The sequence below is a fragment of the Shigella sp. FC1567 genome (assembly GCF_001743015.1).
Taxonomy (GTDB): domain Bacteria; phylum Pseudomonadota; class Gammaproteobacteria; order Enterobacterales; family Enterobacteriaceae; genus Escherichia; species Escherichia coli.
Genome location: NZ_MIIV01000502.1, coordinates 1 through 57,671, shown reverse-complemented (window position 1 = coordinate 57,671; position 57,671 = coordinate 1). Strand labels below are relative to the sequence as shown.

General features: G+C 52.1%; 51 protein-coding genes, 1 tRNA gene and 6 pseudogenes (1 of these 58 running past the window's edge). 26 read left to right on the top strand and 32 right to left on the bottom strand.

Features of this window, described 5'->3' with window-relative positions:
* Together BHE85_RS21535 and lrp are read right to left on the bottom strand one after the other, a co-directional pair.
* On the bottom strand, positions 1-3,443 hold the 5' portion of the coding sequence (locus BHE85_RS21535) for a DNA translocase FtsK (protein ID WP_039064030.1). 586 nt of this gene lie to the left of the window's left edge; 3,443 of the gene's 4,029 nt are visible here — the first part of the coding sequence; it begins with the start codon at positions 3,441-3,443; its stop codon lies off the left edge, out of view.
* 134 nt (positions 3,444-3,577) lie between these two features.
* Positions 3,578-4,072, bottom strand: a complete 495-nt coding sequence (gene lrp, locus BHE85_RS21530; RefSeq protein WP_000228473.1) for a leucine-responsive transcriptional regulator Lrp — start codon at positions 4,070-4,072, stop codon at positions 3,578-3,580.
* A 544-nt stretch (positions 4,073-4,616) separates the two neighbouring features.
* Between lrp and trxB the strand changes: the two genes are divergently transcribed.
* The 6 genes from trxB to BHE85_RS21500 all read left to right on the top strand — a co-directional run bounded on the left by trxB (position 4,617) and on the right by BHE85_RS21500 (position 10,783).
* Complete coding sequence (trxB, locus tag BHE85_RS21525) at positions 4,617-5,582, top strand: thioredoxin-disulfide reductase (protein ID WP_000537418.1); 966 nt, start codon at positions 4,617-4,619, stop codon at positions 5,580-5,582.
* A 122-nt stretch (positions 5,583-5,704) separates the two neighbouring features.
* A complete protein-coding gene (cydD, locus tag BHE85_RS21520) occupies positions 5,705-7,471 on the top strand; it encodes a heme ABC transporter permease/ATP-binding protein CydD (RefSeq protein WP_001043572.1) in 1,767 nt (588 codons plus the stop codon).
* A complete protein-coding gene (cydC, locus tag BHE85_RS21515) occupies positions 7,472-9,193 on the top strand; it encodes a heme ABC transporter ATP-binding protein/permease CydC (RefSeq protein ID WP_039064029.1) in 1,722 nt (573 codons plus the stop codon).
* A 41-nt stretch (positions 9,194-9,234) separates the two neighbouring features.
* Positions 9,235-9,939, top strand: coding sequence for a leucyl/phenylalanyl-tRNA--protein transferase (aat, locus tag BHE85_RS21510; protein WP_039064028.1), 705 nt, complete (start codon positions 9,235-9,237; stop codon positions 9,937-9,939).
* A 284-nt stretch (positions 9,940-10,223) separates the two neighbouring features.
* On the top strand, positions 10,224-10,442 hold the full coding sequence (gene infA, locus BHE85_RS21505; RefSeq protein ID WP_001040187.1) for a translation initiation factor IF-1: 219 nt from the start codon (positions 10,224-10,226) through the stop codon (positions 10,440-10,442).
* A 253-nt stretch (positions 10,443-10,695) separates the two neighbouring features.
* Positions 10,696-10,783: transfer RNA gene (locus BHE85_RS21500), tRNA-Ser, on the top strand.
* Positions 10,784-11,126: 343 nt separating this feature from the next.
* Here BHE85_RS21500 and clpA read toward each other — a convergent pair.
* The 3 genes and pseudogenes from clpA to yljB all read right to left on the bottom strand — a co-directional run bounded on the left by clpA (position 11,127) and on the right by yljB (position 13,926).
* Positions 11,127-13,402: pseudogene (gene clpA, locus BHE85_RS21490) on the bottom strand (ATP-dependent Clp protease ATP-binding subunit ClpA).
* A 30-nt stretch (positions 13,403-13,432) separates the two neighbouring features.
* The gene (clpS, locus tag BHE85_RS21485; protein ID WP_000520781.1) at positions 13,433-13,753 is read right to left on the bottom strand and encodes an ATP-dependent Clp protease adapter ClpS; all 321 of its coding nucleotides are present in this window, start codon (positions 13,751-13,753) and stop codon (positions 13,433-13,435) included.
* Positions 13,754-13,851: 98 nt separating this feature from the next.
* Positions 13,852-13,926: a protein YljB gene (gene yljB / locus BHE85_RS27865; protein WP_001406719.1), complete on the bottom strand. Its 75-nt coding sequence runs from the start codon at positions 13,924-13,926 to the stop codon at positions 13,852-13,854.
* Positions 13,927-14,075: 149 nt separating this feature from the next.
* Between yljB and cspD the strand changes: the two genes are divergently transcribed.
* Positions 14,076-14,300, top strand: coding sequence for a cold shock-like protein CspD (gene cspD / locus BHE85_RS21480; RefSeq protein ID WP_000410785.1), 225 nt, complete (start codon positions 14,076-14,078; stop codon positions 14,298-14,300).
* A 72-nt stretch (positions 14,301-14,372) separates the two neighbouring features.
* Here the strand turns inward: cspD and macB are convergent, their stop codons facing one another.
* Both macB and macA read right to left on the bottom strand, forming a co-directional pair.
* Positions 14,373-16,319: a macrolide ABC transporter ATP-binding protein/permease MacB gene (gene macB / locus BHE85_RS21475; RefSeq protein ID WP_000188170.1), complete on the bottom strand. Its 1,947-nt coding sequence runs from the start codon at positions 16,317-16,319 to the stop codon at positions 14,373-14,375.
* Positions 16,316-17,431, bottom strand: a complete 1,116-nt coding sequence (gene macA, locus BHE85_RS21470) for a macrolide transporter subunit MacA (protein ID WP_000746450.1) — start codon at positions 17,429-17,431, stop codon at positions 16,316-16,318. Before macA ends, macB begins: the two co-directional genes overlap by 4 nt.
* A 150-nt stretch (positions 17,432-17,581) precedes the next feature.
* On the opposite strand from macA, the gene BHE85_RS21465 reads away from it, so the two are divergent.
* The gene (locus tag BHE85_RS21465) at positions 17,582-18,538 is read left to right on the top strand and encodes a VirK/YbjX family protein (protein ID WP_005112899.1); all 957 of its coding nucleotides are present in this window, start codon (positions 17,582-17,584) and stop codon (positions 18,536-18,538) included.
* Here the strand turns inward: BHE85_RS21465 and BHE85_RS21460 are convergent.
* Positions 18,535-20,193: an ATP-dependent endonuclease gene (locus BHE85_RS21460; RefSeq protein WP_000599805.1), complete on the bottom strand. Its 1,659-nt coding sequence runs from the start codon at positions 20,191-20,193 to the stop codon at positions 18,535-18,537. The two genes, BHE85_RS21465 and BHE85_RS21460, sit on opposite strands and share 4 nt — an antisense overlap.
* A gap of 425 nt (positions 20,194-20,618) precedes the next feature.
* On the opposite strand from BHE85_RS21460, the gene aqpZ reads away from it, so the two are divergent.
* The 8 genes and pseudogenes from aqpZ (at position 20,619) to BHE85_RS21420 (ending at position 30,921) form a co-directional block, all read left to right on the top strand.
* Positions 20,619-21,314 (top strand): aquaporin Z, encoded by a 696-nt coding sequence (gene aqpZ / locus BHE85_RS21455; protein ID WP_004982384.1) that lies wholly within the window; start codon positions 20,619-20,621, stop codon positions 21,312-21,314.
* 493 nt (positions 21,315-21,807) lie between these two features.
* On the top strand, positions 21,808-22,707 hold the full coding sequence (gene lysO / locus BHE85_RS21450) for an L-lysine exporter LysO (RefSeq protein ID WP_000491142.1): 900 nt from the start codon (positions 21,808-21,810) through the stop codon (positions 22,705-22,707).
* Between the two features lie 143 nt (positions 22,708-22,850).
* Positions 22,851-24,502: pseudogene (hcp, locus tag BHE85_RS21445) on the top strand (hydroxylamine reductase).
* Positions 24,503-24,513: 11 nt separating this feature from the next.
* Positions 24,514-25,482 carry an NADH oxidoreductase gene (gene hcr, locus BHE85_RS21440; protein WP_000178675.1) on the top strand — a complete coding sequence of 323 codons (969 nt, stop codon included), beginning with the start codon at positions 24,514-24,516 and terminating at the stop codon, positions 25,480-25,482.
* A 132-nt stretch (positions 25,483-25,614) separates the two neighbouring features.
* Positions 25,615-27,333 (top strand): ubiquinone-dependent pyruvate dehydrogenase, encoded by a 1,719-nt coding sequence (gene poxB / locus BHE85_RS21435; RefSeq protein WP_000815362.1) that lies wholly within the window; start codon positions 25,615-25,617, stop codon positions 27,331-27,333.
* A gap of 36 nt (positions 27,334-27,369) precedes the next feature.
* The gene (gene ltaE / locus BHE85_RS21430; protein WP_000566373.1) at positions 27,370-28,371 is read left to right on the top strand and encodes a low-specificity L-threonine aldolase; all 1,002 of its coding nucleotides are present in this window, start codon (positions 27,370-27,372) and stop codon (positions 28,369-28,371) included.
* A 10-nt stretch (positions 28,372-28,381) separates the two neighbouring features.
* Positions 28,382-29,812 carry an SDR family oxidoreductase gene (locus BHE85_RS21425; protein WP_001136554.1) on the top strand — a complete coding sequence of 477 codons (1,431 nt, stop codon included), beginning with the start codon at positions 28,382-28,384 and terminating at the stop codon, positions 29,810-29,812.
* Positions 29,813-29,910: 98 nt separating this feature from the next.
* Positions 29,911-30,921: an NAD-dependent epimerase/dehydratase family protein gene (locus BHE85_RS21420; RefSeq protein WP_004982202.1), complete on the top strand. Its 1,011-nt coding sequence runs from the start codon at positions 29,911-29,913 to the stop codon at positions 30,919-30,921.
* Here BHE85_RS21420 and amiD read toward each other — a convergent pair.
* Together amiD and BHE85_RS21410 are read right to left on the bottom strand one after the other, a co-directional pair.
* A complete protein-coding gene (gene amiD / locus BHE85_RS21415; RefSeq protein WP_001255167.1) occupies positions 30,918-31,748 on the bottom strand; it encodes an N-acetylmuramoyl-L-alanine amidase AmiD in 831 nt (276 codons plus the stop codon). The genes BHE85_RS21420 and amiD overlap by 4 nt on opposite strands.
* Positions 31,745-32,068: a heavy metal-binding domain-containing protein gene (locus tag BHE85_RS21410; protein WP_001160737.1), complete on the bottom strand. Its 324-nt coding sequence runs from the start codon at positions 32,066-32,068 to the stop codon at positions 31,745-31,747. Before BHE85_RS21410 ends, amiD begins: the two co-directional genes overlap by 4 nt.
* Positions 32,069-32,193: 125 nt before the next feature.
* Between BHE85_RS21410 and BHE85_RS21405 the strand changes: the two genes are divergently transcribed.
* The 6 genes from BHE85_RS21405 to artJ all read left to right on the top strand — a co-directional run bounded on the left by BHE85_RS21405 (position 32,194) and on the right by artJ (position 36,816).
* The gene (locus tag BHE85_RS21405; RefSeq protein WP_001270744.1) at positions 32,194-32,709 is read left to right on the top strand and encodes a lipoprotein; all 516 of its coding nucleotides are present in this window, start codon (positions 32,194-32,196) and stop codon (positions 32,707-32,709) included.
* A 216-nt stretch (positions 32,710-32,925) separates the two neighbouring features.
* Positions 32,926-33,654, top strand: a complete 729-nt coding sequence (artP, locus tag BHE85_RS21400; RefSeq protein WP_000027205.1) for an arginine ABC transporter ATP-binding protein ArtP — start codon at positions 32,926-32,928, stop codon at positions 33,652-33,654.
* A 17-nt stretch (positions 33,655-33,671) separates the two neighbouring features.
* Complete coding sequence (gene artI, locus BHE85_RS21395) at positions 33,672-34,403, top strand: arginine ABC transporter substrate-binding protein ArtI (RefSeq protein WP_000756569.1); 732 nt, start codon at positions 33,672-33,674, stop codon at positions 34,401-34,403.
* A 6-nt stretch (positions 34,404-34,409) separates the two neighbouring features.
* Positions 34,410-35,126 (top strand): arginine ABC transporter permease ArtQ, encoded by a 717-nt coding sequence (artQ, locus tag BHE85_RS21390; protein ID WP_001001705.1) that lies wholly within the window; start codon positions 34,410-34,412, stop codon positions 35,124-35,126.
* The gene (gene artM / locus BHE85_RS21385; RefSeq protein WP_000464491.1) at positions 35,126-35,794 is read left to right on the top strand and encodes an arginine ABC transporter permease ArtM; all 669 of its coding nucleotides are present in this window, start codon (positions 35,126-35,128) and stop codon (positions 35,792-35,794) included. The genes artQ and artM overlap by 1 nt, the downstream gene beginning before the upstream one ends.
* Positions 35,795-36,084: 290 nt before the next feature.
* Positions 36,085-36,816 (top strand): arginine ABC transporter substrate-binding protein ArtJ, encoded by a 732-nt coding sequence (artJ, locus tag BHE85_RS21380; protein ID WP_001295905.1) that lies wholly within the window; start codon positions 36,085-36,087, stop codon positions 36,814-36,816.
* Between the two features lie 174 nt (positions 36,817-36,990).
* Here the strand turns inward: artJ and rlmC are convergent.
* The 10 genes and pseudogenes from rlmC to BHE85_RS21330 form a co-directional block, all read right to left on the bottom strand.
* Positions 36,991-38,117 (bottom strand): annotated as a pseudogene (gene rlmC, locus BHE85_RS21375) (23S rRNA (uracil(747)-C(5))-methyltransferase RlmC).
* 40 nt (positions 38,118-38,157) lie between these two features.
* Positions 38,158-38,646 (bottom strand): YbjO family protein, encoded by a 489-nt coding sequence (locus BHE85_RS21370; protein ID WP_000389260.1) that lies wholly within the window; start codon positions 38,644-38,646, stop codon positions 38,158-38,160.
* Between the two features lie 59 nt (positions 38,647-38,705).
* Entirely contained in the window at positions 38,706-39,551 is an 846-nt protein-coding gene (potI, locus tag BHE85_RS21365; protein WP_039064027.1) for a putrescine ABC transporter permease PotI, read from the bottom strand.
* A complete protein-coding gene (gene potH, locus BHE85_RS21360) occupies positions 39,548-40,501 on the bottom strand; it encodes a putrescine ABC transporter permease PotH (RefSeq protein WP_001093857.1) in 954 nt (317 codons plus the stop codon). Before potH ends, potI begins: the two co-directional genes overlap by 4 nt.
* Before the next feature lie 9 nt (positions 40,502-40,510).
* Positions 40,511-41,644 (bottom strand): putrescine ABC transporter ATP-binding subunit PotG, encoded by a 1,134-nt coding sequence (gene potG, locus BHE85_RS21355; protein WP_000996032.1) that lies wholly within the window; start codon positions 41,642-41,644, stop codon positions 40,511-40,513.
* 94 nt (positions 41,645-41,738) lie between these two features.
* Positions 41,739-42,851, bottom strand: coding sequence for a spermidine/putrescine ABC transporter substrate-binding protein PotF (gene potF / locus BHE85_RS21350; protein WP_000126072.1), 1,113 nt, complete (start codon positions 42,849-42,851; stop codon positions 41,739-41,741).
* Positions 42,852-43,201: 350 nt separating this feature from the next.
* The gene (locus BHE85_RS21345; RefSeq protein WP_000203025.1) at positions 43,202-43,678 is read right to left on the bottom strand and encodes a type III secretion system chaperone family protein; all 477 of its coding nucleotides are present in this window, start codon (positions 43,676-43,678) and stop codon (positions 43,202-43,204) included.
* 87 nt (positions 43,679-43,765) lie between these two features.
* Positions 43,766-44,668, bottom strand: coding sequence for a 30S ribosomal protein S6--L-glutamate ligase (rimK, locus tag BHE85_RS21340; RefSeq protein ID WP_000684344.1), 903 nt, complete (start codon positions 44,666-44,668; stop codon positions 43,766-43,768).
* 60 nt (positions 44,669-44,728) lie between these two features.
* A pseudogene (gene nfsA, locus BHE85_RS21335) lies at positions 44,729-45,440 on the bottom strand (nitroreductase NfsA).
* Positions 45,424-45,711, bottom strand: a complete 288-nt coding sequence (locus tag BHE85_RS21330; RefSeq protein ID WP_001201560.1) for a DUF1418 family protein — start codon at positions 45,709-45,711, stop codon at positions 45,424-45,426. The pseudogene nfsA and the gene BHE85_RS21330 overlap by 17 nt, the downstream one beginning before the upstream one ends.
* 159 nt (positions 45,712-45,870) lie before the next feature.
* Between BHE85_RS21330 and grxA the strand changes: the two genes are divergently transcribed.
* The gene (gene grxA / locus BHE85_RS21325) at positions 45,871-46,128 is read left to right on the top strand and encodes a glutaredoxin 1 (protein WP_001195240.1); all 258 of its coding nucleotides are present in this window, start codon (positions 45,871-45,873) and stop codon (positions 46,126-46,128) included.
* Positions 46,129-46,157: 29 nt separating this feature from the next.
* Here grxA and BHE85_RS21320 read toward each other — a convergent pair whose 3' ends face one another.
* On the bottom strand, positions 46,158-46,535 hold the full coding sequence (locus tag BHE85_RS21320; RefSeq protein WP_000681108.1) for an inner membrane protein YbjM: 378 nt from the start codon (positions 46,533-46,535) through the stop codon (positions 46,158-46,160).
* Positions 46,536-46,804: 269 nt separating this feature from the next.
* On the opposite strand from BHE85_RS21320, the pseudogene BHE85_RS21315 reads away from it, so the two are divergent.
* Positions 46,805-48,491, top strand: a pseudogene (locus tag BHE85_RS21315) (aspartate:alanine antiporter).
* A 235-nt stretch (positions 48,492-48,726) separates the two neighbouring features.
* Here BHE85_RS21315 and BHE85_RS21310 read toward each other — a convergent pair.
* The 9 genes from BHE85_RS21310 to BHE85_RS21270 all read right to left on the bottom strand — a co-directional run bounded on the left by BHE85_RS21310 (position 48,727) and on the right by BHE85_RS21270 (position 56,582).
* Complete coding sequence (locus BHE85_RS21310) at positions 48,727-48,945, bottom strand: ogr/Delta-like zinc finger family protein (protein ID WP_000972391.1); 219 nt, start codon at positions 48,943-48,945, stop codon at positions 48,727-48,729.
* A 90-nt stretch (positions 48,946-49,035) separates the two neighbouring features.
* Entirely contained in the window at positions 49,036-50,136 is a 1,101-nt protein-coding gene (locus tag BHE85_RS21305; RefSeq protein ID WP_039064026.1) for a phage late control D family protein, read from the bottom strand.
* A complete protein-coding gene (locus BHE85_RS21300; RefSeq protein ID WP_000980403.1) occupies positions 50,133-50,618 on the bottom strand; it encodes a phage tail protein in 486 nt (161 codons plus the stop codon). Before BHE85_RS21300 ends, BHE85_RS21305 begins: the two co-directional genes overlap by 4 nt.
* Positions 50,615-53,692: a phage tail tape measure protein gene (locus tag BHE85_RS21295; RefSeq protein ID WP_001282802.1), complete on the bottom strand. Its 3,078-nt coding sequence runs from the start codon at positions 53,690-53,692 to the stop codon at positions 50,615-50,617. The genes BHE85_RS21300 and BHE85_RS21295 overlap by 4 nt, the downstream gene beginning before the upstream one ends.
* Positions 53,685-53,804, bottom strand: coding sequence for a GpE family phage tail protein (locus BHE85_RS21290; RefSeq protein ID WP_000763310.1), 120 nt, complete (start codon positions 53,802-53,804; stop codon positions 53,685-53,687). Before BHE85_RS21290 ends, BHE85_RS21295 begins: the two co-directional genes overlap by 8 nt.
* Before the next feature lie 14 nt (positions 53,805-53,818).
* A complete protein-coding gene (locus BHE85_RS21285; protein WP_001281016.1) occupies positions 53,819-54,121 on the bottom strand; it encodes a phage tail assembly protein in 303 nt (100 codons plus the stop codon).
* Between the two features lie 54 nt (positions 54,122-54,175).
* Positions 54,176-54,691, bottom strand: coding sequence for a phage major tail tube protein (locus BHE85_RS21280; RefSeq protein ID WP_001207660.1), 516 nt, complete (start codon positions 54,689-54,691; stop codon positions 54,176-54,178).
* A 9-nt stretch (positions 54,692-54,700) separates the two neighbouring features.
* Entirely contained in the window at positions 54,701-55,873 is a 1,173-nt protein-coding gene (locus BHE85_RS21275) for a phage tail sheath protein (protein ID WP_000046139.1), read from the bottom strand.
* Positions 55,874-56,015: 142 nt separating this feature from the next.
* Complete coding sequence (locus BHE85_RS21270; protein ID WP_000905013.1) at positions 56,016-56,582, bottom strand: recombinase family protein; 567 nt, start codon at positions 56,580-56,582, stop codon at positions 56,016-56,018.
* 30 nt (positions 56,583-56,612) lie between these two features.
* Between BHE85_RS21270 and BHE85_RS21265 the strand changes: the two genes are divergently transcribed.
* Together BHE85_RS21265 and BHE85_RS21260 are read left to right on the top strand one after the other, a co-directional pair.
* On the top strand, positions 56,613-56,999 hold the full coding sequence (locus tag BHE85_RS21265) for a gp53-like domain-containing protein (protein WP_071844821.1): 387 nt from the start codon (positions 56,613-56,615) through the stop codon (positions 56,997-56,999).
* Position 57,000: 1 nt separating this feature from the next.
* Positions 57,001-57,438, top strand: a complete 438-nt coding sequence (locus BHE85_RS21260; protein ID WP_000500076.1) for a tail fiber assembly protein — start codon at positions 57,001-57,003, stop codon at positions 57,436-57,438.
* On the opposite strand, the pseudogene BHE85_RS21255 reads toward BHE85_RS21260, so the two are convergent.
* A pseudogene (locus tag BHE85_RS21255) lies at positions 57,410-57,508 on the bottom strand (tail fiber assembly protein); the annotation flags it as partial. The gene BHE85_RS21260 and the pseudogene BHE85_RS21255 sit on opposite strands and share 29 nt — an antisense overlap.
* A gap of 16 nt (positions 57,509-57,524) precedes the next feature.
* Positions 57,525-57,671: IS1 family transposase (locus tag BHE85_RS21250; protein WP_001437028.1), on the bottom strand; the 147-nt coding region annotated here is incomplete at its 5' end.

The following is a 57,671-nucleotide window of genomic DNA, read 5'->3' as shown; positions in this document are numbered from 1 at the left end:
TCCACTTTTTTACCTACCGTCATCATCAGGTCGGCAAATTCGTCAACCAACACCACAATGTATGGTTCTTTTTTCAGCACCGGATGCTGGGCATCCATACTGTCACCCGGCTTCCAGTACGGGTCTGGAATCGGACGCATCATGCGATCGGCTTCAGCAATTTTTTCGTTATAACCCGCCAGATTACGCACACCCAGCGCAGACATCAGTTTATAACGACGCTCCATCTCGTTAACACACCAGCGCAGCGCGTTGGCGGCATCTTTCATATCAGTAACGACTTCCGTTAACAGATGCGGAATGCCTTCATAAACCGAAAGCTCCAGCATTTTCGGGTCGATCATGATGAAACGCACATCTTCTGGCTGTGCTTTATAAAGCATGCTCAGGATCATCGCGTTCACACCGACAGATTTACCGGAACCGGTAGTCCCCGCAACCAACAAGTGCGGCATTTTCGCCAGATCGGCAACCACCGGCTCACCGGCGATATCTTTACCCAGCACCACGGTTAATGGCGACGGATTATCGCGGAATTTGGCGTTATCCAAAACTTCGCGCAGATAAACGGTTTGTCGTTTTTTATTTGGTAACTCCAGACCTACATAGGGTTTGCCAGGAATAACTTCAACGACACGCACCGCCACCGTCGAAAGTGAACGGGCAAGGTCCCGTGACAAGTTAGAAATGCGCGCCGCTTTTACGCCAGGAGCCAGGTTAAGTTCAAAGCGAGTGATAACCGGCCCCGGAGAGTAATTGACGACATCGGCTTTAATACGGAAATCAGCCAGACGCGCTTCCACCAGGCGAGCCATTTGTTCAAGCACAAAGGTATCTACCGGCTCCACTTCGCTCGGCGGCGGTGTCAGCAAATCCAGAGAAGGCAGCGGCGTCGTCGGTTTATGCAACGGACGGCTGTCGCCATTACGCATCAACAGCGGATGAAGCAGGGTATCCTGCTGCTGCGGTGCAACCGGTTGTTGCGGCTGCTGATATTGTGGCTGCGGCGCAACCTGCTGTTGTGGCTGCTGATACTGCGGCTGCGGCGCAACCGGCTGTTGCGGCTGCTGATATTGCTGCTGTGGCGCAACCGGCTGTTGTGGCTGCTGATACTGCTGCTGCGGTGCAACCAGTTGTTGCGGCTGCTGTACAGGTTCAACAATTGGCGTAAACAACGGTTCGTGTGGACCATCATCCAGCAACGCTTTCATTGGCGAAAATTCAAAATCATCCAGCGAGAACGGATTCGCCCCAGCCGGTTGTTCGCCGGAATAACGTTGTTGTTGAGTTTGCGCAAACTGACGAGCCAGTTCAGCCTCTGCCGCAGCATCTGCATCTTCTGCGTTTACGGGCACATCATGTTGATACTGTTCGCCATAGCGTTGCTGCTGTGTCTGGGCGAACTGACGTGCCAGTTCATCCTGCTGCATCGCATCGATTTCATCATCGTTATACTGATCGCCAGAATCATACTGATTGCGCCGGGCTTCACGGGCTTTCTCTTCCGCCGCACGCTGTGAGGGCAGCTTAATACCGTAAGACGCCAGTTCACGACGAGTTGGCACGCGAATACGTTTCGGTCGTGGCAACTGCGGGCCAATTCCCTCTTTGACTTGCGGACGCGGTCCACCGCTATTTGCCAGACTGAAGACTGGCGCGGCAACGGTTGCGGCAGCCCCCGTCGCCAGTGTCGCTTTTTTCACGCCAGATGCCAGCGGAGAAACAGCGGCAGCGGCTTCTACTGGAGGTACTGCTGCAGCAGAAGGCGCTTTCAACGAAGATTTGATCGGTTCTGGTTCTTTAACCGGTTCTGGAATCGGTTGATACCAGGCCGCAAGTTGTTCACGTTCACGGGCTCGCTTCTCTTCCACTTCTTCAAAATAGTAAAGCGGCGGACGCGCGGGTTTTGTCTCTTCTACAACGGGTTCAGGCTCCACAACAGGCTGCTGTTCAACGGGTTGCGGCTGTTGGTACAACGGCTCCTGAGCGGCTGGCTGCTGATAAGTTTGCTCAGTCTGGTATGTAGACTGTGGAGCAAAAGTGGATTGCTGCTCTTCGGCTTGCCAGGCGTTACCTGCCACCGGTTGTTCTGGCGCAGGGGCATAATACGGCTGTTGCGCAGGCTGTTCCGGCGCAGTTGCGTAATACGGTTGCTGAACAGGTTGTTCCGCCGCAGGAGCGTAGTAAGGTTGTTGCACAGGTTGTTCAGCTGCAGGCGCATAATACGGCTGCTGTGGCTGTACAGGTTGTTGCAGCGGCTCATTATATTGCACTGCAGGCTGCGCATATTGTGGCTGCTGTGGGTAACCTTCCGGTGCAGGAGCAATAACCGGCTCTCCCGTTTGTGGACCCGGTACAGGCTGCCAGGCTACTGTAGGTTGCGAAGGTGGAACATCAACAGAAGTAACAGGCGGCGTCTGGGTCACAGGTTCAACCGGCGCAGCCCAGCTTTGTGTCGCCGTGGTAGCAGCAGCTGCTACAGCAACAGGTTCGGTAATTGGCGCACCGTTTAATAATGGATCGTATTCGTCATATTCTGGCTGCGTTGCACGATTGCCCGAAAATAGGACGTCGTCCGGGTCGGCAGCCACACCGCGTGCAGTGTAGATAATCTCTTCTTCATCATCCATCCGCTTACCGGAGAACAACGCAGCGTCTGTTTGCCGCCCCATCGGATTAATGAATTTTTCCGCCAACCGTTTACGACGCGCTAGCGCGCCGCGAAGAATACGGGCACGGCGTGATTCATGCTGTTTGCCGTGGTTTTCATCTTCATACTCTTCGTCATCTTCATATTCATCTTCATCGACCCAGGTATCATCGCGACGGGTACGATTACTGGCGAAGGTGAGAATGTTTAAAATCCAGCCGCCGAGTTTTTCAGCAATGGTCACCCATGACCAACCGGTGAACAGCGTCAGGCCCGCAGCCCAAACGCAGAGCAGCGCAATAGTTCCCCCGCTACTGTGTAGCAGTGGTTGTAACGTAGTGCTTAGTAAGCTGCCAATGACGCCACCGGAGGCAAAATACCAGATATCGTCAGCGTTGATTGCCGCCAGACCACAGGAGGTAAGGATGAGCGCCAAAACGCCAATGATGCGTAACGAAACGGCAAAATAATCAATGTATTCGTCACTGGACTGATGACGCCAGGCAAACCAACAACCGCCGACAATAATGACGGGAATGGTGTAAGCCATCACGCCAAAAATAAAGAACAGCGTATCTGCCAGCCACGCACCGGGCATCCCACCTAAATTATGGATAGGTTCATGCCAGGCCGTTTGCGACCAGCTGGGGTCCGAAGGGTTAAAGCTTAGTAAGGCAGCCATCAACCAGACGGCAAACAGGACAATAAGGATCAGCAACGCTTCCAGAAGGCGACGGCCGCTACTTAACTTTGTCAATGTGACTTCTTTGTCTTCAGTGTATTCCTGGCTCAAGAAAGGCTCTCCAGGTTACAGGCTTTTCCTGCCCGATGCTAAAACGGACAACAGTACCAGGTTACCCCAGTACTGTTGCTGTATGGATTAACAGGAGTGTAATCAAAATACGCCGATTTTGCACCTGTTCCGTGTTAGCGCGTCTTAATAACCAGACGATTACTCTGCTTGACTTCTTCCATAACAACGTATGTCCGTGTGTCATTGACGCCAGGCAGACGCAGCAGGGTTTCCCCCAGCAACTTACGGTAAGCTGACATATCCGGCACGCGTGTTTTCAACAGGTAGTCGAAATCACCAGATACTAAATGACACTCCTGAATTTCTTCAAGTTTTTGTACAGCGGTATTGAATTGTTCAAACACATCCGGTGCGCCACGATTCAGAGTAATCTCAACGAATACCAGAAGTGATGCATCCAGATAATGGGGGTTAAGCAGCGCCGTATAGCCCTGAATAAACCCTTGTCTTTCCAGCCGACGCACACGCTCAAGGCACGGCGTTGGGGAAAGTCCCACACGTTTAGAAAGCTCGACGTTAGAAATACGCCCATCCTTTTGCAACTCATTAAGAATGTTACGATCGATACGGTCGAGATCTTTGCCAGGGCGCTTCTTGCTATCTACCATTATTATTGTCTCTCTGTATTCCTTCCCTACTCCTGTCTGACCCTGAAACATCACTGTTCAGAGTCGCTACCCGTCACGATAGACCGAAATCATGAAGATTCACGGCGCGCAATGCCTGGGTCTACGGTGAGAAGACCGTTGCCTTGTGGCAGCTATCGACATCACGAATGGCGTCTGTCCACGCCATACGTAGATTTCACTAGCACGGTAAACATGGTATTTACATGCATGGTTATGCGCATATAAGAATACTGTTTTTTTTCTTCCTCGAATGTTTTCGCAAAACACCAGGGGATTGTCAAAGCAAAACATCGATTTTTAGTACAACATGCCAGATATTCATTAACAGGGGCGTTTATTCATCATTTAATCAGCTTATAAAGCGGGAAATTTAAGTAGCAGAGGTGATAATGACGGGAGAATTTGACCTGCTTATCGATGCTGCCGATTGCACAAATTGTTAACAAAATCGTCATACTCTTTTTTTACGTCAGTAAATTCCCTACAATCCTGCCCATTGTCTGCCAACAACTATGGGGATCTCATGGGCACGACCAAACACAGTAAACTGCTTATCCTGGGTTCAGGCCCGGCGGGATACACCGCTGCTGTCTATGCGGCGCGCGCCAACCTGCAACCTGTGCTGATTACCGGCATGGAAAAAGGCGGCCAACTGACCACCACCACAGAAGTGGAAAACTGGCCTGGCGATCCAAACGATCTGACCGGTCCGTTATTAATGGAGCGCATGCACGAACATGCCACCAAATTTGAAACTGAAATCATTTTTGATCATATCAACAAGGTGGATCTGCAAAACCGTCCGTTCCGTCTGAATGGCGATAACGGCGAATACACTTGCGACGCGCTGATTATTGCCACCGGAGCTTCTGCACGCTATCTCGGCCTGCCCTCTGAAGAAGCCTTTAAAGGCCGTGGGGTTTCTGCTTGTGCAACCTGCGACGGTTTCTTCTATCGCAACCAGAAAGTTGCGGTCATCGGCGGCGGCAATACCGCGGTTGAAGAGGCGTTGTATCTGTCTAACATCGCTTCGGAAGTACATCTGATTCACCGCCGTGACGGTTTCCGCGCGGAAAAAATCCTCATTAAGCGTCTGATGGATAAAGTGGAGAACGGCAACATCATTCTGCACACCAACCGGACGCTGGAAGAAGTGACCGGCGATCAAATGGGTGTCACTGGCGTTCGTCTGCGCGATACGCAAAACAGCGATAACATCGAATCACTCGACGTTGCCGGTCTGTTTGTTGCTATCGGTCACAGCCCGAATACTGCCATTTTCGAAGGGCAGCTGGAACTGGAAAACGGCTACATCAAAGTACAGTCGGGTATTCATGGTAATGCCACCCAGACCAGCATTCCTGGCGTCTTTGCCGCGGGTGACGTGATGGATCATATTTATCGTCAGGCCATTACTTCGGCCGGTACAGGCTGCATGGCAGCACTTGATGCGGAACGCTACCTCGATGGTTTAGCTGACGCAAAATAATTTTACAAATCAGTAACAAAAGTAAAGAAGGCGACACCTTGCGACTATGGGTCGCCTTTATTTTTTCCCCGTTGTAACATTGCTCTGCAAATAATTCTGATAACTCACCTGCTAAGCGTGCAATGAATAAATCTCGTCAAAAAGAGTTAACCCGCTGGTTAAAACAGCAAAGCGTCATCTCCCAACGTTGGCTGAATATTTCTCGTCTGCTGGGCTTTGTGAGCGGCATATTGATCATTGCCCAGGCCTGGTTCATGGCGCGAATTCTGCAACATATGATTATGGAGAATATTCCCCGTGAAGCCCTGCTGCTTCCCTTTACGTTACTGGTTCTGACCTTTGTACTGCGCGCATGGGTGGTCTGGTTACGCGAACGGGTGGGTTATCACGCCGGGCAGCATATCCGCTTTGCCATCCGCCGGCAGGTTCTCGACCGTCTGCAACAAGCAGGGCCAGCGTGGATTCAGGGTAAACCTGCGGGGAGCTGGGCGACGCTGGTACTCGAGCAAATTGACGATATGCATGATTACTATGCACGCTACCTGCCGCAAATGGCGCTGGCAGTGTCGGTGCCGTTGCTGATTGTGGTGGCAATCTTCCCCTCAAACTGGGCTGCGGCGCTCATTCTGCTGGGCACTGCACCGTTAATTCCGTTGTTTATGGCGCTGGTTGGAATGGGGGCTGCCGATGCTAACCGACGTAACTTTCTCGCTCTTGCTCGCTTAAGTGGGCATTTCCTCGATCGCCTGCGCGGCATGGAAACATTGCGTATTTTTGGTCGTGGTGAAGCTGAAATTGAAAGTATTCGTTCTGCTTCGGAAGATTTCCGCCAACGGACAATGGAAGTGCTACGGCTGGCATTTTTATCCTCCGGCATTCTCGAATTTTTTACCTCGCTGTCAATTGCTCTGGTGGCGGTCTACTTTGGTTTTTCCTATCTTGGCGAGCTGGATTTTGGTCACTACGATACTGGCGTGACGCTGGCTGCGGGTTTTCTGGCCCTGATCCTTGCGCCAGAGTTTTTCCAGCCATTACGCGATCTCGGTACGTTTTATCATGCTAAAGCCCAGGCTGTTGGTGCAGCTGACAGTCTGAAAACGTTTATGGAAACCCCGCTCGCCCATCCGCAGTGTGGCGAGGTGGAATTAGCATCGACCGATCCGGTGACCATTGAGGCCGAGGATCTGTTTATCACGTCGCCGGAAGGTAAAACGCTGGCCGGACCGCTGAACTTTACTTTGCCAGCAGGCCAACGTGCCGTGTTGGTTGGTCGCAGCGGTTCAGGTAAAAGTTCACTGTTGAACGCGCTTTCTGGTTTTCTCTCATATCAGGGATCGCTACGAATCAACGGGATAGAATTACGCGATTTATCACCAGAATCATGGCGTAAACATCTCTCCTGGGTTGGGCAAAATCCACAATTACCGGCAGCAACATTACGGGATAACGTACTACTGGCGCGACCTGATGCCAGCGAACATGAATTACAAGCAGCGCTGGATAACGCCTGGGTCAGCGAGTTTCTACCGCTCCTGCCACAAGGCGTTGATACGCCTGTTGGCGACCAGGCTGCCCGCCTTTCCGTGGGGCAGGCGCAGCGCGTGGCGGTGGCCCGTGCGTTACTAAATCCCTGTTCGCTATTACTGTTGGATGAACCCGCTGCCAGCCTTGATGCTCACAGTGAACAGCGCGTAATGGAGGCGCTGAATGCCGCCTCTCTGCGCCAGACAACGTTAATGGTCACCCACCAGTTAGAAGATCTTGCTGACTGGGATGTCATTTGGGTTATGCAGGATGGCCGGATTATTGAGCAAGGACGTTACGCGGAATTAAGTGTGGCTGGTGGCCCATTCGCCACATTACTGGCCCATCGTCAGGAGGAGATTTAAATGCGCGCTTTGCTACCCTATCTAGCACTGTATAAACGTCATAAATGGATGTTAAGTCTTGGTATTGTGCTGGCAATTGTGACGCTGCTCGCCAGTATCGGACTGTTGACACTTTCCGGCTGGTTCCTCTCGGCCTCAGCGGTTGCGGGGGTTGCCGGACTGTACAGCTTCAACTATATGCTACCCGCTGCGGGCGTGCGTGGTGCCGCAATCACCCGTACTGCCGGGCGTTATTTTGAACGTCTGGTAAGTCACGACGCGACTTTCCGCGTGTTGCAGCATCTGCGCATTTACACCTTCAGCAAATTGTTGCCCCTCTCCCCTGCCGGACTGGCGCGCTATCGTCAGGGCGAATTGCTCAATCGCGTGGTGGCGGATGTTGATACGCTCGATCATCTTTACCTGCGCGTTATCTCGCCGCTGGTGGGCGCTTTTGTGGTGATTATGATGGTGACAATCGGGTTAAGTTTCCTTGATTTCACCCTCGCCTTTACGCTGGGCGGCATTATGTTACTGACGCTTTTCCTGATGCCACCGCTGTTTTATCGTGCGGGAAAAAGCACCGGGCAAAATCTGACTCATCTTCGCGGACAGTATCGCCAACAACTGACGGCCTGGCTGCAAGGGCAAGCTGAGCTGACCATTTTTGGTGCCAGCGATCGTTATCGCACGCAACTAGAGAATACAGAAATTCAATGGCTGGAAGCGCAACGCCGTCAATCTGAACTGACCGCATTGTCGCAAGCGATAATGCTGCTCATTGGCGCGTTAGCGGTGATCCTGATGCTGTGGATGGCGTCTGGCGGCGTTGGCGGCAATGCTCAACCCGGCGCGTTAATTGCCCTGTTTGTCTTCTGCGCGTTAGCCGCGTTTGAAGCACTGGCACCAGTAACGGGTGCATTTCAGCATCTGGGGCAAGTCATTGCCTCTGCCGTTCGGATCACTGATTTAACGGATCAAAAACCGGAAGTCACCTTCCCTGATACCCAAACTCGTGTTGCCGATCGCGTTTCGCTGACATTACGGGATGTTCAGTTCACTTATCCGGAGCAATCCCAACAGGCACTTAAAGGGATTTCTCTTCAGGTAAACGCCGGGGAACATATTGCGATTCTCGGGCGAACCGGATGCGGCAAATCAACACTGTTACAACTGCTGACCCGCGCTTGGGACCCGCAACAGGGCGAGATTTTGCTTAACGATAGCCCCATAGCCAGCCTGAATGAAGCGGCTCTACGACAGACCATCAGCGTTGTTCCTCAGCGAGTGCATCTGTTTAGCGCCACGCTGCGTGATAATCTGTTACTCGCCTCGCCTGGCAGTAGTGATGAGGCTCTGGCGGAGAGCTTGCGTCGCGTTGGTCTGGAGAAGCTGCTCGAGGATGCAGGTCTCAACAGTTGGTTAGGTGAAGGCGGACGCCAGCTCTCCGGTGGTGAACTGCGCCGTCTGGCTATCACCCGTGCGCTGTTACATGATGCGCCACTGGTGTTGCTGGATGAACCTACCGAAGGCTTAGATGCCACAACCGAAAGCCAGATCCTTGAATTGCTTGCAGAAATGATGCGTGAGAAAACGGTGTTAATGGTCACCCATCGACTTCGCGGACTCTCTCGTTTCCAACAAATAATAGTGATGGACAACGGGCAAATTATTGAGCAAGGTACTCACGCAGAGCTGCTTGCCAGACAGGGGCGTTATTACCAGTTCAAGCAGGGTTTGTAAGCTATTATTGAACGATCCGACTTGCGTGGAGTTTTGCGGTCATGCGCCTGGTTCAGCTTTCTCGCCATTCAATAGCCTTCCCTTCCCCGGAAGGCGCATTACGTGAGCCTAACGGCCTGCTGGCACTTGGGGGCGATCTTAGCCCTGCGCGCCTGTTAATGGCTTACCAGCGTGGTATTTTTCCGTGGTTTTCTCCAGGCGACCCCATCCTCTGGTGGTCGCCCGATCCCCGCGCGGTGCTATGGCCAGAATCACTGCATATCAGCCGTAGTATGAAGCGATTTCATAAACGCTCGCCCTATCGTGTCACGATGAATTACGCTTTTGGTCAGGTCATTGAAGGCTGTGCCAGCGATCGCGAAGAAGGAACCTGGATCACGCGTGGCGTGGTCGAAGCCTACCATCGCCTTCACGAACTCGGCCATGCCCACTCCATTGAAGTCTGGCGTGAAGATGAGCTTGTCGGCGGTATGTACGGCGTGGCCCAGGGAACGCTATTTTGTGGCGAGTCCATGTTCAGCCGGATGGAAAATGCGTCTAAAACGGCGCTTCTGGTATTCTGTAAGGAATTTATCGGTCATGGCGGTAAGCTTATCGACTGCCAGGTCCTTAACGATCACACAGCATCGCTTGGTGCCTGCGAAATTCCCCGCCGGGATTACCTTAATTATCTCAATCAAATGCGCCTCGGACGATTGCCGAATAATTTCTGGGTACCACGATGCTTGTTTTCACCACAAGAATGAATGTTTTCGGCACATTTCTCCCCAGAGTGTTATAATTGCGGTCGCAGAGTTGGTTACGCTCATTACCCCGCTGCCGATAAGGAATTTTTCGCGTCAGGTAACGCCCATCGTTTATCTCACCGCTCCCTTATACGTTGCGCTTTTGGTGCGGCTTAGCCGTGTGTTTTCGGAGTAATGTGCCGAACCTGTTTGTTGCGATTTAGCGCGCAAATCTTTACTTATTTACAGAACTTCGGCATTATCTTGCCGGTTCAAATTACGGTAGTGATACCCCAGAGGATTAGATGGCCAAAGAAGACAATATTGAAATGCAAGGTACCGTTCTTGAAACGTTGCCTAATACCATGTTCCGCGTAGAGTTAGAAAACGGTCACGTGGTTACTGCACACATCTCCGGTAAAATGCGCAAAAACTACATCCGCATCCTGACGGGCGACAAAGTGACTGTTGAACTGACCCCGTACGACCTGAGCAAAGGCCGCATTGTCTTCCGTAGTCGCTGATTGTTTTACCGCCTGATGGGCGAAGAGAAAGAACGAGTAAAAGGTCGGTTTAACCGGCCTTTTTATTTTGTGATATGTATGAAGTACTTTGGAAGTATAAGTCCGTAACTTGTCTCGATGTAGATATACTGCACAACTTGTTTACAGTATGAGCAAACAATAATTATCATTAAAATTCTTCTTGACCGTTTTACTCCAACTCCCTATAGTAGCGCCCCGTTGCCACCCATGAGGTTTGGTAGCAAAACAATTTGGTGAGGTGTCCGAGTGGCTGAAGGAGCACGCCTGGAAAGTGTGTATACGGCAACGTATCGGGGGTTCGAATCCCCCCCTCACCGCCATATTTAAAGAAGAGCTCGTACGAAAGTGCGAGCTTTTTTTTCGCATTTTATCTGTCTGTACGGCAGTGAACATGGTGGGCGGGTGGAGTATGTTACCTGTGAATTTCTAAGCTGCCTGTACGGCAGTGAACTCAAATACTACACGTTTAGCCCGTTGTAAATAAAGCAAAACCATCCCATTCTCCTGCAGCACCCTTTTTTATCCTTACCTTCCCGCAGCACTAATTATCAACAACTTACCATCATCATTAAAAAAAGGGTCTGAACCTCCTCCACCCCATAAACAAAAAGTCCGTAACCTCTTTCGAGATTACGGACTTGACCAACCTACCTAACAATCAGATTAATGCGCTGCTTCCGCCTTGTGCTTTTGTGCACTCTGGAATCCGTAAGTCAGCTCATTTTTCTCTTTATCCAGCGCGACGGTGACCTGACCGCCGTCCACCAGCGAACCAAACAGCAGTTCGTTGGCGAGCGTTTTTTTCAGGTTGTCCTGGATGACACGCGCCATCGGACGTGCGCCCATTGCCCGGTCGTAACCTTTCTCGGCCAGCCAGTTACGCGCTTCCTGGCTCACTTCCAGAGAAACACCTTTCTGATCCAGCTGAACCTGCAACTCGACGATGAATTTATCCACCACCTGATGGATCACGTCAGTTGACAGATGATCGAACCAGATAATGTTGTCGAGACGGTTACGGAATTCCGGTGTAAAGATCTTCTTGATCTCTTCCATCGCATCGGTGCTGTTATCCTGGTGGATAAGACCAATGGATTTACGCTCAGTTTCACGTACCCCGGCGTTGGTGGTCATCACCAGCACCACGTTACGGAAGTCCGCTTTGCGTCCGTTGTTATCGGTCAGCGTACCGTTGTCCATCACCTGCAACAGAATATTGAACACGTCCGGATGCGCTTTCTCGATTTCGTCCAGCAACAGCACCGCATGTGGATGCTTGATGACCGCATCAGTCAGCAAACCTCCCTGATCAAAACCAACGTATCCCGGAGGCGCACCAATCAGACGGCTGACGGTATGGCGTTCCATATACTCGGACATATCAAAGCGCAGCAGCTCAATGCCCAACGCTTTCGAAAGCTGTACCGTCACCTCTGTTTTCCCGACCCCGGTAGGGCCGGCAAACAGGAACGAACCAACCGGTTTATGTTCGTGACCTAAACCTGCACGCGCCATCTTAATGGCTTCAGTCAGCGCCTCAATGGCTTTATCCTGACCGAAGACCAGCATTTTCAGGCGATCGCGAGGTTTTTCAGGGTATCGCGGTCACTCTGAGAAACACTCTTCTCTGGAATGCGCGCAATACGGGCCACCACGGACTCAATATCCGCCACATTAACGGTTTTCTTGCGTTTGCTTACCGGCATCAGGCGTGCGCGAGCGCCCGCTTCGTCGATAACGTCAATGGCTTTATCCGGCAGATGACGATCGTTAATGTATTTCACCGCCAGCTCTACCGCTGCACGCACCGCTTTTGCGGTATAACGCACGTCGTGGTGCGCTTCATACTTCGGTTTCAGGCCATTGATGATTTGAACAGTTTCTTCGATCGACGGTTCAGTAATATCAATTTTCTGGAAGCGACGCGCCAGAGCACGGTCTTTCTCGAAAATGTTGCTGAACTCCTGATAGGTTGTCGAACCAATTACGCGAATTTTACCGCTGGAGAGCAACGGTTTGATCAGGTTAGCCGCATCGACCTGGCCACCAGACGCTGCACCCGCACCGATAATGGTGTGGATCTCATCAATAAACAGGATGCTGTTAGTGTCCTGCTCCAGCTGCTTGAGCAACGCTTTAAAACGTTTTTCAAAGTCGCCGCGATATTTAGTGCCCGCTAACAGAGAACCGATATCGAGAGAGTAAATCGTACAGTCAGCCATCACTTCCGGCACATCGCCCTGAACAATTCGCCAGGCAAGACCTTCCGCAATCGCGGTTTTACCGACACCAGATTCCCCCACCAGCAGCGGGTTGTTTTTACGGCGACGGCAGAGAACCTGAATAGCACGCTCCAGCTCCTTCTCACGACCAATCAGTGGGTCGATTCCGCCCACGCGCGCAAGCTGATTCAGGTTCGTCGTGAAATTCTCCATACGTTCCTCCCCACCAGCTTGTTCTTCGCTGTTTGGCTGGCTGCCAGGATCAGAAGACTGTGTCGGCTCGTCTTTACGCGTGCCATGAGAGATAAAGTTCACCACATCGAGACGGCTGACTTCATGTTTACGCAACAGATATGCCGCCTGCGACTCCTGTTCGCTAAAGATAGCGACCAGAACGTTTGCACCGGTTACCTCATTGCGACCGGAGGACTGGACATGGAAGACCGCACGTTGCAGTACACGCTGAAAACTCAGCGTCGGCTGTGTGTCGCGCTCCTCTTCACTGGCAGGCAGAACGGGTGTGGTTTGTTCAATAAAGGCTTCCAGTTCCTGACGGAGCGCAACCAAATCCACAGAACACGCTTCCAGCGCCTCCCGGGCAGATGGGTTACTGAGCAGCGCCAGTAACAAGTGCTCGACGGTCATAAACTCATGACGGTGCTCGCGCGCTCTGGCGAAAGCCATATTTAAACTGAGTTCCAGTTCTTGATTGAGCATAGGCACCTCCCCCAATTTTTATGCCTGCATTCAGGCTTTTTCTAGCGTACACAGCAATGGATGCTCATTCTCCCTCGCGTACTTGTTCACCATCGCCACTTTGGTTTCTGCAACCTCGGCGGTAAAGACTCCGCAAATGGCCTTCCCCTGGTAGTGAACAGCGAGCATCAATTGCGTTGCACGTTCTACATCATAAGAAAAGAATTTTTGTAACACGTCAATAACAAACTCCATCGGAGTGTAATCATCATTGACTAATATCACTTTATACATAGATGGCGGTTTTAGCGCGTCGCGAACTTTTTCTTCCGCCAGTTGATCAAAGTCCAGCCAGTCGTTCGTTTTACCCATTGTCAGTTATCATCTTCGGTTACGGTTATCGGCAGAACGCCCTGCCGCTGACAAGAGCTTATTTGCCTGACCAATCTACTCCACATGATAGATAACTATCATCTATCGTTGGCATCAGCGACATCTGTCACATTCCTGTCAATAGCGTTAACTGCTTCAAATTTTTGATTCATACCTGCCCCCTGGCCCCTGTCAAACGCTTGACGGCTCGCCCTAATTCTCTAAATTGTATTTCTAGAGTTGGCGAGGTTTTGAACAGCCCCCTCTCTGACCCCGGTTTATTCCATCTTACTTGTATAAGATTTGCGAAGGATGTCGAAGCATGGAAAAGGGTACTGTTAAGTGGTTCAACAATGCCAAAGGGTTTGGTTTCATCTGCCCTGAAGGCGGCGGCGAAGATATTTTCGCTCATTATTCCACCATTCAGATGGATGGTTACAGAACGCTAAAAGCTGGACAATCCGTTCAGTTTGATGTCCACCAGGGGCCAAAAGGCAATCACGCCAGTGTTATTGTGCCCGTCGAAGTAGAAGCGGCAGTCGCATAGCTCTTCTGTCTCATTGTGTACATCCTAAAGGCAAAATGCCAGCCCGATCGGCTGGCATTTTTATCTCAAAAATTACTCTCGTACCAGAGCATCTACTGGATCCAGTCGTGCCGCATTTCGTGCGGGTAACCATCCAAATAAAATCCCGGTGGCCGTCGAGCAGAGAAACGCCAGCAGCAGTGCCAACGGTGAAAAACCAATCTCCCAGCCGGGTAAGAAAAGCTGCAAGGTGAAAGCAATTAACAGTGACAGCGTTATTCCCAACGCGCCACCGACCAAGCAAACCAGTACGGCTTCGATCAGGAACTGTTGCAAAACATCGCTTGCTCGCGCACCTACAGCCATGCGAATGCCAATTTCCCGCGTCCGCTCGGTCACTGACACCAGCATAATATTCATTACACCAATACCGCCCACCACCAGCGAAATCACCGCCACCAGCGTCAGAAACAGTTGTAAAGTACGTGTGGTCTTTTCAACAGTTTTCAAGACGCCGTCCATGTTCCAGGTAAAGAAATCCTTCTTTCCGTGGCGCAGTGAAAGTAAACGCGTGAGTTGCTGTTCCGCCTCGGCGCTGTCAAATCCTTCTTTTACCCTGACAGTAATGGAGTTCAGCCACGACTGGCCCATAACTCGCCCGGACATCGTGCTGTAAGGTAGCCAGACACGCAGCACTTTACTGCTACCAAACATCGACTGTTTTTCTTCCGCCACACCAATGACTCTGGCGGGCATATTGCCGACCAGAATCACCTCGCCAACCACATCTGCTTTATGGGGGAAAAGCTGGCGGCGAGTATTACTGTCGAGAACCACGACCTGCGCACGACCGTTCAGCTGCTCCTGATTAAAGGTGTTTCCTTCACTGAAGGTCATGCCATAGACATTAAAATAATCGCCGCTCACGCCATTGGCACTGGCAGCAACATCAACATTGTTATAACGCAGGCGCAGGTTTTGCGAGACGGCAGGTGTGGCTGAGGCGACCCACGGTTGTTTTTGGATGGCGATTAAGTCGTCGTACTTCAGCGCCTGCTGATATTGCGGATCGTCATCGCCAAAATCTTTCCCGGGATAGACATCAATAGTATTCGTACCAATAGAACGAATATCCGCCAGCACCATTTGTTTGGCGGCGTCACCCACCACGACAATGGAAACCACCGACGCAATACCGATAATAATCCCCAGCATGGTCAGTAAAGTACGCATTTTATTCGCTGCCAGCGCCCGCCATGCCATCGTCAGCGCCTCGTTAAAACCGCTGACAAACTGCCGCCAGCCAGACACCGTGTTGACAACAGGCTCCGTCCCGCCAGCAACATTCACTTTTTCAATGGCGGGAGGATTGCGCACAATTTCGCCGTCGCGAATTTCGATCACCCGCTCGGCCTGAGCAGCGACCTGCGGATCGTGGGTGACGATAATCACCATATGCCCGCGATCGCGCAGCTGATGCAGGATCGCCATCACCTCTTCGCCAGAATGGCTGTCCAGTGCGCCGGTTGGTTCATCGGCAAGAATTACCTGACCGCCGTTCATCAATGCCCGCGCGATGCTGACGCGCTGTTGCTGACCACCCGAAAGCTGTGCCGGATAATACTCTGTACGGTCTTCCAGCCCCAGTCGTTGCAGTAACTCCTGGGCGCGAAGCAGCCGCTGTTTCCGCTCAAGACCGGCATAGACGGCGGGTACTTCAACGTTCTGCTCGGCGGTTAAATGCGAAAGTAAATGGTAACGCTGGAAAATAAAGCCGAAATGCTCGCGGCGCAGTTGCGCCAGCGCATCGGCGTCCAGTGTGGCAACATCCTGACCGGCGACGCGATAGGTGCCGCTGGTGGCCTTATCCAGACAGCCGAGAATATTCATCAGGGTCGATTTACCGGAACCTGAAGCGCCAACAATCGCTACCATCTCACCGGCATAAATATCGAGGGTGATGCCCTTCAGCACCTCAACCTGCTCATCACCGGCAGGATAGCTGCGACGAATATCCTTTAATTCGAGCAAAGGCGTCATTGTGCAGCTCCTGGTTTGGCCTCACCAATCACCACTTCATCGCCCGCTTCCAGCCCTTTGACAATCTCAACATCGGTATCGTTACGTGCGCCAATCGTCACTTCACGCTCGCGTGTTTCACCATTACGCAACAATTTGACTTTATAACGATTATCGCCAACCGGATCGCCTAACGCCGACAGAGGGATCGTCAGCACATTTTTCACATCGGTGAGCTGAATATGCACTTGCGCAGTCATATCCAGCCGCAGCAAACCATTGGGGTTGGGGACTTCAAAACGGGCGTAATAGAAAATAGCGTCGTTAACCTTTTCCGGCGTCGGTAGTACATCCTTGATTTGCCCCTCGTAGCGCGTCAGTGGATCGCCAAGCACCGTAAACCAAGCTTTTTGCCCCGGCTTCAGGTGGATTACATCCGCTTCAGAAACCTGCGCTTTTACCAGCATGGTGCTCATATCTGCCAGCGTCAGAATGTTCGGTGCTTGTTGTGCGGCAATCACCGTCTGGCCTTGCAGAGTGGTGATTTGCGTGACTTCCCCGGCCATCGGGGCAACGATGCGAGTGTAATCGAGATTGGTTTTAGCCGTATCGAGAGAAGCCTGATTGCGCTTGATTTCCGCGTCAATGGTGCCAATTTGCGCCTGTTTCACAGCCATCTCCGTCGCGGCGGTGTCGAGATCCTGCTGTGAAACCGCCTGCGTTTGTGCCAGACGTTGCTGACGGGAATACGTCACCCGCGCCAGTTTCAGCTCCGCTTCCGCCTGCTGCCGCTGCGCACGTAGCTCCATCAGCGTTGCTTCGACCTCCTTAATCTGGTTTTCAGCCTGTTCAGGATCAATAACCCCTAAAAGCTGGTCTTTTTTTACTTTATCGCCAATCGCCACCGACAGAGTTTTCAACTGACCGCTGACCTGCGCGCCCACATCAACCTTACGCAGCGCGTCCAGCTTTCCGGTCGCCAGCACGCTTTGCTGTAAATCACCGGGGCGCACAATCAGTGTCTGATAAGTCGGCACGGGTGCGTTAAGAATTCTCCATAACGTAATCAGTCCGGCGATGACTATCACCAGCGCAATAACGTAACGCTTCTTCACGGTTTTCCGCTTTTTCATAAATATTCTGAATACTCCATATGCCAATCCGGGTCATTAACTTCAACGAAATATCAACAAAACCCTAAAATTTACGTTAGTAATCACACTATTGATGTTTGGTTAAGATACGCAATGGTGAAATCGACGTCATGTATAACCAATGATTTCATGAATATGTCGCAGCTAACTGAACGGACCTTTACGCCATCTGAATCTCTCAGCAGCCTGTCACTTTTTCTTAGTCTGGCACGTGGACAGTGTCGGCCGGGTAAATTCTGGCATCGCCGTAGTTTTCGCCAGAAATTTTTGCTGCGCTCGTTGATTATGCCGCGTTTAAGCGTTGAGTGGATGAACGAACTTTCCCACTGGCCTAATCTCAATGTGTTGTTAACGCGCCAGCCGCGACTGCCTGTGCGTCTGCATCGCCCTTACCTTGCGGCGAATCTTAGCCGTAAGCAATTGCTGGAGGCGTTACGTTACCATTATGCGTTACTCCGCGGATGTATGTCGGCGGAAGAATTCAGCTTATATTTGAATACCCCCGGGCTGCAACTGGCGAAGCTGGAAGGCAAAAACGGCGAGCAGTTCACGCTTAAGCTGACCATGATGATCTCAATGGATAAAGAAGGTGACAGCACAATCCTGTTTCGCAACAGCGAAGGTATTCCTCTGGCAGAGATCACGTTTACCCTGTGTGAATATCAGGGGAAAAGAACGATGTTTATTGGCGGACTGCAAGGCGCAAAATGGGAAATTCCACATCAGGAAATCCAGAATGCGACGAAAGCCTGCCACGGGCTATTTCCCAAACGCCTCGTGATGGAAGCGGCCTGTCTGTTTGCCCAACGTTTGCAGGTAGAGCAGATTATTGCCGTCAGCAATGAAACGCATATTTACCGCAGCCTGCGTTATCGCGATAAAGAAGGCAAGATCCACGCTGATTACAACGCTTTCTGGGAATCGGTTGGCGGCGTATGTGATGCTGAACGCCATTACCGCCTTCCAGCACAGATAGCACGAAAAGAGATTGCCGAAATCGCCAGTAAAAAACGGGCTGAATACCGTCGGCGCTATGAGATGCTCGACGCTATTCAGCCACAAATGGCCACGATGTTTCGCGGTTAATCCGCGCGACCGCGCGCCAGCCACAGCACGCGTGAGAACATTTTTTTCAGCAGCGTCGGTACGGAGTCCACACCACGACGTCCTGCCTCTATTGCCACTTCAATGGCAAGATCGGGTTTGGAAGAGCGATGGATCGCTTTCGAGATAATTTTGCGTAGATTCATCGGTACATTTTCCGGGATTTGCGCCACGCGGTGGAACACATCGGAAAATCCCTGGCGATACATAAAATGTTCCATATCCAGCGCCGGTAACGCCGTTAAATGTTCTCGTTCGGCTTCCCGATCGTTATTCAACAGGCTGCGTACCGTAGCGGCATATTTCTTCCCTGCTTCATCGCCATCGACCAGTACATGCCATTCAATCCCCATTCGGCGGGCAAATTTAACCAGTGGCTTTAGCCCGGACTGGGCAAACTCAATGACCTTGATCCCTTCGGCATCAAAATGATGTCCGCACTGACGCGCCAGTTCATTGATAACCCAGGTTTCCGTTTCCCCTTCCACCAGCAACCAGCAGCGTGCAAACAGCGATGACGGACGGTTAAAACGAATGTGAAAGGATATGCGTCGGCTATCTTCGGTACTCAAGCCACTCGGCCCCAGACGCCAGGCGGCAACGCGCGAGGACTCACGTACCAGTCGGCAAACATGCTCTACCGGCGTTAACGAAAGCAACTCACCCGAGTTGGTGGTGGCAATGCGCTGCAATGGCAGAAGATTCAACAGATGCCAGGCAACTGAAAGCATAATGGGGTGTAAACGGGTTTCTGGATCTTCGATCAGCAACAATGGACGCGCGTCTTTATCCAGTCTCAATGTGCCTTTTGCCTGCAATAAAGTAGCAAACAGGCCGAGCAAAATAACCCGATACGAGCGCCCTCCAGGTCGGTCAATCATCCGGTTGATGATGTCCAGATAGCGCCAGCTTCGTTGCTCATTGCTGGCCCGCCGCCGCATTAAACGATATCGCGCCTGTCCGGCCCCCTGCTCAGAGAAATAATGCTCAAGCAGCTGTACCATTGCGGAAAGTCCCTGACGAATCTGCCCATCAGAGAGATTTTGCGGATGTGAGGATAACTCACGGGCGAGGAAATCGAGCTGGCGCGCGGTGACTTCCACATTAGGGACATTTGGCACCGTGCCGTTACGAATACGGCGCATAAAACGGGCATCACGCAAGCGCAGCACCGGCATTAAACGCACCAGATGGCGTGCCTGATCGTTAATATCCTCGACATCAATCGGATGTCCGTCTTTATCGAGAAAACTGCGCAGTGTCATCACGCTGCCGTCTTCCGCACTCTCCCCTTCCAGACGATAAAAAATACGGTGATAGCCATCGGTGCATGGCGTCCAGCACGCTTCCAGCGGCCGATAACGGCGAACCCGATGTCGGCCTGGCAGCGATTCGCGGAAGGTCAAAATAATATGCAGATGATGTTCTCGCCCGTTGATATCTCCCGGCGGGAACCAGAAATCGTCGCGCTCAAAATGGTAGAGATCTGATTCTGGCGATAGCAGCAGGGTTAAGGCGTCCAGCAAGCTGGATTTACCCCACGCGTTCTCCCCAATCAGGACGTTGTTTTGTTCCAGCATCAACGACAAACGGTTGATACCGCGAAAACCCACAATTTCAACGCGCTCAAGAATCATATCCCCTCCAGAAATATGTGACTTATCCTTTACGCTGGCAGTATAACGGGAAAGGCCTTGCTAATACGTGATGACATCACATTTAAGCATGGCAAATGTCTGAAAAATGAGCGAATAATCGCGTTATACTCCCTCTTGCTGATAAGTCTGCAAAAACAACAAAATCAAATAATTAGCATGATATATTATTTTTTATTACGCCTAAAGGATTAAATCTTTTGCGTGCACTACACTGTCAATCAGACAAATGACTATATGGGGCAACCCGCTGTTGCCCTAAATCAAATTTACTGGATTTATTTATCTGGTGAATGACTCGCCTTCGTTTTTAAAATAGCCGCGCATTATTTCCGTCGTCATTTTTTTACGACGACCCTATAAAACGACCATATTTTTCACAGGGTCAATTTTTAATTGAGGTGGATATGTTCAGAAAATTAGCAGCTGAATGTTTTGGTACTTTCTGGCTTGTTTTTGGTGGCTGTGGTAGTGCTGTACTGGCCGCAGGCTTCCCGGAATTAGGCATTGGTTTTGCCGGCGTGGCGTTGGCGTTCGGTCTGACCGTTCTGACGATGGCCTTTGCTGTTGGTCATATTTCTGGTGGTCATTTTAACCCGGCGGTCACTATTGGTTTATGGGCTGGCGGACGTTTTCCGGCAAAAGAAGTCGTTGGCTACGTAATTGCCCAGGTTGTCGGCGGTATTGTTGCAGCGGCGCTGCTGTATTTAATTGCCAGTGGTAAAACGGGTTTTGACGCGGCAGCCAGCGGTTTTGCTTCTAACGGTTATGGCGAGCATTCACCAGGCGGTTATTCCATGCTTTCCGCGCTGGTAGTTGAACTGGTATTGAGTGCAGGTTTCCTGTTGGTGATCCACGGCGCAACCGCCAAATTCGCGCCGGCAGGTTTTGCGCCGATCGCTATTGGTCTGGCCTTAACCCTGATTCACTTAATTAGTATTCCGGTGACTAACACTTCTGTTAACCCGGCGCGCAGCACCGCGGTTGCTATCTTCCAGGGCGGCTGGGCATTAGAACAACTGTGGTTCTTCTGGGTGGTGCCAATTGTCGGCGGCATTATCGGTGGTCTGATTTACCGGACCCTGCTGGAAAAGCGTGATTAATTAACGCAGAAGGCCTAGCGTAATGTCAGGCTTTTTTTAAGATGTTGTTATATGTTGATTCATCATCTTGTTGCGCTCCTTTCATGAGCTAAGCCACATATTGCCACTGGCGCAAGGAGCGCGCAGGGGGCGGCCAATCGCCGCCGCCCCCTGCCCCCCCGGGCTCTGGCGAACAAAATCGCCGCTGCGCGGTGCCCTCGACTTATCCCTTACGGCTACCGGGTCGGGCGCGAGGTAACATCCCTGTAAAACGCGCCCTCAGCCCACATCCATGTGGGCTGCCCCGGCCTTCAGGGAACGCCTCGGCGATTTTGACGCCACCAACATCGGTGCAGTTTGTAATTAAAGCGCAAGAATATCTTTAAATGAAAACGAATACTCTACTGCTCCTTATGCATAACATTTCCTTTTAATTGCAACTTTACTCGTCCTTCCGCTTTCAGTAGTGTGTCATCGCGCATTTCGACTTCATCTTTGCAAGGACTGGGTTTTCATGTTTTCTGGGCTGTTAATCATTCTGGTTCCCCTGATTGTGGGTTACCTCATTCCGCTTCGCCAACAAGCTGCGTTAAAAGTTATTAATCAGCTATTAAGCTGGATGGTTTACCTTATTCTCTTTTTTATGGGTATCAGTCTGGCGTTTCTCGATAACCTCGCCAGTAACCTGTTGGCGATTCTGCATTATTCTGCCGTCAGTATTACCGTTATTTTACTGTGTAATATTGCCGCCCTGATGTGGCTGGAGCGAGGCCTGCCGTGGCGCAACCACCATCAGCAAGAAAAACTCCCGTCGCGTATTGCGATGGCGCTGGAGTCGCTAAAACTGTGCGGCGTAGTAGTGATTGGTTTTGCCATTGGTCTGAGTGGACTGGCTTTCTTACAACACGCGACCGAAGCCAGTGAATACACGTTAATTTTGCTACTTTTCCTCGTTGGTATTCAGTTGCGCAATAATGGCATGACCTTAAAGCAGATTGTCCTTAATCGCCGGGGAATGATTGTCGCCGTGGTGGTGGTTGTCAGTTCATTAATTGGTGGTTTAATTAACGCCTTTATTCTTGATCTCCCCATCAATACCGCGCTGGCAATGGCCTCCGGTTTCGGCTGGTATTCTCTTTCCGGTATTTTATTGACCGAATCTTTTGGTCCGGTAATCGGGAGCGCGGCGTTTTTTAATGATCTGGCCCGTGAACTGATTGCTATTATGTTGATCCCTGGGCTGATTCGCCGCAGCCGCTCTACTGCACTGGGCTTATGCGGTGCCACATCAATGGATTTCACCCTGCCCGTTCTTCAACGTACTGGCGGGCTGGATATGGTCCCGGCGGCAATTGTTCACGGTTTTATTCTTAGCCTGTTAGTGCCGATCCTCATCGCCTTTTTCTCTGCGTAATACCTCTCTGGCGGTAGATCCCTGCCGCCAAAATTGCGCTAAATCAATCTCCCTTAAAGTTGCATGAAAAATCCCTTTTATCCCCGCGTTAAGCGTCTTAACCTTAAACATGTATATTAAATATAACTTTAAAAGGTGTGATCATGTTTTGTGTGCAATGTGAACAAACTATCCGTACTCCGGCAGGAAACGGCTGCTCATACGCGCAGGGGATGTGTGGTAAAACGGCGGAAACTTCTGACCTTCAGGATTTACTCATCGCGGCGCTGCAAGGGCTTTCTGCCTGGGCGGTAAAAGCGCGTGAATACGGCATCATCAACCACGATGTTGACAGCTTCGCGCCACGTGCCTTTTTCTCAACCCTGACCAACGTTAACTTCGATTCTCCGCGTATTGTCGGCTACGCTCGTGAAGCGATTGCCTTGCGCGAGGCGCTGAAAGCACAATGCCTGGCTGTAGATGCCACGCGCGCGTCGATAACCCGATGGCTGACCTGCAACTGGTGAGCGATGATCTCGGCGAGCTGCAACGTCAGGCAGCAGAATTTACCCCTAACAAAGATAAAGCGGCGATTGGCGAAAACATTCTCGGCCTGCGTCTGCTGTGCCTGTATGGCCTGAAAGGTGCGGCGGCCTATATGGAACACGCGCATGTTCTCGGTCAATACGACAACGATATTTATGCCCAGTACCATAAAATCATGGCGTGGCTGGGGACCTGGCCTGCCGATATGAACGCGCTTCTTGAGTGTTCAATGGAAATCGGCCAGATGAACTTCAAAGTGATGAGCATTCTGGATGCAGGCGAAACCGGTAAATACGGTCACCCGACGCCAACCCAGGTCAACGTCAAAGCGACGGCGGGTAAATGCATTCTGATTTCCGGTCACGATCTCAAAGATCTCTACAACCTGCTGGAACAGACCGAAGGCACGGGCGTTAATGTCTACACCCACGGCGAAATGCTGCCTGCGCATGGCTACCCGGAGCTGCGTAAATTCAAGCATCTGGTCGGTAACTACGGCAGCGGCTGGCAGAATCAGCAAGTGGAGTTCGCTCGTTTCCCTGGCCCCATCGTGATGACCTCGAACTGCATCATCGACCCAACCGTAAGCGCTTATGACGATCGTATCTGGACCCGCAGCATTGTTGGCTGGCCTGGCGTGCGTCATCTGGACGGTGATGATTTCTCTGCGGTTATCACCCAGGCGCAACAGATGGCAGGCTTCCCGTACAGCGAAATTCCGCACCTTATCACCGTGGGTTTTGGTCGCCAGACGCTGCTTGGCGCTGCTGATACGCTGATTGATCTGGTGAGCCGTGAAAAACTGCGTCATATCTTCCTGCTTGGTGGCTGTGACGGCGCACGCGGCGAGCGCCACTACTTCACCGATTTCGCCACCATCGTGCCGGATGACTGCCTGATCCTGACCCTCGCCTGTGGTAAATATCGCTTTAACAAACTTGAGTTTGGCGATATCGAAGGTCTGCCGCGTCTGGTAGATGCAGGTCAATGTAACGATGCTTACTCAGCGATTATTCTGGCTGTCACTCTGGCAGAGAAACTGGGCTGTGGTGTGAACGATCTGCCGCTGTCGCTGGTGCTCTCCTGGTTTGAACAGAAAGCGATCGTCATTCTGCTGACGCTGCTTTCTCTGGGCGTGAAAAATATCGTCACCGGCCCGACTGCACCTGGTTTCCTGACACCAGACCTGCTGGCGGTGCTGAACGAGAAATTCGGCCTGCGTTCTATCACCACTGTTGAAGAAGACATGAAGCAACTGTTGAGCGCGTAAGGAGTTTGTCGATGACGATGCCAACGAATCAATGCCCGTGGCGGATGCAGGTTCATCACATTACGCAAGAAACGCCGGATGTGTGGACGATTTCCCTGATTTGCCACGATTACTACCCATATCGCGCCGGGCAATATGCACTGGTCAGCGTGCGAAACTCAGCGGAAACGCTGCGTGCTTACACCATTTCCTCCACGCCAGGCGTGAGTGAATATATCACCCTGACCGTGCGGCGGATTGATGACGGTGTCGGCTCCCAGTGGCTGACGCGCGATGTAAAACGCGGTGATTATCTCTGGCTTTCGGACGCGATGGGGGAATTTACCTGCGACGATAAAGCAGAAGATAAATTCCTGTTGCTGGCGGCAGGCTGCGGCGTCACGCCGATTATGTCGATGCGTCGCTGGCTTGCGAAGAACCGTCCACAGGCCGATGTGCGGGTGATCTACAACGTGCATACGCCGCAGGATGTTATTTTCGCCGATGAGTGGCGTAACTATCCGGTAACGCTGGTGGCAGAAAATAACGTTACCGAAGGCTTTATCGCTGGTCGTCTCACTCGAGAACTGCTGGCAGGTGTACCTGACTTAGCTTCACGTACCGTGATGACCTGCGGCCCGGCTCCGTATATGGATTGGGTAGAGCAGGAAGTGAAAGCGCTCGGCGTGACGCGTTTCTTTAAAGAGAAATTCTTCACCCCAGTAGCAAAAGCGGCGACCAGCGGTCTGAAATTCACCAAACTGCAACCGGCACGAGAATTTTACGCCCCGGTTGGCACCACGCTACTGGAGGCGCTGGAAAGCAATAACGTTCCGGTTGTCGCTGCCTGCCGTGCGGGTGTTTGCGGCTGCTGTAAGACAAAAGTGGTTTCCGGTGAATATACGGTGAGCAGTACAATGACGCTGACCGACGCCGAAATCGCTGAAGGTTACGTACTGGCCTGCTCCTGCCATCCGCAGGGGGATTTGGTTCTCGCATAATCGCCTTATGCCCGATGATATTCCTTTCATCGGGCTATTTAACCGTTAGTGCCTCCTTTCTCTCCCATCCCTTCCCCCTCCGTCAGATGAACTAAACTTGTTACCGTTATCACATTCAGGAGATGGAGAACCATGAAACAAACGGTTGCAGCTTATATCGCCAAAACACTCGAATCGGCAGGGGTGAAACGCATCTGGGGAGTCACAGGCGACTCTCTGAATGGTCTTAGTGACAGTCTTAATCGCATGGGCACCATCGAGTGGATGTCCACCCGCCACGAAGAAGTGGCGGCCTTTGCCGCTGGCGCTGAAGCACAACTTAGCGGAGAACTGGCGGTCTGCGCCGGATCGTGCGGCCCCGGCAACCTGCACTTAATCAACGGCCTGTTTGATTGCCACCGCAATCACGTTCCGGTACTGGCGATTGCCGCTCATATTCCCTCCAGCGAAATTGGCAGCGGCTATTTCCAGGAAACCCACCCACAAGAGCTATTCCGCGAATGTAGTCACTATTGCGAGCTGGTTTCCAGCCCGGAGCAGATCCCACAAGTACTGGCGATTGCCATGCGCAAAGCGGTGCTTAACCGTGGCGTTTCGGTTGTCGTGTTACCAGGCGACGTGGCGTTAAAACCTGCGCCAGAAGGGGCAACCACGCACTGGTATCATGCGCCACAACCAGTCGTGACGCCGGAAGAAGAAGAGTTACGCAAACTGGCGCAACTGCTGCGTTATTCCAGCAATATCGCCCTGATGTGTGGCAGCGGCTGCGCGGGGGCGCATAAAGAGTTAGTTGAGTTTGCCGGGAAAATTAAAGCGCCTATTGTTCATGCCCTGCGCGGTAAAGAACATGTCGAATACGATAATCCGTATGATGTTGGAATGACCGGGTTAATCGGCTTCTCGTCAGGTTTCCATACCATGATGAACGCCGACACGTTAGTGCTACTCGGCACGCAATTTCCCTACCGCGCCTTCTACCCGACCGATGCCAAAATCATTCAGATTGATATCAACCCAGCCAGCATCGGCGCTCACAGCAAGGTGGATATGGCACTGGTCGGCGATATCAAGTCGACTCTGCGTGCATTGCTTCCATTGGTGGAAGAAAAAGCCGATCGCAAGTTTCTGGATAAAGCGCTGGAAGATTACCGCGACGCCCGCAAAGGGCTGGACGATTTAGCTAAACCGAGCGAGAAAGCCATTCACCCGCAATATCTGGCGCAGCAAATTAGTCATTTTGCCGCCGATGACGCTATTTTCACCTGTGACGTTGGTACGCCAACGGTGTGGGCGGCACGTTATCTAAAAATGAACGGCAAGCGTCGCCTGTTAGGTTCGTTTAACCACGGTTCGATGGCTAACGCCATGCCGCAGGCGCTGGGTGCGCAGGCGACAGAGCCAGAACGTCAGGTGGTCGCCATGTGCGGCGATGGCGGTTTTAGCATGTTGATGGGCGATTTCCTCTCAGTAGTGCAGATGAAACTGCCAGTGAAAATTGTCGTCTTTAACAACAGCGTGCTGGGCTTTGTGGCGATGGAGATGAAAGCTGGTGGCTATTTGACTGACGGCACCGAACTACACGACACAAACTTTGCCCGCATTGCCGAAGCGTGCGGCATTACGGGTATCCGTGTAGAAAAAGCGTCTGAAGTTGATGAAGCCCTGCAACGCGCCTTCTCCATCGACGGTCCGGTGCTGGTGGATGTGGTGGTCGCCAAAGAAGAGTTAGCCATTCCACCGCAGATCAAACTCGAACAGGCCAAAGGATTTAGCTTGTATATGTTGCGCGCAATCATCAGCGGACGCGGCGATGAAGTGATCGAACTGGCGAAAACGAACTGGCTAAGGTAAAAAGGGTGGCATTTCCCGTCATAATAAGGACATGCCATGATTGATTTACGCAGTGATACCGTTACCCGACCGAGCCGCGCCATGCTCGAAGCGATGATGGCCGCCCCGGTTGGGGACGACGTTTACGGAGACGACCCTACCGTTAATGCTCTGCAGGACTATGCAGCAGAGCTTTCCGGTAAAGAAGCCGCCATTTTTCTGCCTACCGGCACTCAGGCCAACCTGGTCGCTCTGCTCAGTCACTGCGAACGTGGCGAAGAGTATATTGTCGGTCAGGCCGCGCATAACTATCTGTTTGAAGCCGGTGGCGCAGCGGTGCTGGGCAGTATTCAGCCGCAACCCATCGACGCGGCAGCCGACGGCACGCTACCGCTGGATAAAGTGGCGATGAAAATCAAACCCGACGATATCCATTTCGCCCGCACCAAATTACTCAGTCTGGAAAACACCCACAACGGCAAAGTGCTGCCGCGTGAATACCTGAAAGAAGCATGGGAATTTACCCGCGAGCGCAATCTGGCGCTGCATGTTGACGGTGCGCGCATCTTTAATGCCGTGGTGGCTTACGGCTGCGAACTGAAAGAGATCACGCAATATTGTGATTCGTTCACCATTTGCCTGTCGAAAGGTCTTGGGACGCCTGTCGGTTCATTACTCGTCGGTAATCGTGATTACATTAAACGTGCCATCCGCTGGCGGAAAATGGCCGGTGGCGGGATGCGTCAGTCCGGGATTCTGGCTGCCGCCGGGATGTATGCCCTGAAAAATAACGTCGCACGGTTGCAGGAAGATCACGACAACGCCGCCTGGATGGCGGAGCAACTGCGTGAAGCAGGCGCGGATGTGATGCGTCAGGACACTAATATGCTGTTTGTTCGCGTCGGGGAAGAAAATGCTGCCGCGTTAGGCGAATACATGAAAGTGAGAAACGTGCTGATTAACGCCTCGCCGATTGTCCGCCTGGTGACGCATCTTGACGTCTCGCGCGAACAACTGGCGGAAGTCGCCGCCCACTGGCGCGCATTCCTGGCGCGTTAAGGAGAGAGACGTGCCGCAACGCATTTTAGTTCTCGGTGCCAGTGGCTACATTGGTCAGCATCTGGTGCGCACACTCAGCCAGCAAGGGCATCAGATCCTGGCGGCGGCACGTCATGTCGACAGGCTTGCAAAGCTGCAACTGGCAAACGTCAGTTGCCATAAAGTCGATCTCAGCTGGCCGGATAACCTTCCGGCCCTGTTGCAGGATATCGATACCGTCTATTTTCTGGTGCACAGCATGGGCGAAGGCGGCGATTTTATCGCTCAGGAGCGCCAGGTGGCTCTCAACGTCCGCGATGCGCTACGTGAAGTACCAGTTAAGCAATTAATCTTTCTCAGTTCGTTGCAGGCCCCGCCACATGAGCAGTCGGATCATCTGCGTGCTCGTCAGGCTACGGCGGACATTCTTCGTGAAGCGAATGTACCTGTGACCGAACTTCGAGCCGGAATTATCGTTGGCGCAGGTTCAGCGGCGTTCGAAGTCATGCGCGATATGGTCTACAACCTGCCAGTGTTAACGCCGCCACGCTGGGTACGTTCACGCACCACGCCCATCGCGCTGGAAAACTTGCTGCACTATCTGGTGGCGTTGTTAGATCATCCGGCCAGCGAACACCGCATCTTCGAAGCCGCCGGACCAGAGGTGCTCAGTTATCAGCAACAGTTTGAACATTTTATGGCGGTGAGCGGCAAGCGCCGCTGGTTGATCCCCATCCCCCTCCCCACCCGCTGGATTTCGGTGTGGTTTCTCAATGTGATTACTTCCGTACCGCCCACCACCGCCAGGGCGTTGATTCAGGGGCTGAAACACGATCTGCTGGCGGATGATACCGCGCTACGTGCACTCATCCCACAACGGCTGATCGCTTTCGATGACGCAGTACGTAGCACGTTGAAAGAGGAGGAAAAACTGGTCAACTCCAGCGACTGGGGCTACGACGCTCAGGCCTTTGCCCGCTGGCGACCGGAGTACGGTTATTTTGCCAAACAGGCGGGGTTTACCGTTAAAACGTCCGCCAGCCTTGCTGCTTTATGGCAGGTAGTGAACCAAATCGGCGGTAAAGAGCGTTATTTCTTTGGCAATATTTTGTGGCAGACACGGGCGTTGATGGACCGCGCGATCGGTCATAAGCTGGCGAAAGGCCGCCCGGAGCGCGAATATTTACAGACTGGCGATGCGGTAGATAGCTGGAAAGTGATTGTCGTTGAACCGGAAAAACAACTTACGTTGTTATTTGGCATGAAAGCGCCGGGGCTGGGACGACTGTGTTTTAGCCTGGAAGATAAAGGCGACTATCGTACTATCGATGTCCGCGCTTTCTGGCATCCGCACGGTATGCCGGGGCTGTTTTACTGGTTATTGATGATCCCCGCGCATCTGTTTATTTTTCGCGGAATGGCAAAACAAATCGCCAGACTGGCAGAACAAAGCACAGATTAATCGACAAAACCTGCGTTATTCTTTCATGTTTCCCATTGCATCATGGGGGAAATCACGGAAGAATGCGCACGTTATTTTCTCAACAACAGTGGATTGATATGAAGGTACTGGTTACCGGCGCCACCAGCGGCTTAGGTCGAAACGCGGTAGAGTTTTTATGCCAGAAAGGCATCAGCGTGCGAGCGACCGGTCGCAACGAGGCAATGGGCAAATTGCTGGAAAAAATGGGCGCAGAGTTTGTTCCGGCGGATCTGACCGAGCTGGTTTCATCACAAGCTAAAGTGATGCTCGCGGGCATTGATACGCTGTGGCACTGCTCCAGCTTTACCTCACCCTGGGGGACACAACAGGCTTTCGATCTGGCTAACGTTCGCGCCACTCGCCGCCTGGGTGAATGGGCTGTCGCCTGGGGTGTGCGTAACTTTATTCATATCTCTTCCCCCTCCCTGTACTTCGATTATCACCACCATCGCGATATTAAAGAAGATTTTCGCCCTCACCGCTTCGCCAACGAGTTTGCCCGCAGCAAAGCAGCCAGCGAAGAAGTGATCAATATGTTTTCGCAGGCGAATCCACAAACGCGCTTTACTATTCTGCGCCCACAAAGTCTGTTCGGACCGCACGATAAAGTCTTTATTCCCCGTCTGGCGCATATGATGCACCACTACGGCAGTATTCTGTTACCGCATGGCGGCAGTGCGCTGGTCGATATGACCTACTATGAAAATGCCGTGCACGCAATGTGGCTGGCAAGCCAGGAAGCCTGCGATAAGCTACCTTCCGGGCGTGTGTACAACATCACCAACGGCGAGCATCGCACACTGTGCAGCATCGTGCAGAAGCTGATCGACGAGTTGAATATTGACTGTCGTATTCGTTCCGTCCCCTACCCGATGCTGGATATGATCGCCCGCAGCATGGAGCGTTTCCGCAAGTCAGCAAAAGAGCCGCCGCTGACCCACTACGGCGTCTCCAAGTTGAATTTTGACTTTACGCTGGATATTACGCGTGCGCAGGAAGAGTTAGGTTATCAGCCGGTCATCACCCTGGATGAAGGTATCGAGAAAACTGCCGCCTGGCTACGCGACCACGGAAAACTGCCGCGCTAATCCTGCCCGTATTTCTCCAGCAATGCTTCGGCAATCGCCTGAGTTTCTGCATCCGCTTCGCCGTTATATAACGTCGGGCGGAAATGCATCTGGAATGCCATAATCACGCGCCGCTGCTCGCGCGGTGTCATATCAGGTTTAACGTCATAACCGTAGCGCGCCAAAAGCTCCAGCAATGACGCGGTATCTACCGGTGTGTGCGGCGCGCGCCCGGCAAGGTAAAAGTTAACCCGCTGCGCATCCGGCCAGGCACCAATCCCCTGCTGCGCCAGTTGCTGCCAGGGAAATAATGGCCCCGGATCGTCTTTGCGCTGCGGTGCGATATCCGCATGTGCCACTACGTTTTCCGGCTTGATGTGATAACGGGCAATAATATCTTTCGCCAGTGGAATAAGCGCCTGAATCTGTGCCGGTTCAAACGGGGCAAAATATTTCACTCCGGCCGATTTTTGCCAGCCACGGTTTTCCAGCTCAATGCCAATAGAGGTGTCGTTAAGGCGCGTTGCCCCGCGCCAGGCGCTAATCCCCGCATGCCAGGCCAGTTCTTGTTCCGGCACCAGTTGCCAGATGCGCGGTTTACCGTTGTATCGCGGTGGTACCGCAGGGACCAGATAATGCGAGCTGACCTGCTTATCGGTCAGTGTCGCCAGCGAGCTATCAAAATCATCTGCGGTGTAGTGGATCACCAGCACTTTAATGCGCGGATACGCCGCCTGCGCCTGGCGTCGGGTATCAAGCTGATATCCCTCTTTCTCGACAATGCCTTTTTCGCCTGCACACCCTGCCAATAACAGAGCGGCAGCGACCAGCCAGAAGACTCTTCTCATCGACGCGTTTTCACCGCCGTACCGCTGACGCTAACCATCAGCATACTGCCGTTTTGCCCGACCGTTTCGTAGTCGATATCAATACCGACGACGGCATCGGCCCCCAGCGCCCGCGCCTGGGAGCCTAATTCCTCAAAGGCGATCTCCCGTGCTTTACGCAGTTCTTTTTCATACGCACCGGAACGTCCGCCAACGATATCGCGGATACCGGCAAAGAAATCACGGAAAATATTGGCACCTAAAATCGCTTCGCCGGTCACCACACCGCAATATTCAACGATGGTCTGGCCTTCCAGAGTTGGGGTTGTAGAAAATTGCATGATCGATCTCCTTGTTTGCTAAGCCTTCGATCTCAAAAGCATTATCAGACTGATACGCTATTATTGAAAGGATATCATTATTATCGTAGAACGCTTTCAGAGCGATCGCTTATAAGGAAATCATTATGCGCTACAGCAAATTGACAATGCTTATCCCCTGCGCACTGCTCCTCAGTGCCTGCACCACAGTCACTCCAGCTTATAAAGATAACGGCACACGCAGTGGTCCTTGCGTTGAAGGAGGCCCGGGTAACGTGGCCCAGCAATTTTATGACTACCGCATTTTGCACCGCAGCAACGACATCACCGCCTTGCGCCCTTATCTGAGCGACAAACTGGCGACACTGCTTAGCGATGCCTCCCGGGATAATAACCATCGGGAACTACTGACCAACGATCCATTCTCCAGTCGCACAACCTTGCCAGAGAGCGCCCGTGTTGCCAGTGCCTCAACAATCCCGAATCGTGATGCGCGAAATATTCCTCTGCGTGTGGATCTAAAACAGGGTGATCAGAGCTGGCAGGATGAAGTGTTAATGATTCAGGAAGGCCAGTGTTGGGTGATCGACGATGTACGCTACTTAGGCGGCAGCGTTCATGCCACGGCGGGTACGCTCCGTCAGTCCATCGAGAATCGCTAACGCCTTGATCAACCAATAAACCCCGTAAATTGTCCGGCATTTCGTGAGGAATGCGACATTTATGCTCGCCGACCACCGCCCCCGTTATTTTGTGCTATGTTTATTGAATAATGCGCTTTGCTTTTAACTTTTAAAGCAGAAATATTGCATAATTATTCTGTCAAAGGTACTATCTTCGACCTCAATAGCTATCAGACTGCCAGTATACGAGTGTCAATGAGTATTCAATTAAACGGCATTAATTGCTTCTACGGCGCGCATCAGGCGCTGTTCGATATCACGCTGGATTGCCCACAGGGCGAAACGCTGGTGTTACTTGGCCCCAGCGGCGCGGGTAAAAGCTCGCTGCTGCGTGTACTCAATCTGCTTGAGATGCCGCGCTCCGGTACGCTCAACATTGCAGGCAACCATTTCGATTTCACCAAAACCCCCTCTGACAAAGCGATTCGCGATTTGCGTCGTAACGTTGGCATGGTGTTTCAGCAATACAACCTGTGGCCGCATCTGACCGTGCAGCAAAACCTGATTGAAGCGCCCTGCCGTGTACTGGGGTTGAGTAAAGATCAGGCGCTGGCCCGTGCAGAAAAACTGCTGGAACGTCTGCGTCTCAAACCTTATAGCGATCGTTACCCGCTGCATCTTTCTGGTGGTCAGCAGCAGCGTGTTGCTATTGCCCGTGCGTTGATGATGGAACCGCAGGTACTGCTGTTCGATGAACCGACCGCCGCACTGGACCCGGAAATTACGGCACAAATCGTCAGCATCATTCGTGAGCTGGCAGAAACGAATATTACCCAGGTGATCGTCACCCACGAAGTTGAAGTGGCGCGTAAAACCGCCAGCCGAGTGGTGTATATGGAAAATGGTCATATCGTAGAACAAGGCGACGCGAGCTGCTTTACCGAGCCGCAAACCGAAGCATTTAAAAACTATCTCTCTCACTAAGATTCGGGATAACAACAATGAAAAAAGTTCTGATTGCCGCGTTAATTGCAGGTTTTAGTCTTTCCGCCACAGCTGCCGAAACCATTCGTTTTGCTACCGAAGCATCCTATCCTCCGTTTGAATCGATTGATGCAAACAACCAGATCGTTGGTTTTGACGTCGACCTGGCACAAGCGCTGTGTAAAGAGATTGATGCAACCTGCACTTTCTCTAACCAGGCGTTTGACAGCCTGATCCCAAGCCTGAAATTCCGTCGCGTAGAAGCCGTGATGGCGGGCATGGATATCACTCCGGAGCGTGAAAAGCAGGTGCTGTTTACCACCCCGTACTATGACAACTCTGCCCTGTTTGTGGGTCAGCAAGGCAAATACACCAGTGTTGATCAGCTGAAAGGCAAAAAAGTCGGCGTACAGAACGGGACGACACACCAGAAATTCATTATGGATAAGCACCCGGAAATCACTACCGTTCCGTATGACAGCTACCAGAACGCAAAACTGGATCTGCAAAACGGGCGTATCGACGGCGTCTTCGGTGACACCGCAGTGGTCACTGAGTGGCTGAAAGATAACCCGAAACTGGCGGCGGTGGGCGACAAAGTGACCGATAAAGATTACTTCGGCACTGGCCTCGGCATCGCGGTACGTCAGGGCAACACTGAGCTGCAGCAGAAACTCAACACTGCGCTGGAAAAAGTGAAGAAAGATGGCACTTACGAAACCATCTACAACAAATGGTTCCAGAAGTAATTCCTGATGAATGAATTTTTTCCTTTAGCAAGCGCCGCCGGGATGACCGTCGGCCTTGCCGTTTGTGCATTGATTGTCGGGCTGGCGCTGGCGATGTTCTTTGCGGTATGGGAGTCGGAAAAATGGCGTCCTGTCGCGTGGGCAGGTTCAGCGCTGGTAACCATTCTGCGTGGCCTGCCAGAAATTCTGGTGGTGCTGTTTATCTATTTTGGCTCCTCGCAGCTGCTGCTGACGCTTTCGGATGGCTTCACTATCAATCTTGGGTTCGTGCAGATCCCAGTGCAGATGGACATTGAGAACTTCGACGTTAGCCCGTTCCTTTGTGGTGTCATCGCTCTGTCACTGCTGTATGCCGCCTATGCCTCGCAAACGCTTCGGGGCGCGTTGAAAGCGGTGCCGGTGGGTCAGTGGGAGTCTGGTCAGGCGCTGGGGCTGTCGAAATCGGCTATCTTTTTCCGTCTGGTGATGCCGCAGATGTGGCGTCATGCGCTGCCTGGCCTCGGTAACCAGTGGCTGGTGCTGCTGAAAGATACCGCGCTGGTCAGTTTGATTAGTGTGAATGATTTAATGCTGCAAACAAAAAGCATCGCTACTCGTACCCAGGAACCATTTACCTGGTATATTGTGGCGGCGGCGATTTACCTGGTGATCACCCTGCTCAGTCAGTACATTCTCAAACGCATTGACCTGCGCGCGACACGTTTTGAGCGGAGGCCCAGCTAATGTTTGAGTATTTACCCGAACTGATGAAAGGGCTACACACCAGCCTGACGCTAACCGTTGCCTCGCTGATTGTGGCACTGATTCTGGCATTGATTTTTACCATCATCCTGACGCTGAAAACGCCGGTGCTGGTGTGGCTGGTGCGGGGTTATATCACGCTGTTTACCGGTACGCCGCTGCTGGTGCAGATCTTCCTGATTTATTACGGGCCGGGCCAGTTTCCGACTTTGCAGGAGTATCCGGCACTGTGGCATTTGTTGTCAGAACCGTGGTTATGTGCGCTGATTGCGTTATCGCTGAACAGTGCGGCGTATACCACGCAGCTGTTTTACGGTGCAATTCGTGCGATCCCAGAAGGTCAGTGGCAGTCCTGTAGCGCCCTGGGAATGAGCAAAAAAGATACGCTGGCGATCCTGCTGCCGTATGCCTTTAAACGCTCGCTCTCTTCTTATTCCAACGAAGTGGTGCTGGTGTTCAAAAGTACCTCTCTGGCTTACACCATTACGCTGATGGAAGTGATGGGATACAGCCAGTTGTTGTACGGACGCACCTACGATGTAATGGTGTTCGGTGCGGCAGGGATTATTTACCTGGTCGTCAACGGCCTGCTGACGCTGATGATGCGTCTGATCGAGCGCAAAGCACTGGCATTCGAACGGCGGAATTAATGTAGCTGCGTACATTCGCCGGGGGGTTTGTAGGTCTGATAAGACGCGCCAGCGTCGCATCAGACATCAGCACGGTGCCTGTGCCGGATGCGGCGTGGACGCCTTATCCGGCCTACATAGTGCATAAATTCTTATAATGAAGACGGACAACTCACTAAGTTATCCGTCGTTTTTTATTTCATTTAAATTATTTAATCATATTTATTGCATATAAATTCACTTGATGGCATTGTTATCCCATGCCGCAGACACGGCCAAAAATCATAAGATTGACAGACGGGAGTTCCATCATGAAAAAGTTAGTTCTTGCCGCTTTACTTGCTTCCTTTACTTTCGGTGCTTCTGCCGCAGAGAAAATCAATTTTGGCGTTTCAGCCACCTATCCACCCTTTGAATCTATAGGTGCTAATAATGAGATTGTCGGCTTTGATATCGATCTGGCAAAAGCCTTGTGCAAACAAATGCAGGCAGAATGTACTTTTACTAATCACGCGTTCGACAGCCTGATCCCGTCACTGAAATTCAGAAAATATGACGCCGTAATCTCCGGTATGGATATCACGCCCGAGCGTAGCAAGCAGGTATCGTTTACCACGCCCTACTATGAAAACTCAGCCGTCGTGATTGCCAAAAAAGATACCTACAAAACGTTTGCCGATCTGAAAGGCAAACGTATTGGGATGGAAAACGGCACCACGCACCAGAAATATATTCAGGATCAGCACCCCGAAGTGAAAACTGTCTCCTATGACAGTTATCAGAATGCCTTTATCGATCTGAAAAATGGTCGTATTGATGGGGTATTTGGTGACACAGCGGTGGTAAACGAATGGCTGAAAACCAATCCGCAACTGGGCGTTGCTACTGAAAAAGTGACCGATCCGCAATACTTCGGCACCGGTCTGGGCATCGCTGTACGTCCGGATAACAAAGCTCTGCTGGAAAAACTGAATAACGCGCTGGCAGCAATTAAAGCTGACGGTACATATCAGAAAATCAATGACCAGTGGTTCCCGCAGTAATTGAGACTGATGACAAAAGTAAGATTGCCTGATGCGCTGCGCTTATCTGGCCCACATCAACTCTGCAATGTATTGATTTAGCATGATTTTGTAGGCCGGATAAGGCGTACACGCCGCATCCGGCATGAACAAAGCGCACCTGATCAGCAATCTGAAGCCGCACCTGCGGCTTTTTTATTGCTTCACCAGCAGCGTCAGCACTTCATAGTGCGCGGTGTGCGGGAACATATCAAAAAGCTGTACCCGTTCGATGCGAAACCCAGGCAGTTCGCGGATATCTTTCGCCATAGTTTGGGCGTTACAGCTGGAGTAGATGATAAAACGCGGTGCCATCGTTGAGAGATAATCACACAGCGGTTTACCAATGCCGCGGCGCGGCGGGTTAACCAGCACCAGCTCCGGCACCTCCCCCTGAGCAGTGGCAAACTGAGTGGAGTCCAGCGCCTGAAATTGTAAACGAGTTAAGCCCAGTTCAGCGGCTGACTGCTTTGCACAGGCAATGGCCTCTGGCGCAATTTCGATCCCGGTTAACTGCATGTCAGGCGTCGCGCAGTGTAAACCAAAGCCCCCCACACCGCAGAACAGATCCCACATATGTTTAACTGGCAGCTGCGTACCCAGTCGCGCGCGGTAGCGTACAGCTGGCTGGCGACCGCCGGATTAGTCTGGAAGAAACTTTGCGGACGGATCCACAGCGGTACGTCATTAAAACGCTCTGCCAGCGCCTGTTGTTCAGTCAGGTAGATCTCCGTCTCCCCTTCCATAATCGCCATATGTACCGGCTGAATATTGACGGTAATAACTTTCAGTTGCGGTAGTTGTTCCTGTAACCACGGCAGCGCCTTACGCAGTTGTGCCAGTTTGGTTTCAGAACGCAGTACAAAGCGCAGCATCATGCCGCCATCGCTCTGGCTTTCAGTCAGCAGAATGTATTTCAGTTCGCCACGCTTACGCGCCACGTTGTAGGGCGTTAACCCCGCACGGGCGATAAACGGTTTTAGCGCCGCAAAAACGGGCGCAAAAGAGGCAGGATAAAGCGGGCAGTCACAAAGGTCTTCCGGCGTGCCATCGCGATGCAGCATACCGAGCAGTGGTTTTTCAACGCTACCACTCACCACCATTTTGGCTTTATTACGAAACCCTTGTTCCGGGCCTGACACCGGCGCGCACCATTCCTCAACCGGAAAATCGGCGAGCAGATTTTTAAGATCGGCGGTTTTAGCGGAGAGTTGCTCTGGAATCGGCTGCGTTATCCACTGACAGGAACGACAGCGACCCGCGTCGTAAAGTGCGCACTGCATACATTGACCTTCACATCATCAGGGGCGACGATTATACACATTATTGCAACTGGAAGAACCGCCGACTGGTCGAGGGAACGAACAGCAGCATCAGGATGAGCATATCCGGCAGCTTCTGCAGCATCAGGCTATGGAAGATTTCACGTTTTGATTCACCGGGAATGCTGAACAGCTCCGGATAACCATACCCCAGCGAAGCCGCCCACAAGTAACTTGCGGCGGTGATTTGTGTCAGCAGATATAGCCAGCGCGCCCAGCGACGCCCTTTCACCAGTGAAAACGCACACCAGATCTCGATAAAAACCAGCACCAGACTGCTTAAAAATACCAGCGTTAAGCTCCAGGTTTGTACGCTGCGATGAATGAACTCGCCAATACCGCGCACGCCCAGCGTATTGAAAATCATCAGCACGTCGAGGCCACGGATCATAATAATGGCGAGCGCCGCTACCTGCACCAGCGCAGGCACATTCAGGCGAGCATGAGATGAAGATGTTTTCTTAAAAAATCCCAACGTTTCGTCTTCCATGAAAACAATGCCGCGGCATGCGCGGCATTATGTAGCCAGGTTGGCAAATTTTAGTGTCTTCAGCCATGTCTTGCACGCTGGATATCGCGTATCCGCTGTTTTTCTGCGCGAGCCATCAGATACCAGGCGATAAATCCGACAATTCCGACCGCACCGAGAATTAACGTTGCAAGGGCGTTGATTTCCGGATTCACCCCCATCCGCACGCTGGAAAAGACCAGCATCGGTAACGTGGTGGCTCCCGGCCCGGAAACAAAGCTGGCGATCACCAGATCATCAAGCGACAAAGTAAAAGCCAGTAACCAGCCAGAAATGATCGCAGGCATGATCATCGGTAGCGTAATGACGAAAAACACTTTCAGCGGCGTCGCACCGAGATCCATCGCTGCTTCTTCTATCGAGCGATCCAGTTCCCGCAGACGCGACGAAATAACGACCGCCACATAAGCCGTACAGAAAGTGACATGCGCCAGCCAGATGGTAAGCATACCGCGGTCCGCAGGCCAGCCAATGGCATGAGCAAGCGCGACGAATAATAACAACAGCGACAAGCCCGTGATGACATCTGGCATTACCAGCGGCGCTGTGATCATAAAGGCAAAGCCATTTGATCCGCGAAACCTGCCAAAGCGCACCAGCACCACCGCCGCAATAGTCCTGAGGATCGCCGCCGCCGTTGCCGCACAGGCAGCAATTGTCAGGCTTAAACCAACCGCACTCATCATCGCGTCATCGCGCAATAACTCACCATACCAGCGCGTTGACCAGCCGGCCCACACCGTCACCAGCTTCGAGCTGTTAAACGAATAGATAACCAGCATCAGCATTGGCGCGTAGAGAAAGGTAAAGCCCAGCAGCAAAATCACAATCCGCCAGGGCGAACGAACTACCGGTAAATTATTCATCCGTGTTCTCCCACGCTTTTTTGCTGGTGTTTGTGGAACCACATTATCGGCACAATTAGCAGCAGCAACATGATGATCGCTACCGCCGCGGCCACCGGCCAGTCGCGGTTATTGAAAAACTCTTGCCATAGCACGCGCCCGATCATGATGCTGTCCGGGCCACCGAGCAGTTCCGGGATCACAAACTCGCCCACAGCCGGGATAAACACCAGCATCGATCCGGCAATAATCCCACCTTTAGTCAGCGGCACGATCACAGTAAAGAACGTTTTCAGCGGTCGTGCACCGAGATCCAGCGCTGCTTCCACTAGCGAATAATCAATACGAATCAACGCGGTATAAATCGGCAGCACCATAAACGGCACGTAGGCGTAAACAATGCCAATATAAACTGCCAGATTGGTATGAAGAATGGTCAGCGGTTGATCGATAACCCCCAGCCACAGCAGAAAATTATTCAGCACACCGTTGTTTTTTAATATTCCCATCCAGGCATAAACGCGGATCAGAAACGAGGTCCACGACGGCAGGATCACCAGTAGTAATAAAATATTACGGGTCGAAGGCTTACTGTGCGCCACCGCCCACGCCAGCGGATAGCCGATCAGTAAACAGCAAAATGTCGAAATCGCAGCCACCTGTAGCGACTGGAGATAAGCATCGAAATAGAGCGGATCGTCGGTCAGTTGCAGAAAATTACCGAGATTAAGAGTGATGGACAGTTGCCCGTCAGCCCACTCCATCAGTTCGGTATAAGGTGGAATAGCGCGCGCCATCTCCGCCAGGCTTATTTTAAAGACAATCAGAAATGGCAGCAGAAACAGCAAGATCAACCAGATATATGGCAACGCAATGACCAGTTTGCGCCCATGCTTCATTTGCAGCTGCGACAACCACAGCTTAAATCCGCCCGGCGGTTTCGACTGGGCAGCAGGTTCAAGTGTATTCATCTTTGCTCCTTAAACCGTCAGCACCACACAGCTGTCCACTTCCCAGCACAAACGCACTTCGTCGCCCCAGGTCGGTAACCCTTTACGATGACGATGGGCGTTTTGTAGCTGGGCGCTAATCATCTGCCCACTTTTCAGACGAACGTGATACACCGAAAGATCGCCGAGATAGGCAATGTGTATCACCTCCCCCACCGCGAAGTTACAACCATTGGCGGGCGGCTCTTCGCAAAGCATGATTTTTTCCGGGCGCAGCGCCACATGTACCGGCACGTTATCGACCACCGAGGCATCCGCGTCGACTTTCAGTGGATGCACCAGCCCAGGCGAATAAAGCACAAGCCCATCCTCATGACGCTCTTTGAGTACACCTTCAAAGACATTAACCGAACCGATAAATTCAGCACTGTAGCGGGTGGTTGGATGTTCGTAGATCTCTTCTGGCTCGCCAATCTGGACAAATTTCCCGCGATTCATAATGGCGATACGTCCCGCCATCGTCATCGCCTCTTCCTGATCGTGAGTGACCATCACACAGGTCACGCCGACACGCTCCAGAATATCCACCACTTCAAGCTGCATCCGGTCACGCAGCTTTTTATCCAGCGCGCCCATCGGCTCGTCGAGCAGTAATAGTTTCGGGCGCTTGGCAAGGCTTCGGGCCAGCGCCACACGCTGTCGCTGACCACCGGAAAGCTGATGCGGTTTGCGTTTGGCGAACTCCTGCATGTGCACCAGGCCGAGCATCTCATGGACCCGACTGGCAATTTCCGCTTTCGGTAGTTTGTCCTGTTTCAGGCCAAAAGCGATGTTCTGTTCCACGGTCATATGCGGAAACAGCGCGTAAGACTGAAACATCATATTGATGGGGCGCAGGTAAGGCGGCACCTGTGACAAATCGACGCCATCGAGCATTATCTGCCCGGCAGAAGGTTGTTCAAAACCTGCCAGCATACGCAGCTGCGTGGACTTGCCACAGCCGGAAGCGCCCAGCAGCGCGAAGATTTCACCTTTGTAGATGGTCAGGCTGACATCATCGACCGCATGCTGACCATCGTAGGATTTGGTGAGGTTGCGGATTTCTAATAGCGGCGTCAGCGCCTTACGGGTTTTCGCCTGCGGGCGAGGGATAGCGTCATTCACGGCTGCTCTCCGGCATTGAATGTGTGCAAGCGCACCATGATGGTGCGAATTGCCGGCGGGTGTGGTGCGCCCGCCCGGCATCTAAGGCTGCGGATTATTTTCCGCTCTTCACTTTGGTCCACGCGCGGGTGCGCACACGGTCGATTTTCGGATCCTGTACTTTCAGAGTGAATAGCTTCGCACGAACGTCCGCCGGAGGATAAATACCCGGGTTCTCACGGACTTCCGCACTCACCAGCGGCGTGGCTGCTTTATTGGCGTTGGCATAGAACACATGGTCGGAAATATGCGCTACTACATCCGGGCGCAGCAGGTAATTCAGGAACTGATAGGCTTCGTCTTTGTTTTTGGCATCCGCAGGCATGGCGAATACATCAAAGAACGCCATCGCCCCTTCTTTTGGAATCGAGAACGAGACATTCACTCCATTCTTCGCTTCCTTCGCGCGGTTTGACGCCTGCCAGACATCACCTGCCCAGCCGATAGCGACGCAAATATCGCCGTTTGCCAGGTCGTTAATGTATTGAGATGAATGGAAATAACGAATGTTCGGGCGCAGCTTTAACAGCAGATCGGTTGCCGGTCCGGTGTAATCATCCGCTTTAGTGCTGTTGGGATCTTTGCCGAGATAATTCAACACGGTAGCAAAAACTTCTTCTGGCGCATCCAGGAAAGAGACACCGCAGCTTTTCAGTTTTTCCAGATTTTCAGGTTTGAGGATCAAGTCCCAGCTATCGACGGGCGCGTTTTCGCCCAGCACAGCTTTAACTTTATCAACGTTATAGCCAATCCCGGTCGTCGCCCACATATAGGGCATAGCAAATTTATTGTCGGGATCGTGTTTGGCGACCAGCTTCAGCAGCTCCGGGTCGAGATTCTTCCACTCCGGCAATTTGCTTTTGTCCAGCGGCTGGAAAACTCCCGCAGTCAACTGGCGTTCAAGAAAGCTGGCAGATGGAACCACCAAGTCAAAGCCGGTGCTACCCGCCATTAATTTGCCTTCCAGTACTTCGTTAGAGTCGAAAACATCGTAGACGACTTTAATACCGGTTTCTTTTTCAAAATTGGCCACCGTGTCAGGGGCGATATAATCAGACCAGTTATAAATGTGGAGTGTTTTTTGTTCAGCCGCGAGCGTGCCGACAGAGACGGCCATCAGAGCACCCGCAACCAGACCCGAAAGCCATTTTTTATTTAAGGCGGTCATATCTCTTTCCTTCTGAAAGTTCGTTAACAAACGAACAAAAGTTGTCATACTAAAAGATATGCAATAAACGTGCATATTTTTTATCGGCGCGGTGTAAGAAAAGATAACTCTCTCCCGGCCAGCACTGCTCGCTATATAAAAGCATCGCAAGAATAACTTTAGCCAGGGTTTGAGACTATAGCTCGGATTAAAAAACGGTATTTAACAAATTGTTATGCGTATTTGCTCTATGTGATAAAGCCAAATCGGCACAAGAGAAGTGAAATAATCTTTAAGAAAAGGTTAAAAACAGCAGATAATTTTGCAGTGCGCAGTCACTGCACCAGCGACTGCGTGCTCGAAAGGAGTTATCAGTGGAGGAAATAGTTTTCGGTAACGTTGTTTTGCCCTTCATCGTCAGTCGGTAACAGCAGTTGATGGGCATTAGCTTCAAGAATGACCATCGAAATCTGCTCTTCGCTCTGACGCACGAACCATGCAAACTGCTCGTAGGTTACGCCCTGCATAACGGATAAAGACTGGCAAACCACCAGCTTTGGCAGATTATCATCCTGCATATCAAGAAATGCTTTCACGGTCAGCGAACTGGCATTGATGGCAGATAAATCCGCCGCCAGCGGCAATACGGCTGAAGGTCGGACTTCCGCCATGGCAGAAAACAGGATCGTGTTATCGATCAGATCGATTTTGGCATCAAAGACACCGTCGAAATTCTGCATATGGGGCAGATGCAGAGCCTGACAGTTATCACATTCAAAAAAACTCATCCCCAGGTCATCGAGCCATTGACGCAGCGTATCCAGACCAGGAACGACCAGCGATGTCATAATTTTGTACAACCTCTTTCGATAAAAAGACCGGCACAGCTTACGCAAAAAGCGCAGGCAAAACCATGATCAGTAATGTGATTGCGACTAACCACCCGTTTTCAGGCAATATTCTGTCGTAGCGTAGCGTTCGATCCAGCGGATCATTTTACCCGCGATGTCGATACCAGTGGTTTTTTCTATTCCTTCCAGCCCCGGCGACGCATTCACTTCCATCACCAACGGCCCGCGATTAGCACGCAGAATATCCACACCAGCAACGTCCAGCGCCATCGTTCGCGCGGCTTTTATCGCGATTTCACGCTCCTGTGGTGTGATACTGGCGACGCTTGCCGCGCCGCCACGATGCAAATTGGAACGAAAATCGCCCTCTTTCGCCCGCCGTTCAATCGCAGCGACCACTTCATCGCCAACAACCAGACAGCGGATATCGCACCCTTGCGCCTCTTTGATATATTCCTGCACCAGAATATGCGCGTTCAGACCGCGGAAAGCGTCAATCACGCTTTCCGCCGCCTGACGCGTCTCCGCCAGCACGACGCCAATTCCCTGCGTGCCTTCAACCAACTTGACCACCAGCGGCGCACCACCGACCATGTCGATTAAATCGCTGGTATCATCCGGCGAATGCACAATGCCCGTGACAGGCAGGTCGATGCCCTGACGCGCCAGCAGTTGCATGGAACGCAATTTGTCACGCGCCCGGGCAATGGCGACCGACTCATTGAGCGGATAGCTCCCCAGCATCTCGAACTGGCGCAGTGCCGCCGTCCCATAAAAGGTAATGGCGGTGCCAATACGCGGGATCACTGCGTCAAAATGGGGTAACTTGCGGCCTTTGTAGTGAATAGAAGACGCCGCAGGATTTATGTTCATGTAGCAAGAAAGCGGATCAAGAATTTCAACCAGGTGACCGCGCTGTATAGCGGCTTCACGCAGCCGCTTACACGAATAGAGCGTTCCATCCCGGGACAATATGGCAATTTTCACCCTGCACCTCTCTGTCAGACCTGGTCAAAAGCCCGCGTATCATACATCGACGTGGCGGTTTTAGCGCGTCGCCCAACCCTGTTTGTGCAAATAATCCAGAATAAATGGGCGGCTTTCTTTAATGATTGTTCGGCGGATATGATCGCTCCAGGTATCCCGGCGATTATTGCTGCCACGGGTCCGCCAGTTGCTCGTCATACTGCGCCAGTGCGTCTTTATCCAGCGGTTGATAGCTGTTTTCATGCACCAAAATGGAGGCCGGTAAACGCGGCTTGAGATCCGGATTATCCGCAGGCCAGCCAAGGCACAGCCCAAACAGCGGCAGAACATGCTGCGGTAATTTCAGCAGTTTCGTCACCGCTTCAATATTATTGCGCAGGCCGCCGATATATACCCCGCCCAATCCCAGCGATTCCGCTGCGGTTAATGCATTCTGCGCCATCATTGCCGTATCAACGACACCGAGCAACAGTTGTTCCGCCAGGCCGAGCTGAGCATCCGGACAGATCTGTAAATGGCGGTTAAAGTCGGCACAGAACACCCAGAACTCCGCCGCTTGCGCTACGTGTTTTTGCCCGCCGGTCAGCGTCACCAGTTCTTCACGTAATGCTTTGTCGGTAATGCGAATAATGCTACTACACTGCAAAAAACTGGAACTGGACGTCGCACGGGCGCTGTTAATAATCGCCTCACACTGCGCTTCGGAAATGGGTTCATCAGTGAAATGGCGAATGGAGCGATGGCCACAAATAAGTTCAATGGTTGGCGTCATTATCTTTTTCTCTTTCTGAACGTGAATATTGCGGTGGACGGTTCATCAGCTGTGGGGCAAGACGTTTTGCCACCTGAAGAATAACCACCACCGCAGCGGGAAGCATGAGCAAAACACCGAGAAAAATCATCAGAATCTGCACTTCTGGCCGAGAAAATGGCTCAGGCAGCGACAGGGAGTCGCTTACCGACAGCAGCGCCACCGCCAGTAGCATCATTCCGATAAATTCCAGTATCAACACGCCTTTAGGCAATTTACCGATCGCGCGCATACGCTTCCCTCTGCAAAGTGAGCCTTCAGTCTAAAACTTTTCACTGTATTGTGTTTAACAGTTATAGCTTTTAGCAATTAATGCAACAGGTTAAACCTACTTTCAGCGAATACATTTTAGCGTGATCATTACAGGCATAAATCTATGAGGAGAGAAATAATGCAAACCGTTATTTTTGGTCGTTCGGGTTGCCCTTACTGTGTGCGTGCAAAAGATCTGGCTGAGAAATTGAGCAATGAACGCGATGATTTTCAGTATCAGTATGTAGATATTCGTGCGGAAGGGATCACTAAAGAAGATCTACAACAAAAGGCAGGTAAACCCGTAGAAACCGTGCCGCAGATTTTTGTCGATCAGCAACATATCGGCGGCTATACCGATTTTGCTGCATGGGTGAAAGAAAATCTGGACGCCTGATCGTCTGACAAGCCCTCGCGTTGAGGGCTTTACTGATTTTTTCTGTGCTGTGGTTTAAACAAACTACTGATAAATAAGAAACACAGTGCCCCCAGCGCACACCAGAACACCGCGCTTAGTAACCATGCCAGCTCTTGCCAGAATGAGCGCGTCGGTGAAAAAAACAGCCGCATAATGAGCATTGAACAGGGTGCCGCCAGCATTGCGCCAAATAGAGGTTTCAGGACTTCTCTACGCTGTGAAAAGAAACTGGCAACTGCTCCAGGAAGAATGAAAAACAGCAAGCCGATTTCAGGATGCCCGGCAGCCCGAAAAGCGCCTTTCATGTGCGTCGCCAGAAAAAGGCACACCACAATGAAGAGGACAAAACAGCAGATTGCCCCCGCCCAACGTTGTTTATGTTTCACTCGTTCCTCCTGACACTGCGTCTATCGAACACATTTTTCGCCAGTGTGGCGTTCAGTAAGATAAAGCCGCTTCGCATTCCATGCTAATATAGGCCAACGCAATTCATATAGCCGTTGATACCTAATGTGATTACACTAGTAAAATATATTGTTACTTTACTATCGTTTAGGTGCGCTGAATGAATCTGCGCCCTGAATTCTGGTAAAAAACATTATCGTAAATTACCATTTCTTTCAACAGCTTACTAGTAAACAAGAAGTTAGCCTCCGTGAATATAAACGTCGCCGAATTGTTAAATGGGAATTACATTCTGTTATTATTTGTGGTCCTCGCGCTTGGGCTATGTCTCGGAAAGTTACGACTTGGTTCGATCCAACTGGGTAATTCCATTGGCGTTTTAGTCGTATCGCTGTTATTAGGCCAACAACATTTCAGCATTAACACCGATGCGCTTAATCTTGGCTTTATGCTGTTTATTTTCTGCGTCGGGGTCGAAGCCGGACCGAACTTTTTTTCCATTTTTTTTCGCGATGGGAAAAAATTACCTAATGTTAGCACTGGTGATGGTTGGCAGTGCGCTGGTGATCGCCTTAGGGTTAGGTAAGCTGTTTGGCTGGGATATTGGCCTGACGGCCGGTATGTTAGCAGGCTCTATGACGTCGACACCGGTTCTGGTCGGTGCTGGCGATACACTGCGTCATTCCGGCATGGAAAGCAGGCAGCTCTCACTGGCACTGGATAATCTGAGCCTCGGGTATGCCTTAACCTATTTAATCGGTCTGGTGAGTTTGATTGTTGGTGCGCGTTACTTGCCGAAATTGCAGCATCAGGACTTACAGACCAGCGCCCAGCAAATCGCCCGCGAACGTGGCCTGGACACTGATGCCAACCGTAAGGTTTATTTACCGGTGATCCGCGCCTATCGCGTCGGCCCGGAGCTGGTGGCCTGGACCGACGGCAAAAATCTGCGTGAACTGGGTATTTATCGACAAACCGGCTGCTACATTGAACGTATTCGACGTAACGGGATTCTGGCAAATCCAGACGGTGATGCCGTGCTACAAATGGGCGATGAAATAGCGTTGGTAGGCTATCCCGACGCCCATGCCCGACTCGATCCCAGCTTCCGTAACGGTAAAGAAGTTTTCGATCGTGACCTTCTCGACATGCGTATCGTCACTGAAGAAGTGGTCGTTAAAAACCATAACGCTGTAGGTAAACGTCTCGCACAACTGAAGTTGACCGATCACGGTTGCTTCCTTAACCGCGTCATTCGTAGCCAGATTGAGATGCCGATAGATGACAACGTCGTGCTTAACAAAGGTGACGTTTTACAAGTCAGCGGTGATGCCCGTCGCGTAAAAACCATCGCCGATCGCATCGGCTTTATCTCGATTCACAGCCAGGTCACTGACCTGCTGGCATTTTGCGCCTTCTTTGTTATTGGGCTGATGATCGGGATGATCACCTTCCAGTTCAGCACATTCAGTTTCGGCATGGGGAACGCTGCCGGGTTGTTATTCGCCGGAATTATGCTGGGCTTTATGCGTGCTAACCACCCGACCTTCGGTTACATTCCGCAAGGTGCATTAAGCATGGTGAAAGAGTTCGGCTTGATGGTGTTTATGGCAGGCGTTGGTCTGAGCGCCGGTAGCGGTATTAATAACGGCCTGGGCGCGATTGGCGGTCAGATGTTGATTGCCGGATTAATTGTCAGTCTTGTGCCCGTGGTTATCTGTTTCTTGTTCGGTGCTTATGTATTGCGAATGAACCGCGCACTGTTGTTCGGCGCAATGATGGGCGCACGCACCTGCGCGCCGGCAATGGAGATCATCAGTGATACAGCTCACAGTAACATCCCTGCGCTGGGCTATGCGGGCACCTACGCAATCGCCAACGTCCTGCTGACGCTGGCAGGGACAATCATCGTCATGGTATGGCCAGGATTAGGATAAAACTGAAGTTGCCCTGAAAATGAAATTTTTTTGCACAACCGCAGAACTTTTCCGCAGGGCATCAGTCTTAATTAGTGCCACTGCTTTTCTTTGATGTCCCCATTTTGTGGAGCCCATCAACCCCGCCATTTCGGTTCAAGGTTGATGGGTTTTTTGTTGTCTGAAATTTATGCCTTTTAAAATCATGATGTTAGAAGCACTGTTTTTTAACGATGGCGACAAAATGGCGGCAGCGTCAAAGAGAGAGCGCCACCTGTCCTGATTTCATTGGATGCGGCTGAACCGGATTTGACTCTTTTGGCGTTGCAATCGAACGAACAAAAGTTTCATGGGTAACAAAAGTATGGCTGCAGTTAATGTTCTGGCACTGGTTGTAACGCTCTTTGGTCAATGAAGATACCTGAAAACTGCTGCGAGTATGGGCGGCACTTCCACACAGTGGGCAAATCATCATTTTTCGAGCTCTCCCCATTTTTGCTAAATTCACAATAATGATACCGCATTATTCCACTTTGCAAACTTAAAAGTTCTCCATTGCGAAGAATCATTCCATTTCGAAATCATCAATCCTCACTTCAAGCTCCAGACTGGTCGTAAAACCGTTATCCGGGCTGACAGTATGCGTCAGAGTCGTAATGGTCCATTCCGCATCATCTAGCGGCTGTTTAAAGCCACTGACCTTCACAGGCATTTCTGTGTAGAGATCTGCCCGCCCTTCCGCCAGTTGTAGCGAGAATGATGCAACGCCGCGTTGCAGGCGTTCCCACTGCATTTTCGCTGCCCGTTCGGCGTTGCTCCGGTTGGCATAAGTGCGATTAAGTACCAGCACGTTTTCATCCGTACCCACCAGGTAATCGCCCTGCTTCGCTTCCGGCTCTTTCTTCTGCTTCTTAGTCCTGCGCTTACGCTTCACCGTGGTGCTTTCTTTCTTCGCGGGTTCGCGGGTATGCAACCAGCTGGCAATGACGCCCGTGTAAGCTCCGCGATCTGCCAGGGTAAAGCGGTGACTGTTGCCGTCCTTGCGTGTGATAGTGATCACCGGTAGTGGTTTACCGCTGGCGCTTTTACCCTGCCCCTGCCGGATGAATAACAGATTGCCATTTTTCACCGACGCAATAGCACCGTACTGGCGCGCCAGCCGCATCAAAAAACTGCCGTCACTCTCATTAGTCTGGTCTATATGCTCCACGAGTTTATCCGACAAGTCTTCACCCAATGCCATCTTCAGTTTGTGCCGCGCAGCTATTTCCTTCACCACTTCCCCAACGGTGGTCTTGTGCCACGACTTTTCACGGCGGGTATTCAGCGTTTCACGAAAATCAGCACTTCGCGCCCGGATAGTCAGGCGATCCGGTGCGCCAGTGTGTTCAATCTCGTCCACCGTGAATGCCCCTTTCGGGAAAAGCGGCTGTCCCTTCCAGCCCAGCGCCAGCGTAATGACAGCCCCACGGCGCGGCAGCACGATTTTTCCATCGGCGTCGTCCAGCTCCAGATCAAGCTGGTCCGCTTCAAAGCCCCGGTTATCCGTCAGCGTCAGCCCCATCAGGCGGTTGTCCAGCACAGTGGTGATATCCCTGCCTTCAATACTGATGCTGAATGCCGGAGTTTTGTTGCCTTTGTTAAGCAGTTCAGAGCTGAAATTCACGACAGCAGCCCTCCCACCGTTTTACTGATATCGCTTAAGGCAGATGTTGCCGTTCCCTGCAGATTATTCAGTTGCGCACTGAGATCACCGAACATATCGGACAGGGATTCATCCACGCGTTTTAGCGACAGGGTGAACTCAATCCGGCGCGGCATACCGTCGCGGAAAAACTCCGTTTTAGTCTGATTCAGTCCCTCAATCACATACATGCCGTAAATCGTGCCGCTGCCTTCAATCAGGGGCCATGCTTTTCCCTGTTCTGCCATCTGCTCCAGAGCCAGCAACGACAGCCTGCCGCCCGTTACCTCCGGCATAAGAACACCAGAAAGCGTCAGCATGTCGTTGTCCGGTCCCAGAAACTGCGTTGACGGGCGTCGGTTTACCCGGCTGTTTGCCGCATGTCGCCAGCTGCGTTGATACTGCAGCTCCTGATACGGCACGGTGCGCAGCATAAACACGTACAATCCCAGCACCATCATCATGCGTCGTATCCCCCCTGATCGCTGTAGTTACTCCTGGCTTTTGCCTTCAGCCTGCGTTCACGTTCATCAAGCTGGCGGGCCACCTCCCGCGCAATATCCTGCGCACTTTGTCCTGGCTGCGTTTGAATGATGATCTGCATCGGTGCCTCAATCCGTTGAACGGGCGGCACAGTGGCTGCACGACTCACCATCGCTTCACCGCCTTTCGCGGGAAGTGCCAAAGGGTGCAACGGTGGAAGCTCTGCTGGCGTAGCAGCAACACCCATCATTCCGGCAACAACGGCAGCCAGTGCAGCTGTATTTCTCCGGCTGGTCACATTTGCCGGGCCGTTAACAATTTCCGGCCCGTTTTCACCGACGATGCCAAACTGCCCGCGCGGGATATACCCGCCGCTGTCATACATCCCCGCAAAGCCATATCCCCATGACGGAAAACCACCCGATGGCATCATCACTTTACCGTCTGCATTCACCGTCGCAGGTTGCTGACGCGTCACGCTTTCCGGCAGTTTCGCCTTTGCGGCCTCTTTACTGACAATGCCAAGTTTCTCCAGCAACCAGGAAACGCCGGATTTCAGGGAGTCCAGCGGATGCATGACCATATTCAGCCCTTCCGCCAGAGCCTCCCCGAATCGTCGCCCCATTGCCGCTGCACTCTGCAGTTCGGCAGAGGTCGACTTAACGGGCGTCAGCAGATCAGTAAACCAGCCCCACAGCGCCTGTACTTTGTCGCCAATCCACTGGAACACAGGCTTAAGCGGTTCGAACGCGGCACTGACAGGACCTGCCGCCGCTTTGAATCCTTCCACCACGCCACCGAGAAATGCGGTGATGGGCTGCCAGTATTTCCAGACAACCAGCGCCACACCCGCCAGTGCAGTAACCACAAGACCTATCAGACTGAGCAGAGCACCTAACAGACCAGAGACGGCATACAGGGCAACGCGCAGCATCGCCAGTGGACCGGATGCGAGCATACGCAGCACCGTGCCTGTGGCAGCCAGTCCGCCGCGTAGTACCGCCAGTGGATTCATAAACATCACAGCAACCGCACGTAAACCGGATAATCCAGACCGCAAAAGTGCAACCGGCGCACCTGCTACAGTTTTCAGGACATTTCCCGTCAGTGATGCCGTGCGGCGCAAAGACGACAACGGCGCAGTAAGTAAACCTGCAGCGTTGCCCGATGAAGCAAGCCCGCGTCGCAGCAGTGCCAGTGGTGCGCCAGCCAGCCAGGACAACGCGTTGCTGGTTCGGGTTACTGTTGCCGTAACGGAAGGTAACGTTTTGATACCCAGCACAGAGAATCCCAGACGGATGACTGCCAGCGGCCCCAGCACTGCAGCCAGCGCCACCGCTAAGGTGCCGAGGCCCACGGTAACGGCAGCTACCACAGCGGCTACTTTCATCAGAGTGCCCGTCAGTTCCGGGTTAGCTTCCACCCAGCGACGCAACGCCCCCGTGACGCTTTTCACCGTGTACAGAATATCCATCAGCGGCTGGCGCAGCGTTTCCCCCAGGCTGCTGAAGGTGTTCTGTGCTCCGGTTTTGACCAGCAACCACTGAGCAGAAAGTGAATCCTTGTTGATGTCGGATTCTTTCTGCATGGAACCGAGCGCATCATTGCCCGCAGTCAGTTTTAACTGGCGCTGAAGTTCCGGCAGGTTGTTTGCCAGTTTCGCTGCGTCATCGCCAAACTCTTTACCAAACAACATGGTCATGGCAGACAGGCGCTTATCCTGTGGCAGCGCATTCACCTTCTCCAGCACCCGCTGGATAGTTCCCATCGCATCCTTCGTCATCTGCTTTTCAATCACTTCTGGATTGAGTTTCAGCAGATTCATCCCTTCAAAGAAACTCTTGCTTTGCATGGTGGCAATGGACAATTCACGCACCATCGCGTTTGCTGCACTGGCTGCAACCTCAGGCGCAGCGCCGAGTGTCAGGAAGGTGGAACCCAGCGCCGCCGCTTTACGATAATCCAGACGGTCAGCCACACCGCCCAGGCGTTGCATGACATCAATGATGTCCGCCCCTTTCGACATGGCGTTATCATCCAGATAGTTCAGCGCATCACCGAGCTGCTCAATATTGCGGGTAGGGATTTTGTAGAGCTGGGCGATTTTCCCCAGACTTTCTGACAGTTCATCCGCTGGCAGTTCAAAGGCTGTTGCCGCCTTTGCCGCCGTGCTGGCGAAGGCCAGCAGGTCACGTTTCTGGTCTTCCCAGCTGTCGTCAGGGTTTGCGACGTTCATGCGCGCACCACCTTCAACCAGTGCGGCGAAGTCCACAGCACCGTTTTCCATCGGCAACTGTTCGCTGGCAGCCTTGATGGCACCCTGCATTTCGTAAAAACGCGCAGTGCGGTTGCCATTATCGTCACGCAGACCATTGACCTGCTTTGCCACACCTTTCATGGCATCTTCCATGCTGGTATAGCTTTTTACTGCCGCCATCACTGGTGCGCCCATTGCCAGCCCTGCAGCCGTGGTGGTGGCTCCGGCACCTGCAATACGATCCCTTACCTCAAGACGCCTGGCGTAAGCCCCCCGGGCGGCGTGCATTTTTCGCTGTTGCTCCCCGACACGTCGTAACCTCGCTTCCTGCTCAGAAAGCTGCCTGTTATAACGCATCGTTTCACGGGTAATGCGGGCCGTCGCACTGGCGCCATCATTAGCTGAAATACCAGCACGATAAAGTTCTGCACGCACAAGCGCCGTCTGCTGCTGCAGCTTTTTCTGGCGTTCTTCTAGGCGCTGAACAGCCAGCCGTTGACGGCCCAGAGCAACAACCTGACGTTGCGAAGGCGGCCCCATCGCTCCCAGTTCCTGACTGAGCAAATTTGCACGCTGGCGGGCATAGTTCAGCCTGTCGCCTAATTTCTGATTTTCTGCCTGCAGCTTTCGGAAGCTGTCCAGACTGCTCCCGGCCTGATCAAGCTGCTTTATTGCATCGCGGGATTTTTTGACAGCAGCAGCCAGTTCTCTTGAACTGGCCTGCGCGGATCGAAATGGGCGGGTGAGTTTGTCAACCGCATTAAGAATCACCTGCAGACGCAGGTTATTGTCACTCATGGCTGGCCCCGCTTCTCTGAATCGCTTTATCCCGCCATTCCAGCACTTCGGTCAGCGGCATAACGTCAGTAACGGATGGCGGCCAGTGAAAGATGGTGGCGATATCAGCCACCAGATCGTCAACCGTCAGGCTGTCGGTAAACCGGCAAGCACCGACTTCTTCAACAAAAAAGTGACAACCTCAACCGACATGGCAGTGAGATCTGCCGGGTCCATCTCTGCAATTTCCTGTGCAGTCAGTGCCGGACTGGAGATGCGGGGGATCACGGTCATCATCGCGTTCACATCCATATCCATAATGGCCTGCAGGCGTGTGCCGCGCAGCGCACCGGACTGCGGTTTACGCAACACAATTTCGGTAATTTCTGTTTTACCGCGCATGATGGGAGTATCCAGTTGAATGGTCTTTTCAGTCTGCTTATCGCTCATTTTGTTGTCCTGTAAATTAGGTTCTGGCGCGGCATTCCGCGCCGTTCAGATACATCAGAGGCCGAGGGCGTTGCGGTGCGCTTCCATCAGGTCCACACCGTCCACAATTTCCACCATGTTGATCAGGTCCACTTCATAGAGCACCTCACCATTGATGGTCAGCTTCGCGTAGCTGTTGGTACTGGTCACTTTGGTAGTGTTGCTTTCGCCCGTCTTCCACTCGCCGGAATCTACTTCTTTGTGACGTCCACGCACCACAAGCTCCACGGCCTGCACTTCCCCGGTATCATCACGCTGAATAGAGCCGGTAAAGCGCAGCTGGATGCCATCCACCGTGGCTTTGCCCATCTGCTTAAACAGCAGCAGTTCAGTACCACCAATGGAAAATTCTGTATCCAGTGCACTGTCATCCAGTCCCAGATCCACATCCACCGCTCCGGGCATACCGCCGCCGCGATACTTCTCATATTTGCGGGTGAATTTCGGCAGCGTCAGCGACTCAACGATCCCCTGCCAGTTGTTCCCGTCGTTAAACAGGTTCAGGTGTTTTAATTTGCGTGGTAAAGCCATGTTGTCCCCTTACGCGCTGACCTGGCTGGAGAAATTCACCAGGTACTGATCGGTGATGCGCTGACGCAGCATCAGGTTTTCAAGTGGCGGCACTGGCGTGTAGTCGTAATCGATGGTGAGTTTCCCGGCTTTCAGCGTGTCTTTATCGTTCACCGACTCGTCCAGCCAGCAATCACCACCAATGAGATAGCCCTGACTGACCAGGCTACGCATTTTGGCGCGGATACCTTCGATAATGTCGCGGGCCAGCGACGGGTTCAGCGGTTTGTCCACCGCCCACATGTGCGCTTCTGCCATCGTGTCCATCAGCACCTGCGCCGTGCGGGTGTAGTTTTCGAAGGCAAAGAGCGGATCATCGCTCAGACAGCGGGAACCCCAGAAGCGGAAACCGTCTTTGCGGATAAGCGTGGTGATATCGTTCTGGTTAAGCAGACCTGCATCGGTTGCCGGGTCCTGCAGATCCCAGAACACATCAGCAGAAATTCCGGTGACACCGTTCACGCCCACGTTGGACAGGCTTTTGTGCCATCCGGTCTGCTCATCAATTTTAGCGCGCAGACCGAGCGCACGGGCGGTGGCATAAGCCGTTGCTTCGGCATTCAGCACCGTGTCCCAGCCAGTAAAGTCGGGCCAGATCAGCATTCCTTCACGCTGACTGAAGTTTTCACGGTAAGTGATTGCTTCCTGCACCGTCTTGCAACCATACGCTGACAGGTAAGCAAATCCACGCAGGCTTTGCGCCACGCTCAGCAACTCAGTAGCTACCGCCTTCGTGTCGTGACCTGGCACGCCGAGAATGCGCGGTTTAACGCCGAGCTGTGACTGGGCAGATAACAGGGCTTTCATACCTGTTTTTTTACCCTCGGCGGTCACTGCGCCAATGATATTGGTTGTGGTTTCTTCTTCCGTTTCACCCTGCGGCACACGCACAACAACGGTCACGGGTTTTGCCTGGTCAGCGATGGCATCCAGCGAACGGGCCAGCGTGCCAGACTCACCCGCTTTACCGCTGGCGGTCAGCACATCAGTGATCAGCACAGGTTTATTAAGAGGAAACATTTTTGCATCGGCATCATCGCCCGTGCAGACCATACCCACGATGGCGGTGCTCACCGTGGTAATGGATCGGGTGCCTTCGTTGACTTCAACAACGCGCACCCCGTGGTGGTAATCCTGAGCCATAGTGGCGAACCTCCTGATTGGATTAGGCTTCGCCCTATGTTGAAGTGATTGTGCCTGACAAACAGCTAAGCGCAGTTGTGTCGTTATTCACACAAAATGACGGTATTTGTCCGCTTACAGGAAAAATCAAAATAATACTGACTCAGGGCGATTCATTGCTCTCATTCGCCGGAAATTTTCTATAAATGGTAGAAACGCCCACATCAAAAATCAGTGCAATACGCTGTCTTGATTCTCCGGCCTCGAGTAAACGTCCAATCTGTGCCCACTGTTCGGTGGTCAACTTAGGACGGCGTCCACCTACTCTGCCTTTGGCACGAGCTGCAGCCAGCCCTGCTCTGGTACGTTCAACTATCAGTTCACGTTCCATTTCAGCCAGAGCCCCCATGACGTGAAAAAAGAAACGGCCCATTGGGGTACTGGTATCAATACTGTCAGTCAGGCTTCGGAAATTCACACCACGCTGGCGCAACTCTTCTATCAGCGTAACAAGATGCCGCATACTGCGTCCCAGTCTGTCCAGCTTCCAGACAACCAGCGTGTCTCCTGCCGATAGTGTCCTGAGCAGTTTTTTAAGCCCCGGTCTGTCGGGCTTAGTGCCACTGATTTTATCCTCAAAAATCCGCTCACATCCCGCGCAGTTCAGTGCATTACGTTGCAAATCGGTGTTCTGGTCATTTGTTGACACGCGTACATAGCCAATAAGCATGATCAATCCCCTGAATAAAAACCGGGGATGATGCCAGTTAGCCATTATCTCTGCATTTTCTTAAACGTTGGTTTGGGAGAATTATCTCTGGCTGGCACTGCATCGGGTGTCATTGGCCTGAATGGGTATGTAACGATTCCGTTAATTATTTCAGGTTCCCGGAGAACACTGATTATTCAGTGGGGGCAGGCGAGATTTGGTGGGTCTGGTGGTGAAGATGCAGGATATCTTAATGATTTTCCTTTTGCCTTTCCGTCAGCATGTTATGGGATGATAGTTAGTCATGTGGGGCATACACCTTCAGGCGCAGGAATCCTGTCGGCTTCTGCAATTACATCAAATCAGTTCCGCGGTTTTTCAAGCATAGCGACTGCTGCAAATGCTGTATTAGGTCGTTATATCGCTATAGGGGTTTAATATGTTTTATAGTCCATCTTTAAACATTTTTGTGAATCCTGCGCTTAAGGATGATTACATTAATGCAAATTCATGGCCAGATGATGCTCTGGCTGTCAGTGATGATGTTTATAATGAATTTGCAATCAATACGCCCCCAGATGACAAAATTCGTGTTGCAGGAAAAAATGGATTACCCACATGGGCACTAATACCTCCACCATCATATGAAGAACTTATTCAACAGGCAGAATCAGAAAGGCAATTATTGCTTAATCAGGCCAACGAATACATGAACAGTAAACAATGGCCCGGTAAAGCCGCTATTGGTCGTCTGAAAGGTGAGGAACTGGCGCAATATAATTTGTGGCTGGATTATCTGGACGCACTGGAACTGATTGATACCTCCAGTGCTCCAGATATTGAATGGCCTACGCCTCCGGCAGTTCAGGCCAGATGACATCCGGCGCGGTGCTGGTATCTGTTGCCGCCACCGCGTCAATGTAATCCAACACGGCGTTAAGTCGGGTGGGTAATGACTCCAACTTACTGATAGTGTTTTATGTTCAGATAATGCCCGATGACCTTGTCATGCAGCTCCACCGATTTTGAGAACGACAGTGACTTCCGTCCCAGCCTTGCCAGATGTTGTCTCAGATTCAGATTATGTCGCTCAATGCGCTGAGTGTAACG

What these genes read in the sequence shown, in the direction of transcription:
- BHE85_RS21295 (WP_001282802.1), bottom strand. Translation starts at nt 53,692, where the DNA reads ATGAGTGACAATAACCTGCGTCTGCAGGTGATTCTTAATGCGGTTGAC.
- artP (WP_000027205.1), top strand. Translation starts at nt 32,926, where the DNA reads ATGAGTATTCAATTAAACGGCATTAATTGCTTCTACGGCGCGCATCAG.
- artI (WP_000756569.1), top strand. Translation starts at nt 33,672, where the DNA reads ATGAAAAAAGTTCTGATTGCCGCGTTAATTGCAGGTTTTAGTCTTTCC.
- BHE85_RS21310 (WP_000972391.1), bottom strand. Translation starts at nt 48,945, where the DNA reads ATGATGATTTGCCCACTGTGTGGAAGTGCCGCCCATACTCGCAGCAGT.
- BHE85_RS21260 (WP_000500076.1), top strand. Translation starts at nt 57,001, where the DNA reads ATGTTTTATAGTCCATCTTTAAACATTTTTGTGAATCCTGCGCTTAAG.
- macA (WP_000746450.1), bottom strand. Translation starts at nt 17,431, where the DNA reads ATGAAAAAGCGGAAAACCGTGAAGAAGCGTTACGTTATTGCGCTGGTG.
- BHE85_RS21465 (WP_005112899.1), top strand. Translation starts at nt 17,582, where the DNA reads ATGAATATGTCGCAGCTAACTGAACGGACCTTTACGCCATCTGAATCT.
- potI (WP_039064027.1), bottom strand. Translation starts at nt 39,551, where the DNA reads ATGAATAATTTACCGGTAGTTCGTTCGCCCTGGCGGATTGTGATTTTG.
- BHE85_RS21270 (WP_000905013.1), bottom strand. Translation starts at nt 56,582, where the DNA reads ATGCTTATTGGCTATGTACGCGTGTCAACAAATGACCAGAACACCGAT.
- cspD (WP_000410785.1), top strand. Translation starts at nt 14,076, where the DNA reads ATGGAAAAGGGTACTGTTAAGTGGTTCAACAATGCCAAAGGGTTTGGT.
- amiD (WP_001255167.1), bottom strand. Translation starts at nt 31,748, where the DNA reads ATGAGAAGAGTCTTCTGGCTGGTCGCTGCCGCTCTGTTATTGGCAGGG.
- BHE85_RS21420 (WP_004982202.1), top strand. Translation starts at nt 29,911, where the DNA reads ATGAAGGTACTGGTTACCGGCGCCACCAGCGGCTTAGGTCGAAACGCG.
- ltaE (WP_000566373.1), top strand. Translation starts at nt 27,370, where the DNA reads ATGATTGATTTACGCAGTGATACCGTTACCCGACCGAGCCGCGCCATG.
- BHE85_RS21275 (WP_000046139.1), bottom strand. Translation starts at nt 55,873, where the DNA reads ATGGCTCAGGATTACCACCACGGGGTGCGCGTTGTTGAAGTCAACGAA.
- BHE85_RS21280 (WP_001207660.1), bottom strand. Translation starts at nt 54,691, where the DNA reads ATGGCTTTACCACGCAAATTAAAACACCTGAACCTGTTTAACGACGGG.
- artQ (WP_001001705.1), top strand. Translation starts at nt 34,410, where the DNA reads ATGAATGAATTTTTTCCTTTAGCAAGCGCCGCCGGGATGACCGTCGGC.
- aqpZ (WP_004982384.1), top strand. Translation starts at nt 20,619, where the DNA reads ATGTTCAGAAAATTAGCAGCTGAATGTTTTGGTACTTTCTGGCTTGTT.
- artJ (WP_001295905.1), top strand. Translation starts at nt 36,085, where the DNA reads ATGAAAAAGTTAGTTCTTGCCGCTTTACTTGCTTCCTTTACTTTCGGT.
- cydC (WP_039064029.1), top strand. Translation starts at nt 7,472, where the DNA reads ATGCGCGCTTTGCTACCCTATCTAGCACTGTATAAACGTCATAAATGG.
- cydD (WP_001043572.1), top strand. Translation starts at nt 5,705, where the DNA reads ATGAATAAATCTCGTCAAAAAGAGTTAACCCGCTGGTTAAAACAGCAA.
- potH (WP_001093857.1), bottom strand. Translation starts at nt 40,501, where the DNA reads ATGAATACACTTGAACCTGCTGCCCAGTCGAAACCGCCGGGCGGATTT.
- hcr (WP_000178675.1), top strand. Translation starts at nt 24,514, where the DNA reads ATGACGATGCCAACGAATCAATGCCCGTGGCGGATGCAGGTTCATCAC.
- BHE85_RS21460 (WP_000599805.1), bottom strand. Translation starts at nt 20,193, where the DNA reads ATGATTCTTGAGCGCGTTGAAATTGTGGGTTTTCGCGGTATCAACCGT.
- BHE85_RS21265 (WP_071844821.1), top strand. Translation starts at nt 56,613, where the DNA reads ATGCCAGTTAGCCATTATCTCTGCATTTTCTTAAACGTTGGTTTGGGA.
- aat (WP_039064028.1), top strand. Translation starts at nt 9,235, where the DNA reads ATGCGCCTGGTTCAGCTTTCTCGCCATTCAATAGCCTTCCCTTCCCCG.
- BHE85_RS21330 (WP_001201560.1), bottom strand. Translation starts at nt 45,711, where the DNA reads ATGCGCGCGATCGGTAAATTGCCTAAAGGCGTGTTGATACTGGAATTT.
- lysO (WP_000491142.1), top strand. Translation starts at nt 21,808, where the DNA reads ATGTTTTCTGGGCTGTTAATCATTCTGGTTCCCCTGATTGTGGGTTAC.
- infA (WP_001040187.1), top strand. Translation starts at nt 10,224, where the DNA reads ATGGCCAAAGAAGACAATATTGAAATGCAAGGTACCGTTCTTGAAACG.
- BHE85_RS21410 (WP_001160737.1), bottom strand. Translation starts at nt 32,068, where the DNA reads ATGCAATTTTCTACAACCCCAACTCTGGAAGGCCAGACCATCGTTGAA.
- macB (WP_000188170.1), bottom strand. Translation starts at nt 16,319, where the DNA reads ATGACGCCTTTGCTCGAATTAAAGGATATTCGTCGCAGCTATCCTGCC.
- BHE85_RS21285 (WP_001281016.1), bottom strand. Translation starts at nt 54,121, where the DNA reads ATGAGCGATAAGCAGACTGAAAAGACCATTCAACTGGATACTCCCATC.
- potF (WP_000126072.1), bottom strand. Translation starts at nt 42,851, where the DNA reads ATGACCGCCTTAAATAAAAAATGGCTTTCGGGTCTGGTTGCGGGTGCT.
- artM (WP_000464491.1), top strand. Translation starts at nt 35,126, where the DNA reads ATGTTTGAGTATTTACCCGAACTGATGAAAGGGCTACACACCAGCCTG.
- lrp (WP_000228473.1), bottom strand. Translation starts at nt 4,072, where the DNA reads ATGGTAGATAGCAAGAAGCGCCCTGGCAAAGATCTCGACCGTATCGAT.
- BHE85_RS21370 (WP_000389260.1), bottom strand. Translation starts at nt 38,646, where the DNA reads ATGGAAGACGAAACGTTGGGATTTTTTAAGAAAACATCTTCATCTCAT.
- BHE85_RS21345 (WP_000203025.1), bottom strand. Translation starts at nt 43,678, where the DNA reads ATGACATCGCTGGTCGTTCCTGGTCTGGATACGCTGCGTCAATGGCTC.
- poxB (WP_000815362.1), top strand. Translation starts at nt 25,615, where the DNA reads ATGAAACAAACGGTTGCAGCTTATATCGCCAAAACACTCGAATCGGCA.
- trxB (WP_000537418.1), top strand. Translation starts at nt 4,617, where the DNA reads ATGGGCACGACCAAACACAGTAAACTGCTTATCCTGGGTTCAGGCCCG.
- BHE85_RS21300 (WP_000980403.1), bottom strand. Translation starts at nt 50,618, where the DNA reads ATGATGATGGTGCTGGGATTGTACGTGTTTATGCTGCGCACCGTGCCG.
- BHE85_RS21405 (WP_001270744.1), top strand. Translation starts at nt 32,194, where the DNA reads ATGCGCTACAGCAAATTGACAATGCTTATCCCCTGCGCACTGCTCCTC.
- grxA (WP_001195240.1), top strand. Translation starts at nt 45,871, where the DNA reads ATGCAAACCGTTATTTTTGGTCGTTCGGGTTGCCCTTACTGTGTGCGT.
- clpS (WP_000520781.1), bottom strand. Translation starts at nt 13,753, where the DNA reads ATGGGTAAAACGAACGACTGGCTGGACTTTGATCAACTGGCGGAAGAA.